Raw genomic sequence first — 54,734 nt, 5'->3', positions numbered from 1 at the left:
AACAAATGAGTACTCCGAAATAACAAATGAGTACTCCGAAATAACAAATGAGTACGCCGAAATAACAAATGGGTACGCCGAAATAACAAATGGGTAGGCATAGCCAGCACTTCGACAAAGCTCAGTGACCACCGTAGGCATCGCCTTATATGAAAAACCCTATAAATTCAACTTTGCTAACACCTCAGCTAAATCTTTATCCGCCCATTCCCTGTCTTGTCTTGCTACCGCCAAATCTGCCAAAATATCCGCGATCGCCCGATGCACAACTTTATCGCTAACATCCACAAACTGCGATGGACTAAGATTATAATCCGCTTCCCTCAATTCCTCTATCTTAATAACCTTACTCAGCTTCTCTCGCGTTTCCCAATTGCGATAAACCTCACAAACCGCCTTAATCCCTTCCTGCGTCAAAATATTCTTCGGATCGCCTTTGACAAAATAATCAGCAGCATTAATCAGCAAAAACTCACCCTTACGATTCAGAGGTTTCAGGCGATTTAACAAAATTACCACTCTTGGCGCAGTCGTGTTATAAAACAGGTTTTCAGGCAGCAAAATCACTCCTTCAACTCTGTCCCTTTCTACAAACTTCTTGCGGATGTCCCTTTCTTGATTTTTGTTCTGACTCCCGGAACCGCGAGACACCGCCCCTGTATCCAAAACAACCGCCGCCCGTCCGTTATCTTTCAGCGATGCCCAAATATGCTGCACCCATCCCCAATCTGCGGAAGATTTGGAGGCAATTCCGTCTTTGAACCTTTCAAAAGAATCTTCTTCATAAGCATCTGCGCCGTAGTTGTCCTGATTCCACATCGGATTAGCAACCACATAGTCAAAGCGCATCACCTTCTTATCAACCGTAAATTTAGGTTGTCTGAATGTATCACCAATCTCAATTTGTGTATCAGTAAAATCCTGCAAAAACATATTCATTTTGGCGATGCCTGCGGCGGGCTACGCCAACGCGAAAGTTGTCCAGTTCAACTCTTGCCCAAATAATCGAGGCGCTTTACTCTCTTCCCCTGGATGCTTGCGGTTGAACACCAGACGCGGCTTAGTCAACAACCTTTCCGATCCACAAGTGGGATCATAAATTATCGTGTATGGTTCAGGGTCAATAATTTCTGCAATCAACCAACCCACCTCTGATGGTGTGAGAAACTCCCCCGCACTTTGCCCTTATCCTTCGGCAAATTTCCGTAGCAGATACTCATAAGCTTCCCCTAAAACATCGGCATTGGTATTCTTTAACCCCAACCGATGCCGACTGATAACTTCAATCAAGTCTTTTAAACGGTCATCATCTAAAACGCGCTGATTGCTTTGCTTCTCGTTATAATCTTTGAGCGTCAGCGTTCCCGATAACCCAGGATTGCGCTTTGCCACCTCCCGCATCGCCGTTGTCACAAACTCCCCTAAGCCATCTTTAGGATGAAAGCGAATCGCCTCCCAACGGTATTGGTGGGGAACATAGTAACGCACAATCGGCTGACGGTTATTTTTAATTGCATCTTGATGATCCGCTTCAATGAAAGCACGGGCTAAATCTCCACCCCCAAATTTCTCGGCGCACTTTTCATACTCATCATCAAAGACATCAGACAGCCGTTTGTAGAAAATTAGCGGCAGAATAAAATCTTTGAATTTTGGTGCATCCGTCGCACCGCGTATCTTACAAGCAGCATCCCACAGCCATTGCTCCATTGCGGGAATATCCAAGCGATCGCCAGCTTGGTTTGCTAACTGTAGAAGTGGTAAATCAAGAGAATCGTTTTTCTCTGCTTGCTTTTTGCTGTTTTTCCTTGTTCCACGCGGCACTATACTTAACTCCTGCGTTAGCGTTCGCGAAGCGTCTCGTAGAGAAGCAAACCCGTCGGTATCGCTTCTATCTTATTTAAAGGAATCCCTATTTTCGCAGTTTCTCGGCTAATTGTTGATAAACGATCTCTAATCACACAGGAATCACAGTAGGACTTACGCAAAATCAAACACGCCGTAAGAACAATAATAAATTGCTCCTACAGCGTATAGTTTTGTGTAAATTTTAAATTTAACGAGCGCGGAGGGATTTGAACCCCCGACCCACAGAACCGGAATCTGTTGCTCTATCCACTGAGCCACGCGCCCTTACTCTCCCCAACTATATCACGTCTATGATAAAATTTGCAGCTTAGAGAAACTTGGTTCACAGATAATTAGCTGGATCTACTGGTGTACCATTGCGGCGGACTTCAAAGTGGAGATGGGGGCCAGTTGAGAAACCTGTGGAACCGACAGCAGCGATCGCTTGTCCGCGTTCGACTGCTTGTCCTTCGGAAACATACAACTCGCTGGTATGTCCGTACAGAGTAGTCATACCATTGCCGTGATCGATAATTACTGCTCTGCCATAACCACCATACCACCCAGCAAAAATTACTCTGCCTGAATCGGCTGCCCGAATTTTACTACCATAGCTAGCGGCAAAATCCAACCCGGCATGAAAGCGACGATAGCCAAGGATTGGGTGCATCCGCCAGCCGAAGGGACTACTAGTAGAAGCATCGCTAGGATACGCCATTATACCAGTTCCTCGAATAATCACACTTGTCCGGCTGTTGGTTTTTGCTTGCGCTTCCTCTGTTGCTCTAGCTTCTGCTACCTTTTGTTGAATCAATACTTCCAGATTTTTGGATTCCCTCTCTAGCTGGTTTTGCGCCGCTTCCAAGGCTAGGCGATCGCTATTAAGACGTTGAACCAATTCCGATTGTGACTTTGCCTGGTTTTGATAATCGGATTTTTGTGCTAACAATTGCTCATGAATTAAGGCAATTTCGTTTTTTTGCTGTTCTACGTCCGTTTTTTGTTTATTTATCAGCTTTGCTTGTTGGTTGAGTTTTACTAAAATTTGTTCGTCTGCCTGATACAATAACTTCAACTGATGACGACGGCTGAAAAAGTCGCTGATATTTTCACTTTCGAGCAAAACTGCCCATCCAACAGATGCAGGCGATCGCTGGAGATAACGCAATCGTGCTACTGTTGCTATTTGTCGCTCCTCATAAGAACGTTGCGCTATAGCTAAATCAGTTTCCAACTGCTGGAGGCGTTGGGTGGCGAGTTGTAATCGTAATTCGCTCTCTTGAATATAGCTATCTGTAGTTTGCAAATTTTGTTTTAAACCAGTAAGGTGTTTTTGGGCCTCTTGTTGGAGATTTGTTAAGCGATCGCGATCGTTAACCACACTCTGACGCTGCTGGTTCGTTTGTTGCTGCTGTTGTCGCAAATTATCAATAGAACCTGTGGAGGTTGCATAAACTGGAATTAATGACAAAAAAATCCAAAAAATACAGCAAAATGCAATAAATAAACAGCCAAAAATCTTGTTTTTTACTATAAATCGCGCTCTCATAGCGTGAAGCCCAACCAAAACGATGCTTTCATACACTATGAGGATTATTCCCAAAATCTGATTCACCCACTCCAACGCATGATTAAATTGTCTGCCAAGTTGTAACACAAAGATTCCAGCTATGTCAGCATTAAGAAGATATATCAGCTGATGAGATGTATGAATACACGTATAGCAATTCTCTTAATTACCTTCAGTAGACCGAAAAATTCTGCGATGCCAACTCTTGCAGAGGCTGATGCTCGAAGACTCGCTACCGCTTCTCTACGAGACGCTGCGCGAACGCTAATGCCAACGGCGGGCGTAGCCATCGCTCTATCATCGCACCTACATTCATCGCATCAATGTATTTGCCGTAATAAGCAATTATCGAATTTTAAAAGGAAATCCTCACGATACTCAACAATTAATTCCAAGTCTTGACCAACATTTAGAAAACTTTGGCTCATCGCCAAAAGTCGTAACTACAGACAGAGGTGTTTACTCTCAAATAAATGAAAATTATGCTCAATTATTAAGAGTAAAAGAAGTTATCTTACCCAAGGGTGGTTATAGAAGTAAAAAACGAATCAAGCATGAAAGAAAAAGAAATTTTAAAAAAGCTCGTCGTTGGCATAATAAAGTAAAAGGACGTATCAGTTTTTTGAAAGTATGTTTTGGCTTACAACGTTGTTTATATAGAGGAGAATTAGTATTTTGTCGTTGGGTTGGCTGGGGAATTATTGCTCATAATCTAACTATTATTAGTCGAGAAACTTTCAAAAGTAAAATAAATTATCACTTTTTTGTTTGAAGTTATTACTATCTATTAAACTTGAGTATAATTAAATGCTACAGTATCAAAAATAGCGGGGTAATAGTTAAAATTAACTTTGTTAATAATCAATACTTGGCATATGTAATTATTGATTATTAACAAAGTTTTATATCTGATTTGTTTGGCAGTTTCGCACTCCTGACTAGTTTAAACTCCAGTTTATGTCCACGAGCGTAAAATAAAAAAACCCTCTGGGTGTGGAACATAGCGCAAATACAGAAGGGTTCTATTTTGATTCTGCAACGTCAAATGTTTACGGTATATACTTTAGCTCTCCATCAATATTGGCGATGCGTTCGTTTAAATTTAAAAACCCAAGATTCAAATTTCCGTCCCGTTTTTTACAAAAACTGTATATGGTCGTGACTCCAACACTGTTCTTACAAGATTGCTGAAAACCACCTCTGTTTTGCCATGCGAGACGACCATCGTTATTTATAATATAATCATTTAAATTTATAGATGCTTTATTAACACTTTGATTTCTCCTTTTACAATCGGCGCGTAATATAGCTGTATTTGAGTAATCTCTTGCTTCTAAACTTATATTTGTGCAGGAGTTACTAAAGTTACCATCAGCCAGGGCTTCTTTTACTGGTATTAGAAAAACACCAAAACTGATTATTTGTACTACTAAACTCATAATTTTGAATGATTTAAGTAATTTCATGACATTACCTCAAGAATTAAAATTGACCAAAAAGTTAAGTTTGTTTGCTTTTATTTGATGTAAATGCTCAGGACGGTTACGAAAATAATAACCCAAGTTGCGGGTTATCAAATACAAATTTACTATTAATTTATATCGAAACCAAATGTTTGATAATATGGCGCAAGCTCAACGATTCTATTCTTTTGGACTAGACACACTTAAGCAACTTTTTAGAATGAAATAGCCCTGGAATTAAAAGTAGTGTAATCAAGTATTTTATGAAAATGTGGGGACTGGCAGTGGATTGATTTTGAGAAGCTACTTGTCTTTAGACGGGTTCATTGACATTGCAAGCTAGTCTTATACCAATTAAAAAACCAGTCCTGAAAAATTATGAGCCTATTTAACAATTATTTTAGATTCACAATATTCAGTCATCATAGTCCAAAACACCTGCTTGATTACTAATTTTTTCATCAAGATTAATAGTATCGGGATCGATATTCCCAGCAGTGTCTTTACATTTAACATTCATATAAGTAGACTTATTCGTCTGATCGTATATGAGTAAGGCACTTATACAACTTTCATCAAATTTGCCTGGTGGGGTAGCCCATGTTGGGCGTCCATCATAATTAGCAATATAATTGGAAATATTTAGCTCAGTGTTTCTCTCCCCACCTTTTCCATCGCCACATCTTGCAGATAAAATCGCAGGATGAAATTGTTTAAGTTTAATATTGTGGCAAGTTTTTGAAAATCCACCTGCTATAGCCACATTTGGTTGTATAAAAAAAGTAACTAAAGGCATAAAAGAAATAACACTAATAACTTTAAAACTCTTACTTATGTTTCTCAGCATAAAATACCTTTTTGTGTGAATAGAACGTTGTGGTTTAGTATTCTGAAGCATCACTATCGCTAAAAAATGGTAGGCTGTGATGGTGTTGAGCCGGGATATGTGTAATTTCTTGGGAAAACCTGAAAATGACCAATTATTCCTTGATGGTACAAGCCCCTAAATTCATTTATGGATAGATAAATTTTAAACTTTGCTTGGTTCAAGCCCCCGGATTCATCCGTGGGCATTAATTGCGAATTGTGCTAACCTTTTCCACATCCCGTAAAGAGTCACTAATAAAACGCTTCAAGCCATGAGAACATTGAAGGTGCTGGTTATCACGCTTACAAATAAAAAGTCACTGTCAGTAGACCGAAAAGTTTTAAAAGTTGACGAAATCATAAGGGTTTCAAACGATGTTATTGGGGCTTTTCATCACGACCGCAAGCGATCGCTCCTAAGTCTATCCAGAACAGAGATACTTGAAAGGTAGATTAGAAGCTGATTTCGGCGCATAGTGTTCCCAAGCTAAAATGAAGGGCTGATAAGTTTTATGAAAAACTTTTCGATCTACTGAAAGTAACTGAGGAATAATTCCAATACAAATGGATTTGATATTACAGCTAAATAGAATAGTTATATTCAAAAATCAGCAGCCAAAACACCATCTTGATTACTAATTTTTTCATCAAGATTAATAGAAGTATCTTTCAAAGCTCCTGTAGCATCTTTACATTTAGCTTTTAGCTCATTACCATTTATTTCGATTTGTTCACAAGATGCGTTAAATTTACCTAGAGAAGCCCATGCTAAATTTCCATTATAGTTGGCAATATAATCTGAAATAGCTAATTCAGGTTGTCTTTGCTCACCGTTACGAGTCAAACAGGTTGCACGCATAATGAAACGGCCTCTCACTGTGTCAGAAGTAGGTCTACTACATGTTCGTGAAAATCCACCTGCTACTGCGACGTTAGGTTGCATAAAAAAAATGGCTAAAAGTGTAAAAAAACAAACAGGGATTACCGGAAAATTCTTACTCAAGTTTTTTAACATAGTGAAGCATATTTTTGTGTAAGTAGAGCGTCGTGATTTAATATTGTAGGACATTGCAGTTGAATTTTTGATCAGTTTACTGTGTGTGAAATAGCTCAAAAAAGGTTATTGTATTTATTGTTCTCAGAAATTTTATCCTTATTTAGCTCAATTACAGTAATTATTCACTTTTTAATACTGCAAAATCAACAAAAGTCTTAATTTTTCCTTAATAGGTAGGTGAGAGAAGTAGAAACATATATATCAAATCCGGTAGCATCTGAGTAATTAAAAAATCGCCGAAAAACACAGAACGCTGAGAAAGGACGGAGGAATAATTCCGATACGAACGGATTTGATATTACAGCTAAATAGAATAGTTATATTCAAAAATCAGCAGCCAAAACACCATCTTGATTACTAATTTTTTCATCAAGATTAATAGAAGTATCTTTCAAAGCTCCTGTAGCATCTTTACATTTAGCTTTTAGCTCATTACCATTTATTTCGATTTGTTCACAAGATGCGTTAAATTTACCTAGAGAAGCCCATGCTAAATTTCCATTATAGTTGGCAATATAATCTGAAATATCTATGCTAGTTTTTTTGCGGTTTCCCCTCTTATCGACACAATCTGCCCGCATTTGATAACGTCCGTCAGCTGGAAAACCAAAAATAAAACTACATGTTTGTGAAAAACCACCTGCTAATGCTACATCAGGTTTTATAAAAAAAGTTGCTAAAAGCACAGGAGACAAAACACTAATAATTTTAAAAGTGTTCTTTAAGTTTATAAACATGGTAAAACACCTTTGTATGTGAATAAAACGTTGTGGTTGAGCATTCCAGGGCGTTGCTACTAAGTCTTTCAACAGTTCATTATTTGAGACTCGCTAAATTTCAAAATGAAAGGCAAAACACCTGCTTTATTACTAATTTTTTCATCTACTAGATTAAGAGCATCGCTACTGAGTCTTTCAACAGTTCACTGTGAAATTTGGAGATAACACGAAACCGACAGGAAAAAGTCTAAGCAAAATTAGAGAAAGTAGTTTTTTCCTGATTGTTACCAACGTTTCTTGAAAGTTGATAATCTTGATATTCGCAAATGATAACTAACCACATCAAGGCACTTTTATGACAGCATATTTGCCGACTTGTGACAACATATTTGCTAACTTGCCTAAACATTATCAATTTGTTCAGAAATGTTCAATACACATATTGACATAGACCATAAGACATAAATAACCTCAATTTATTAGATTATAAAGGATGAATTTATTAGGTTATAAAAGGTTTTTAAATCTGCTAAAGTTTCAGTGGAACTGAAACTAATAACTCAGCACTGGCTCAACCATAGCTATCCACTAATAGAATTCAAGACTGATGCAGAACAGACAAGAAAAAATTTCACAAGTGGTAGTGACTGCTGTGCAGATGCGCGATATTGAAGATCGGATCTTTGCAGCAGGAATGCCTGTAGTTGCTTTGATGGAAAAGGTGGCGGGATTAATTGCCCGTCGCATTCAAGAGATTCCCCCAACCCCTCTTATAAAGCAGGGCTACATCTTTTCAAACACAACGTTCTTAAGGGGATCGCCGCAGGCGGGGGGATCTCGTGTTGGAATTCTTGTCGGCCCGGGTCATAATGGCGGAGATGCTTTAGTAGTAGCCCGTGAATTATACTTTCGCGGGTATGAGGTTTGGATTTATTCTCCTTTCTCTAAGCTTAAAGAATTAACTTCACAGCACTTGCAGTATGCTCAGAGTTTGGGCATTCCAATTTATCAAACAATTGAGCAACTGCCAGATTCTGATTTGTTGATTGATGGCTTGTTTGGGTTTGGTTTAGAAAGAAACCTTACTGATCCCATCGCCTCTGCAATTAATCAGTTAAATGAATTGCCTGTGCCGATTTATAGTATTGATATACCTTCAGGTTTACACACTGATACTGGCGTTGTATTAGGAACTGCCATTCGTGCCACTCACACTTTTTGCTTGGGTTTATGGAAGCTAGCTTTCTTCCAAGATCAGGCGCTGGAATATCTCGGCAAAGCTGAGTTAATCGATTTTGATATTCCTTTAGCTGATGTGGAAGCTGTTCTAAAAGATGCACCCAGCATTAAACGTATTACACCAGCAACGGCACTTGCAACTCTACCCCTACCTCGTCCACCAGTCACCCACAAATATAAGGAAGGACATTTATTGTTAATTTGTGGTTCGCGGCGCTATGCAGGTGGAGCAATTTTAACTGGTTTAGGTGCTAGGGCTAGTGGTGTGGGTATGCTTTCCATTGCCGTACCTGAATCGCTGAAATCTCTTTTGGTGTCACATTTGCCAGAAGCGCTAATCGTCGGTTGTCCAGAGACGGAAACTGGAGCGATCGCTCAGTTACAATTACCAGAAAAAACCGATTTGAGTTCCTTTAATGCGATCGCTTGTGGCCCCGGTTTAACACGAGATGCCACTCCAATTGTGCAAGAAGTGATCAACAGCGAACGCCCTCTAATTCTCGATGCCGATGGTTTAAATATCTTGGCACAAATGGGAGCGATCCCCACATTAAAAAAACGTCTTGCTGTAACCGTACTCACACCCCACACTGGCGAATTTCAACGATTGTTTCCTGATGTCCCCGATGCTAAACATGACAGGGTACAAGCAGTACGGGAAGCGGCGGCACAAAGTAAGGCGATAGTATTGTTGAAAGGGGCGAGAACTGCGATCGCAAACCCTCAAGGTGCTGTTTGGATAGTTCCTGAAAGCACACCCGCCTTAGCGCGTGGCGGTAGCGGCGACGTATTAACTGGGCTACTAGGTGGATTGTTGGCGCAAGCAGCAACTAAGCAGATTCCCGTAGAAGATATTGTGGCAACTGCTGCATGGTGGCATTCGCAAGCGGGTATAATAGCCGCCCAAGAGCGTACTGAATTGGGTGTAGATGCGTTTACATTGACACAATATTTGATAAAAGTTCTAAGTAATTAAACCGCTTTTAACTATGACTCTAGAAATCGACATCAAAAAAGAAAAACTACAGGAAAGCACTAGTTTAAAGACAAATCAAGAAACAGAAAACGAAAAAATTCTATGTCCTCATTGTCAGCGCACCGCTACAAACGGTATTAAATGTAAAGGCATTTGTGTGGCTGACAATGACTATTAAGCTTTGCAGAAGGCAGCTATGCTGGAGGCAGATAGCGCAGCGTTAGCGAGTCCGCGAGCGTCGGGCAGAAGGAACAAGTCTTTATAGGATTCGATCCCTCCTGACTTTGCAGCCCTGAAAAAAGCAATTTATCGAACCGCCTTCTGGTGCGTCGGCTTTTGCCGACGCGCATCCTCTGATAGAGTGTGCGTAAGTTTTGATGTAAAGGAAAATTTCAGTCCACTTGAGTGGACTTTAGCTATGAGCCGCTGAACTTAAGTTCTGGGCGGGATATCGGTTGAGCGCGATACTTTAACTATTACAAAATGTGGGTCATGACAAAGCTTTAGAATAGCATTCCCAGTCTCCAACGAGGAAAGAAATTTGTATCAGCCATTGGCTAAATTCCAACACTGTAGCGCCAACCGTTGAATTTCGCGCCAGGGAATATTATGTTTTCGGGCTAACTCTGCACAATCTTCATATTCTGGCTGCACATTTGCAATAACTTTTTCTGGTGATCGCCCTTTCCATGCTATCTTGACACGCACTTTGCCATATTCCGTTTCCACTTGTTGAATTTCCCGTTGTAAAATGGCACGTTGCTGAGTTGTTCGCCGAATGCCTAAAGTTGTAGTTTCGCGGAATACAACCGCTTCACAACTGAGTAAATTTTCTGGATGACAAATCACAGTTAGCAAAATTCCCGGACGCGACTTTTTCATACCGATCGCTTGGGTAAAAACATCCAGCGCACCAGCCGCAAACAACGCCTCAAACGCATAGCCGATCGCTTGTGGATTTAAATCATCAATTTGGGTTTCTAGTACCGAGATGGTTTCCAAATTTGAGCTATTAGCTTCAGAATCACTGAAATTTGACTGTAAACTTGCGCTTTCACCCACCCAAAGACGTAAAATATTGGGAATGGGTAAATTTATGGTTCCTGCTCCCAATCCTATCTGCTTGATAGCGATCGCAGGTGGTGAACCAAAATCTCTTGCCAAAGTAGTAGCGATCGCAGCTCCTGTTGGTGTCACCAGTTCTCTGTCAATTCCATTGCTATAAACTGGACAACCCCGCATTTCCCACAGCTTTAATACTGCTGGTACTGGTACTGCCATCTGACCATGTGCAGCCCGAACAGTGCCGCCACCAGTCGGGAACGCCGAGCAATAAAGTAATGGCAATCCTTCCTTATTGCTCTCAATGCCCAACCAATCTAAGCCCAGACAAGTGCCCACAATATCTATGATCGCATCTACAGCACCCACCTCATGAAAATGAACTTTTTCAGGAGAAATGCCATGCACCGCCCCTTCTGCGATTGCTAGCTGTCGGAATACCGCCAAACTCCAAGCTTCTGCCCGTGATGGCAACTGAGCTTTGAGAATCATCCGCTCTATTTCTGGCAGGTGGCGTGTGTGGTGGTGACTGTGTTCGTGGTCGTGGTGATGGTGGTGGTGGCGATCATGTACTAAATCCACATGGACTTTAGTCGCTTGCTGACCATTCCGTTGAACAAATTCCGCCCTTAACTGATATTCCTGTTCAATACCCAATCCATTGAGTTTTTCAATTAAATACTCCACAGGAACACCCAAACTCACCAAAGCACCCAGGCACATATCACCAGAAATTCCTGTCGGACATTGAAGATAAGCAATTTTATTCATAATAAATTAATCATTAGTCATTAGTCATTAGTCATTAGTCATTAGTCATTGGGCATTGGTTATTAATTATTCTCCTCTGCTTCCCCTGCTCCCTTATCTCCCCCCGCCTCCCCTGCCTCCTCTGCCCCCTCTGCCCCCACTCCCCACTCCCTACTCCCCGTCCTATGGCAAAAATTTTCCCAGTTCATCCGGATAATCCTCAAGTTCGCCGAATAGAGGAAATAAAGTCGGCGCTTTCTAGTGGCGCAGTCATGCTTTACCCTACTGATACAGTCTATGCGATCGGTTGTGATTTGAATGCCAAGTCGGCGGTAGAACGAGTGCGGCAAATTAAACAGCTAGCAAATGATAAACCACTGACATTTTTATGTCCCTCGCTTTCAAATGTGGCAACTTATGCCTTCGTAAGTGACACAGCCTATCGAATTATGAAACGCCTGATTCCAGGGCCATACACGTTTTTGCTCCCAGCGACTAAATTAGTACCGCGATTGGTGCAAAGCCCTAAGCGGAAAAGTACTGGAATTAGAGTACCAAACCATACTGTGTGTTTGGAACTGCTGGCAGCGTTGGGCAATCCGATTATTTCAACTTCAGCACATCTGCCACCAGATGAAGCAGATAATGGCATGATTCGGATAGATCCAGAAACTGTTCAGTCGCGGGTAGAGCTATTTGATCGTTTGGATAAGTTGGTAGACATAATTGTAGACACTGGCGAAGAACCTACTTATGAAGTATCTACTATTTTGGATATGACCGGAGACGAAGTAGCAATTATACGGAGGGGTTTAGGTTGGGAAGCAGCAGCAGCATGGGTATAAAAATTACACTTCACAGGCGCACCTCTCCGTTTCGGAAATTGTGATAAAAGCGACTCCAGTTTTTAAATTGTCATATTTTAAGCCGATGTCTACGATGGCACAGATGCAATAACAGGATGGTGGCAACAGTCGCTACAGCAAGGGATTTGACAATTTTGAGAACATGGCAGGTACTTGTGTCCTAGCGTCAATGTGGTGGCTTGTGAAAAAACCGACACATTTCCATAACTGTAACTCTCTCGTATTTCCTACAGTTTTATATATGAGCTTTAGATGTGAGCATTACATGCGGCAAGCCTTGATGGATGAATGCCTAAAGATTCATAAGCCAAGGCCGGCCTTGATTGCTGTGTCTGCGTTGTAATTACGGTGCAATACTACTGGAAAAGTCATGAAATCTAACGTCATTAATCTACCAAACTCTACACCCATTTTTGATAACCACCTTTCGACTGAAGAATTTTCAGACAGCAGCAGCGAAACCTTGATTGAATTGCTGTGTCAGGAAATGCAAGCACAAGTGAAAGCAGCACCCAAGTGCGTAGAAGCTTTAGCAAACCGCATAGCCGTAGAAGTAGAACGCATTTGCGATAAAAGCTCCCGTATCCAAACATCTGGGGAAATCAAATCCTGGCAGATTACGTTGGGAAGGCATCGGATGCACAAGTGCTTACGTTACTACCAACTAGGTTCAAAACAAGGACGGGTGGAATTACATAGCAATTTGGGTGCTATGGTTTACCGCCACGTAACTATATCTGGCTCTGAGTTGGGTTTTGAGGCTCGTTACAGCCTGATTGAAGATTTTTTACAAGCATTTTATATCGAAGCTATCAAAGCTTTCCGCAGAGAAAACGAACTACCTAACGATCACACACCGCGTACTCAGCTGCAATTAGCTGAATATATGGCGTTTACAGAGCAGTATGCCAAACGCCGGATCAATTTACCTGGTGGTGCAAATCAGCAATTGATTATCCTGCGGGCCCAAGGCTTTGCTCGTCGTCAGCCGCAAGAAACTACCGTGGATATTGAAATGGCGGTAGAGTCTGCTAAGGGTGAAGAAGCAGAATCTTACCAGCGTAACTCGGCGGTGCAACAGCTGCGATCGCAAATGATTGCCCAAACTAATTTCGATCCCTCAGAAGAATCAGAACGCGATCGCGTCATCAGTGAATTGATGAAATACCTAGATTCTCAAGGTCAATCTGACTGTATGAACTACCTCAGCTTGAAACTTCAAGACCTCTCAGCCCCAGAAATTGACCAAATTCTCGGTTTAACTAGCCGTCAGCGCGATTATCTCCAACAACGCTTTAAATACCATGTAGAAAAATTTGCCAAACAACACCACTGGCAATTGGTACATCAATGGTTAGGTGCGGGTTTAGAGCAAAAATTGGGTTTATCTTCCCAGCAGTGGGAAATCTTTGTGAATCAACTCACAGAACAGCAACAGCAAATATTAGAGTTAAAAACTGCACGGGAAAATGACGTTGCGATCGCTAAAACCATCAAATGCACCCCCAAACAATTACAAAAGCGCTGGACTCAACTTTTAGAACTAGCATGGTCTATCCGCAACGGTGATACAGAGGCACAGACAGGTTGAAGTCAAAACCAAATAACTAAAATTCATCCAAGCTAAATTCCAGTTATTAGAAATGTTGTTATAGATATGGCGGTTTCAGGGTGTAATAATTAAGGTGAATAAAATACATAGAAGACCATGAACCCAGTATTTCCCGAACTCTCTAGTCTTTCGAGGGCGGCAAAAGTTCAACTGGTAGAAGATTTATGGAATGAGATTGCCGCTACACCAGCAACACTCCTAGTTTTAGATTGGCAGAAAAAAGAGCTAGGCGATCGCAAAGTTGAATATCAACAAAACTCAGCCATTGGTAGCAGTTGGGAAGATGTAAAAGCCAAAATTTCTCAACGGCATGGCTAGAAACTTAACTATCCTTATAGCCGCAGAACTAGATATTATTGAAGCTTATGACTGGTAAGAGGGGCGCGAATTTGGGTTAGGCACACAGTTCCTACGATGTATTGATGCCTGCCTAAATTGAATCCAGCGTCACCCCAGCACATACCAGATTGTTCATGAAACCTATCGCCCTACTACAGTCAGGAGTTTTCTCTACCTCGTTTTTACGAGTTTAATGAACAGGAGATTATTCTCTACGCTGTTTTCTACTGTTCCCAAGACCCAGAAAAATGCTGTAGTAGCTTGCAATAGTTGGTTTTTGAGACAACGAAAAAATATATTCTTGTAATTATTATCTCAATTAGTAACTGCTTGTCGATCCAAATTATTAATACATTTGTATTTATTTAGTACAAGAATACTAAGTATTTCAGATTTTTTACTATTAATCCAACCTTATTTAGTCAAAATCAAAAATTCATATTAAGCAACTGACCTTTTTTTACTACTTCTGTGAAATCCTATAATAAGCAAGACTTTTGGCAGAGGGATTTAGGATGGCTCTGACTCAAGGAGGACGGGCAAATAAGGCTGGGAATATTTTAGAAAGAAATGTAGAAGCAATTTTGACTGGGCATAATTATTTCCAAGTTGGGAACTATGTCTCAAAAGAATTTATTTTAAATGCTGCTTTATTACCAAAGCGTTATGGAAAATAAATTTATATTGGAAGTGGAATTTATCATACCGAGCTGAAAGTTGATTTTTATGTTGTTGGCTCACCTGCAATGCCATCTGGTTTAATTTTCGAGTGTAAATGGCAAGAAAGCCCCGGTTCGGTTGATGAAAAATTTCCTTACTTGAATATGAACATCCAGAACTATTACCCTGCACCAACTATTGTAATTTTAGGCGGTGAAGGTATGCGAGAAGGCGCAAGCAAATGGCTAAAAGCAAGAGTTAATGATAACCATAATTTATTAGCAGTTTATAGTTTAGACAGATTCATTGCATGGGCAAATAAAAATCTTTAAAAGATGTGATTAATAATTCGCAAATCATCCCTCTATTTTTGACGTTTGAATTAATTGATCGGGCTGCTTGAATTTTGTAGGTTTCAAAATTAATATCAGTATAAATTTTGTTAATAAATTCGCTATCAGAATTACACACCATAACTTTAACACCACGACTTGCTAACTCTGCACAAGTATCTCTCAAAAGTTCTTGGTCTTTTTTACTAAAACAATTTTGGCTATAAGCAGTAAAATAACTAGTGTCGCTGATAGGATGGTAGGGCGGGTCAAAAAATACAAAGTCATCACTGCTAGTTGCATAATTTAAGACTTCTGTAAAATTTGCTTGTTTAATTGATGCATGAGAAAGCGCTTCTGAGGCAGCTTTTAATAAAAACTCAGAACAAATATTGGGATTTGTATATCTGCCTAAAGGCACATTGAATTTACCCTGTGAGTTGACTCGATAAAGACCATTAAAACAAGTTTTATTAAGATAAATTAGACGAGCCGCTTTTTCTATATCAGTTCCACCAGAGTGGTTTCGGATACTATAGTAATAATCTTTATTATGTCGAATTTTATGCTCTTTCAATATAGAAATTAATTCCTCAACATGATCTCTAACACAACAATAAGTGTTAATTAATTCGGCATTGATATCAGTTAAAACTGCTGCGGTTGGTTGGAGATAGAAAAAAACAGCACCACCACCTAAAAATGGCTCATAGTAATTTTTATAACTTTTAGGAAAATAAGGAATATATTGCTGTATCAACCTACTTTTACCCCCTGCCCACTTCAAAAATGGACGCGGGCTAGTTTCCTTGGGGATTTGAATTACCATTTACTTGTGATTTAACTGAAAATAATCGTGACTAAATAAAGCCAATATAACTGACGAAGTATATTTTATATTAACTGCTAATTTTCCAGCCGCATAGATTACAATTGAGTAGATAAAGCATATCAAAACAAACGTAAGTATATAACAAGGCAGTTGACATTCAGATGTTTGACGGATTTTGGGATAACGTCTTTCGCTACCCCCGGTACTTAATTACTATCGTCTTAGGACTGTTTATTAACACCTTTGCGCCGTTAGTGCCATTGTTGAAGCGCCCAGTCACCTTAATCGCTATCTTGGGTTTGTTTGTGAGCGGACTAGTCTTTCTAACTCTCACCCTACGGGCAATGCTGGGCTTGAGTACAATCTAGACTAGTGCTATATCGGGGCTGTGCCCCACAGACGGTTGCTCTTGGCGTTGCTTGCGCTAAGTACTGTCTAATTAAGTTACATGTATTTTTGTTGTACAACCTCTGTGAGGAGGCGAAATTTTTATGGCTACAAATCGCCGGGTTTCCCGCGTTGCTGAACTGATCAAACGGGAAGTTAGCCAAATGCTGCTCAACGGCATCAAGGATGACCGTGTAGGTACAGGAATGGTAAGTGTTACTGATGTTGATGTTTCCGGCGATCTCCAACACGCCAAAATCTATGTCAGTATCTATGGTACAGATGAAGCTAAAGCAGAAACAATGGCAGGCTTAAAGTCGGCTACAGGTTACGTCCGCAGTGAACTTGGGGCGCGGGTACGCCTACGTCGTACACCAGAGGTGCTGTTTCTTGAAGATCGCTCCATAGAACGCGGTAATAAAGTACTGGCATTACTAAACCAACTTAACCATCAGCGTCCGCCAGAAAATTTGGTAACAGTAGAAGAAAGCACCGATCAAGATGATGAATCATCTGATGAATGAGTAACTGAAATAACAATGTAACTTCAGAACAATTAATCTCAGCAAATCCGCCAAACAATTTACAGACGTGACCAAATCGCGTCTGTTTTAATATGACCATAATCTATTTCAGGGATCGGTAGTTGCATATATACGTTAGATGTTTATCCAAAGAAAATTATGTAACACTAGTGCTGAAATCAACCAAGTAATTACGGTTCTATTTAAGAAATTGTTAACAGATGCTGGGGTAAAAGCCTTCGTAGGTTACTTTAGCCGTTATGTTTTGCAACACTCTATACCGTAGTATCTGACAAGTATTCTTATGTTGTTTACCCTTAGATAAATAGCAGCAGTTCTAAATCTGGCTTTAAGGTGATTATTTGATATGTCAGCGATGCCTGCGGCGGGCTACACCTATGCGCCCTAAACTCTGGAAACCGCAAAATCTTGCCTAAATACAGTAATGGCAAGACTTTCAGACTTGTTGCATAAAAACTGTATAGCCGCCATAGCAGGTAAAGTTAACTACTCGGAATTTTTTTTGTAAAGCGGATTTTCGACAAATGTCAGGATTTGTTGACTTTCTTAACATTTCTTGAAATAATTTCAGGATATCTAGCGTCAAAATAAAAATAGTTCCGTATAGCAAACTACAAAATCCTAGCCACAAGTCTAATTTCTGTAATGTTTGTTCCTAATTCTTAAGGGGAACACTATCGTAAGTGTTAATTTGTGAGTAAAAAACATGAGTGTGAATACGGTGCCTTCTATCAATTACTACTCTCTCGATTTGATTCAAGACGAAGCACGCCGACTGGTGCAAAAGGGAATGATTAGCCGACAACAGCCAATATATACCCTTTGCCAATACATTCCAGCGAGAGAGTGGGTTTGCGTTGAATGTGAATTAGAGAAATGTGACTTTTTGTTACGCGATCGCATTGGCGACCTAATTGGTCGTGAACAGTGGGATAACGACTAATCAATGTTTGATTTCAATTTTGGGATTGGGGCTTCATTTTCGATGTGTGGATATCACCATCAATTATTCAACGCCCAATCTGGGGGATAATCTCTGGTTTTTTATGAGCATTGCCCCATATAGAATCTTGCGTTTTTCATTAACTTAGAAGCATTGGAGTCTGAATTTATACAACTTTTCAAGTTAAAGAAGGCATCAGAACCATTTATTGTGTACGTCTGGTGCTATAGCTTGAGTCTAGTAAGTAGATTCTGTGAAATTCCTATATTTATCTAATAGGTAAATGTAGGAATTTCAGTTTGGACTTGTAATTTATTGCATCGCTTCCCTAAAGTAAGCGATGGTCTGCTTGCTGTTCAAAGCCAAAATCCATCTTGAAAAGTTGCTAAGTCCGGCTAACCGTCACCAGTTGCGACGCTAGAAAAAAACTCCTTGAGCAATCGGCTCGATTTTCGCAAAATCCAAAATTTGTATAGTATTTTTTTTAATCTCGAAAAGTACAGAAAAATCAGATGAACTATTATCCTACTTGCTCTAAGTAATTATTAATGTCTTCAATGATGCGAGTAAGTTCAGCTTCAGTAGTTAAGCGGATGTTGACGTTGCGGACAGTCAGCAAAACTTTGGCTGCAAAGGGTGTTGGCCAGATATTAGGATTACAGAAAATTTCTAAAAATACTTCACCTGTATAACGATATTCCAAGGGAGGCTGGGGAGTTACTTTACCACCGCCAGGAGTGGGTTTAGCGGCGACAGCTTTCAGACGCTCCATCAATTGATCTGTTGCTGCTTTTAATTCTCGTGCTGCTTGGGGTGAAAAACTGAAGGAGACAGAACCTTCAATTAGGTTCAAGGTTAGAGGAATTGAAGACATTTTTTATTAAAACTTCTTGATAAGTACTAATATTACCGGAAAAAGAGACGAAGCCACCGATAGCGGCGGTGGCGAACCCCCATTTTTCCAGGATGCGCCCCAGCCTTAGCGCTGGCATCGTCGCCAGACAAATTTACATAATCGGACTTTTCTTAGTTTTGCTTTGGTTGCCGAATTAGGCTGCGAAGCCGCCATCAATTTTCAGGTTCGCACCGGTGACGAAACTCGCTTCTGCACTAGCGAGATAAGAAACCATGTCGGCGACTTCTTCGCTTCGTCCATAACGTTGAAGGGCGGTGATGCTTTTCATCCTGTCGGCAAAAGTACCGTCCGCCGGGTTCATGTCGGTGTCAATTGGGCCGGGTTGGATATTGTTCACCGTGATGCCACGAGGGCCAAGATCGCGGGCAAGACCGCGCGTGAAGCTAGCGATCGCACCCTTGGTCAATGCATAGACGGAGCCGCCAGCAATAGGCATGATATCGCTGTTGACACTACCAATCATAATGATCCGTCCACCCTCGCCCATGTGGCGAACAGCCTCTTGAGTTGCCACAAACACACCCTTAACGTTAACCGCTATAAGCCGATCAAAATCATCCAGTGAGAACTCGTCGATTAGAGCGAAAGCAGCGATTCCCGCGTTGTTTACAAGGATATCAATACGACCAAAGGCTTTTACAGTCTCAGCAACAGCGTTTTTCACAGCTTCCACATTGGCACTGTCGGCGCGAAGAGCCAAGGCTTTTCCACCTGCCGCTTCGATGGCAAGCACTACCTCATCGGCTTTTTGTGGGGAACTAGTGTAGGTGAGGGCGACAGTTGCACCATCATCCGCCAGACGTTTGGCGATCGCTGCCCCCAAACCGCGTGAGCCGCCAGTTACCAATGCCACCTTATCTGTAAGTTTTTTGGTACTCATAGTATTCGTGATTGAAACTTGTCGTCTGAAGAAAATTGACCATTGAAATTATATTGCTCAAGTTCTTACTCAAACTCGTAAGAGTATCAAATGTTCACCCATCCCCCTAGCTTGTTAATTGCAGTTTCATCAGACTCTTGAGAGAAATTAGGGGATTGTACAAGAGGCAAAGGAGCAGGGAGCAGGGAATAGAGCAAAGAATTGGGATTGGACACTTTTTCGCTGTTGGTTAAAGGTAGTAAATAAAACTCATTTGACTCATTAATTTTCCTGAATAAGTACAGCTTACTGATGGTCATTATCATCTCTTTGAATGCAATTCGGTCTGACTTAAGTAGATGTATGAATAACAAATTTAATTAAAATATTTTTAGAATTAATGCTAAAAATATGCTGTTATCTATAGAGCTATTATTAATACATATAAAGCTTGTAGCTGTTGTTAGTTATAAATAATCTCAACAAAATAGGATAAAACATAGAGCCTATAGAGAGACTTAATTTTTACTGCGTAAGACTTTGATACATTTGATTAGTGTCTATTTATGTTTTAAGTTTTACATTAGAAGTCATAGAACTTGATGTGATAAATTATCTATGATTTACGATAACCGTGCCGTAGTACGAAAGGTTTTAATTATTACCTTATTGCTCAACGTGTTTGTACTGGCATTGAAAGCACTTGTGGGCTACTGGACTGGTTCTTTGAGTTTGCTAGCTGATGCCTTGCATAGTGTGACAGACAGCGCAAACAACGTTTTGGGATTAATTGCAAGTAAATTTTCTTCTCCACAACCCGATCGCGAGCATCCCTATGGACACAGCAAGTTTGAAGCTGTGGGAGCTTTAGGAATTGCCTCATTTTTAGGAATAGCCTGTTTTGAAATTTTGCAAGGAGCAATCGAGCGAATTCTCAAAGGTGGTGAACCGATAAAAATATCGCCGCCTGAGTTGTGGTTATTACTAATTGTGCTGGGCGTGAATATTTTTGTGGCGTTTTACGAACGTAGTGTGGGTAGGCGGGTAGGTAGCTCAATTCTTATAGCTGACTCGACACATACTATGAGCGACATTTGGGTAACAATCTCTGTAATTGGCGGTTTGATAGGAGTTTGGCTAGGTTATCAATGGATGGATTTGGTGTTAGCTTTTCCTGTCGCTTTGTTAGTATTTTGGAGTGGCTGGTCAGTTTTAAAAGAGAATTTACCTTGGCTTGTGGATCAAATGGCGATCGCACCAGAAGCAATTCATGCGATCGCTACTTCTGTTCCAGGTGTAATTAACTGTCATGATATTGCTTCTCGCGGTGTTCTTGGTCGTCAAGTCTTCATTGAAATGCATTTAATAGTAGATGCACCAGACGTAGAAACCGCTCACCACATCACCGAAGAAGTAGAAAGCCGATTAGAAGAACGGTTCCGTCCAGTTAGGATTTTAATTCACATTGAGCCACCAGCTTATAAATCTGAGCAAATTAGCTTTGAAGCTGGAGCGAAGTAATCTAATATCAATTCGCAATGGGCTTCTCTGCGAGACGCTAAAAGCGAACGCCCCGCTACGCTAACGCAATGACGCTCGTTCCTCTCTACGAGACGCTACGCGAACGCTAACGCTGCGCTAACGCAAGTGGCAATGGGCTAACGCCCCGCTCCGCTAACGCAATTAAGAAACTTAGATGCAGTAAGACTTTCGTGATTTTATCTGTTGCCTCCTTGTGGAGAATGTCTCTACAAGGATTTTAATATCATGCAGAATCATTTTCATACATGAAATTAGCAACGCTGAAACTTTTCCGGCTGTGCTCAAAATTAATAATTTTTACAAAAAACGCCCTAAATCTTGGTGAAACACAATGTAGCGTGTTGACTAACAACCAGTTTACTTTTAGAGCAGAAACATGAAGGGAGATGAGGGAGATTAGAAAAATAACAAATGACCATTGACAAATCACTGTATCTTTTCATTAATTCTTATAAGAAGCAACTAAATTAGCAACGATCGCAACTAGTTCTCCTGGATCAACCGGTTTTGCCACATGAGTTTGAAAGCCCGCTTCCAGCGCTCGGCTACGGTACTCGCTGTCGCCATAAGCAGTTAAAGCTATAGCTGGGAGTTTTTCCCAAATATCAGACTTCAGCGCCCGGATTTTGCGGATGAGAGTGTAGCCATCTTCACCAGGCATAGCAATATCACAAATCAAAACTTCTGGTTGCAACTCAGGTAATACTTTCAATGCTACCTCTGCCGATGCAACTGCTATGACGGTAGCTCCATCAGCTTCTAACACGGTAGTAATGTAAAATCGGCTATCGTCATCATCATCAACTACGAGGATGTTTAAGCCAGCAAGGGGCAGAGCAGGTTCCATAACATCTCCATTAATGTTGATCACATGAAAGTTATTTCTAATGAGCTGCTTGTTTTTTCTCAGTGACCACACCAATGGTAATTTTACTGCGATCGCGTCTATTTTCCTAGAAAATAACTCAATTTGTCTAGCCACCATCAAATAGATAGTTAATTATTGGCTAGCATTTATAATTGACGGGATAAAATTATATTGGTATTTAATTCCTTAATCAACAAAATGTAGGGGTTTAAGTCCCCGGCTTCTATATTGAAGTTCAAGAATAGTCTTATTAATTACTGACTGTTTTATTGTTATAAAATTTCTATTTTATTTTTGAGCAAAATTACGCACTGTAATGGCGTGGCAACCTTAAAATAGTACGTTATACCAATTCGCAATTCGTGATTCGCAATCAAGAAACTTAGATGCAGCAAGACTTTCCTGATTTATATCTGTTGCCTCCTTTTGGAGAATTAGTATTAGATGTAGGTTTGGTTGAGCAACGCGAAACCCAACATTGATCGGAGTGTTGGGTTTCATTTTTCAACCCAACCTACAATTTTTTTTGCAACAATTTAGTCTTGACAGGTCACTACGTATCTGGATCTTTTTTAATTGGAAGTCTCTTACTCCCATTCAATGGTTCCAGGCGGCTTAGAGGTGATATCATAAACCACCCGATTCACCCCTTTCACCTCATTCACAATCCGAGTGGAAATCACTTCCAGGACATCGTAAGGAACTCTTGCCCAATCAGCAGTCATGCCATCTTCACTGGTTACAATCCGCAAAACAATCGGGTAAGCGTAAGTGCGCTGATCCCCCATAACGCCAACACTACGAATTGGCAGCAATACAGCAAATGCTTGCCAGAAATCATGATACATACCGCGTTGGTTAATTTCTTGCCGGACAATCAAATCTGCATCGCGCAAAATATTTAACCGCTCAGATGTGACTTCCCCTAGAATGCGAATTGCCAAACCAGGCCCAGGAAAAGGTTGGCGTTGGACAATTTCTTCTGGTAAACCAATGGAACGCCCAACTTTACGGACTTCATCTTTAAATAGTTTCCGCAGTGGTTCCACCAATTTAAATCTTAAGTCTTTGGGTAAACCGCCAACATTGTGATGACTCTTAATTTTTACCGCTACCCGTTCACCAGTTTGGGGATCAACGTTGGTGTCAGCAGATTCGATCACATCTGGATAAAGAGTCCCTTGAGCCAAATAATCAAAGTGGCCAAGGCGTTTGGATGTTTCTTCAAATACAGCAATAAACTCGTGTCCGATGCGGCGGCGTTTTTCTTCAGGATCTGTGATCCCAGCAACTTTAGCTAAAAAGCGATCGCGAGCATTAACATACTCTACAGGAATGTGAAACTGCTCTTGGAACAGCTTTACCAATCGCTCTGGCTCATACTTTCGCATAAAGCCTTGATCGATAAATACGCAAGTCAATTGGTCGCCAATGGCTTTATACAACAAGAAGGCTAAGGTAGAAGAATCCACCCCACCAGACAGTGCCAACAGCACCCGCTTGTCACCAACTCTGGCGCGAATTTCCCGAATTGCTTCTTCAACAAAAGCTGCTGTTGTCCAAGTAGGTTCGCAATCGCAGATGTGATAGACAAAATTACGGATTAATGCTAGACCGCCAATAGAATGTACTACCTCTGGATGGAACTGAACGCCGTAAAGTTTCTTTTCGTGGTCAGCGATCGCAGCACAGGGAGTATTTTCTGTATGTGCTAGCAGTTCAAATCCTGATGGCATTTTGGTAACTGAGTCTCCATGACTCATCCACATCGTAGTGCCATCTTCGACATTAGTGAGCAAATCTGTGGGATCATCAATATATAATGAAGCTTTGCCGTACTCACCTCGGTCAGCTTTTGCCACTTCGCCGCCGAGTTGGTTTACCATTAGTTGCATCCCATAGCAAACACCCAAAACGGGTATTCCCAAATGCCAGATTTCTGGGTCACAATGGGGAGCGTTACCACCATAAACCGAACTTGGGCCACCTGAGAGGATGATTCCCTTAGGATTTAGTTGGCGCAATTGTTCAGAAGTAGTGCGATAGGATAAAACTTCCGAGTATACTTGAGTCTCGCGGATGCGACGGGCAATCAACTCAGAATATTGAGAGCCGAAGTCCAGAATTACAATCAATTGGCGATCAAGTCTCCCCAAATTTTCTAATGTTTGGGGTGCTTGTTCTGTTGGTATCACCGCTGTATTCATGACGGGAGTGTTATGTCTGTTAAGGGTAGATGCTTTGTGGTCTATGATGATGCTATTATTCAACCTGGGTAGGCTAATAATGGTATAGAGAGCCTTTACAAACGCCCGTTTATGTGCGTCTGTCTAGTCCCGGAGTCAGAAATGGTATTAAAACGATAAATTACCCTAGAGTGGTTACTTAGAAGATTATTTATTTGAATTGTTTACGATTATTCATAATAAATTAACATAATTATCCCATCAACAGACCAGCAGTTTTACTCTTCACGATAATTTTGCGATCGCGATCAAAGAGGATAGAGCCACAGATTGTACTTCCTGTGCTGCTTTCCCTATGATTTTGGATGTATTCTTGAGAACGAACATCGATAGTTTCGGCGATCGCACTGTAAACTTGATTTACCCAATCACTACCAGTTGATGCATCTAGAGATTTTAGATATGTTAGTGCGGCTTCGGCAGTTGCACTGTTAAATACAGCTTGGATATCTAGTGATTTTAAACCTGCGATCGCACAATGGGCTGCCAAAATTTCCCGCCGTCCATCAGCCAAGTAGTGATGGGTGTGAAAAATCCCTCCGGCTAGTTTTATCAACTTACCGTGATAGCCAAATAATAAAATTTCTTTCACGCCTAGCACATCAGCTTCTACTAACATTGGGCCAAGCCAGTTAGCAGTTTTGACCAATTGCTCAGGATTAATCCCTAGTTTACGCGCCAAATCTAGTCCATTTTCCCCGATACAGAATACTAAACTTTCAAAACGACTGGCTTTATTTTGTAATTCAGCCCGAAATACTGCAAGCTGATCTGGTGTACTCAAGGGTTGAGAAATGCCAGTTGTCCCTAAAAGGGAAAGTCCTTCAACTACACCAAAAGCAGAATTTGAAGTGCGAACAGCAAGCGATCGCCCTTCGGGTAGAATAATTGTCACCGTGATTTTTTCCCCCGGTGCTAGCATTCGTTGTAAATTCTCGCGTAAAAGCCTTTGAGCATAAGCGTAAATAGCTGGCTTGTCGTCAGCATTCATCTGTCTGCCAATTCCTTCCCCGCCTTTAATAATTACTGCTTCCCCCTCTTCTCTCCATTCCACCAATGCCCAAATCGGTGTATTTTTAGTCAAATCGAGATTATCACCAGGATCGCTACGGGTGATCGCTAAAGCTGTATTTTCAGATAATCCTGCTACCTGTTCAATGGGGATTTCTGCGATTTGAGCGGGTTCAATCAAATCTATAGATGCTAAAGTTAGGGGTTGGCGATCGCGTAACCAATGTAAAGCTGCAACAGCAGCAGCGCACGCAAAGACGGGAAGTGTGTATCCAGAACGGGACATTTTTTAAATTTAAAAGTCAAAATAATTCTTCAAAGTTTTTCGCCCAGCCTCTCATAGAGAAGACAGTTTCAGACGGCAATTTAGACCCCAACTGTAGCTTGCTTCCTTCAGAGTAAGATTACTGTTGAGAAGATGTTGATAACCTTTGCATCATCCAAACTAGCGGATTGATTCAGTTCGCTGCAACAGCGTTGTTGTGTCGCATCTGTTGCCATTGTTAAATTCTTTTCCATTTTGGTTTATGGCTAAATTCTGTCATCAATAGAAGAGCGGCAACAGAACTTAGAGTAACTATGCCTGTAACCCAAATTACTAGCGAACTTGGCTTGAAATGCTCTGGATAAATTTTGTAGAGTACACCTAATGCAACCACATTACATGCACCAACCAGCACCGCACAGGCAAAATCATGAAAACGACGTGCCTTGTTTGCACTAACTGTCCATCGAGTTTCAGTGTTGTAGCTTGGCAACTCTAGGCTGGAATTATTAAGACGCTCTAGCTCCGATAAATATTGTCGAAGATTCGTGAGTGTTTTTTCATATTTGTAGTTGAGGAGAACCAAGCATACAGAAGCAATTGAGAATCCATACACAAGCCACTCAATCAGTAAAGCATTTGGCTCTTCGATCCGTTTCGATGCGACAAGCCCTGCAATCAACCCCACAACAAGCGTAATGTAAAGAGATAGAGCGTGCTGTCGTTGAACAATTCGTGCATTTACTTCGTTGTATGCAGCAATGTAACGATAATTTGCTGAAACACGATCTGAAAGGATCACAGGTTGCATCATCTTCTATGGCTTTGGGCAGTTTGGCTTTTCAACAAAAGGAATGTCCAAATTTTAACCGAGTGTTACGGGGCTGGCGATAAACCAGGAACGTAGCCTACATATAGATTTGCATCGGAGTCGCGCTCGACGATCGCAGTAAAAGTTCTCATAAAAAATTGACTGTAAATTATCTATAAGCGTTGCTGTAGTCAGTCTACCAACTAACTTGAGACAAAATTTTAGTTAGACTCCCACTTCTAATAATAGAGCTTCCATAGCTTTCCAAGAAATTCCTTGTTGAATATAACGCGGTGCTTCAGGATTATAAGGACTAGCGACTCGATCAATATTGAGGATATTTGCCCCATCTGGTAGAACTGGTACATCTGCATCAAATGCTGTAGGACGCATCAAAGAACTAGAAAAGCCTTTGAAAATAGCAATTGTATCTTCCTCACCAGCAATTTCCACCGTTACAAGTAGAACTTCTTGCGGGCGTTTAGCGGTGTATTGTTCCAGTCGCTTGCCAATGGAATCCATTTTTTTAAGAGTAGGGGTATGGTAGTGCAACGATGCTTACTGTGGTGTAGCCGAGCGTCCCTGCTTGCCCAGTTTAATCAGAACAAAGTAGCTTAAGTAAAGCACATAAATTACTAAACTAGTTATGCCGAGAAAACCTAAAAACTCAGTCTTGCTATTAGCATGAAAATATTCTTTGAATAGCAACGGAGCCTCAAACCAAACGCGACAATAGGAAGTCTTTAGCGCACTACCAGAAAAAGCACAACCTAAAAAAGGGATAAAGGCTAGTGTACCTAAAATACAATAAACAGTTGTCGCCCAGCGCCAAGAAGTAAAAATCAATTTCAAAGCGCCACTGGTTTGATACTCAATTTCATCGTTGATATCTACCCAGAACCACAGCGAAATCGGGATTAATATCTGAGCTATCAATCCAGAAATAAAGCTAACTGGATACTGAGCAATCATTAAGTAAACCGTGATTGCTACTAGGCTTGATACTCGCCAGTATATACCCAATAAGCGTTGTATGCCTTCCGCTTTTTGCACAAATGCCCAAATTAGAAGAATTAGCGGAATAACTACCAGGAATAATACTGCCAGTCGGTAATCCATCCAGACGAAAGGGCGAAACCAAACGTTATAGTCCATAGTTTTTCTCAAACGATAAATAAAACATTTTTAACCAAGAACAAAATCCATAACTGACAAACTGTAAGCTATTAGCTAGCTATTAGTCTATCTATAATTACATAACAGTTTAATCAAAGCACAAAGTCTAGCCTTAAGACTGCGCTCTAACTTCTTTGTGCAAACAAGTGGCTACCCAACTTATACTATTTCACGGAATTTATACTGTAAATACGTTTGTAGGGGCATACAGATGTACGCCCCTACAGTCAATTCATTTGTTGCAAAGATTTTTGGAAAAGGTATTAAATAGTAAATTGTTTAATTCACTTTCCTCAATCTCTCTATTTGGTAAAAAACAAGCAACTAAAGACCCTAATCTCAGATTTTGCACCTATTTGCAAGTAGCATCAGGAAGAGTTCTAAAACCCATCCACCGACTATATACTCGACACTCTCGGACAACACCCCAATTTTTTGGGTGTAAAAGTTTCCTTTTAAGATAAAAAACCTCAAATCTTAACCCTTATACATCCGTAACTCTAGATATTTCATCAATTGTTTACCTCTTAGAGCAAATGATGAAAGAGGCGAGTAAAATTTTAGGCGGGAGTGAGGTGAGAGTCCAAGATTTGAGTAAGTCAATTTCGGTTGCTTGTTTACTAAACGAACATAAAATTTACTTGTCTAAATTTTTAGTCGTCGTAAACTCGGCATTCAATTGCATCTGGATTGTCATCACAATACTGTTCTAGAGAATTTTTGGGCTTGCTTTGGCGCTTGTGGGAAGCTTCGGCTTGCAATTCTTCTACTGCATCCCAAGCAGCAGCACACTCTGGTGAGTTGCTACCGTTAACATCACAGACAGTACGCGCTTGCTCGACTTCTTCTTGGATTTTCTCTTGAATATCGCTCTTTGCTGTTTCTTGGATGTTGGTCATTGCTTTAGTCTCGTTGTGTGTTGTTAATACTAGTATAGAAAAACTTCAGAAATGGCAGATTTTAGCTTGAGTAATAACCATTCTAACCATTCATCTCATAACTTAGTACTTTAACCTATTGATTTATAACCAATACAGTAAACTGCCGCATCTATAATGCATTCATCTTTATTTTTTAAGATTTTGTGGAATTAGTACCATAGATAAACAATCATACAATATATTTAGATGCATCTATTAGGGAATGACAACCCCAGCTTCTTGGGATGGAGGAGACAAAAGGCTGGCACTAATTTTTGTAGGATGCAATTCTTCCCAAAATCAAAAATCAAAACCTACTAGCCCAAAAAGAGAAAGAAGCTCAAAACTCATGGCAGACCAAATGCAGTGGGCAAACGCCCTATCAACCCGTCATTCTTTGGAAGCAGCTGTTACAGATGTGGTGGAACGAGCTGTCTCATCGTTAACAGCACCTGCGGATCTAGGACTGGTATTTATTTCGTCTGCTTTTACGAGTGAGTATTCCCGACTGTTACCTTTGTTAGCTGAGAAACTTTCTGTGCCTGTGCTAATTGGCTGTAGTGGTGGAGGTGTGATTGGGACGACAGTTAACGGAGAAATCCAAGAATTAGAAGCTGAACCAGCTATTAGCTTGACTTTAGCACACCTTCCAGGGGTGAAGGTTCAAGTTTTTCATGTTGTTGCTGAAGAATTACCTGATTTAGATAGTTCGCCAGATGCTTGGGTTGATTTGCTCGGTGTGCCAGCATCACCGGCACCACAGTTCATTTTGCTGTCTAGTTCTTTCGCTTCTGGAATCAACGATTTATTGCAGGGGTTGGATTTTGCTTATCCAGGATCGGTGATAGTGGGGGGACAGGCTAGTGGTGGCGGTATGGGTGGTCGTGTTGCCCTTTTTTGTAACGATACTGAAGGCGGGGAATGCCAAAGTTTGTATCGTGAGGGGACTGTTGGTATCGCTTTGACTGGCAATATTGTTTTGGAAACGATTGTAGCCCAAGGATGCCGACCGATTGGCAAACCATTGCAAGTTACAAAAGCCGATCGCAACATCATTTTAGAGTTAGATGAGCAAGTGCCTTTAGTGGTATTGCGAGATTTGATTGCTAGCCTCAGCGAACACGAACGGATTTTAGCACAGCACTCTTTGTTTGTTGGTGTAGCGATGGATGAATTTAAGCTGGCTTTACAACAGGGAGACTTTTTAATTCGTGGTATTCTCGGGGTCGATCCCACAGCTGGAGCGATCGCAATTGGCGATCGCGTCCGTCCAGGACAAAGGCTACAATTCCACCTCCGCGATGCCCAAGCCTCTGCTGAAGACCTAGAATTACTCCTCCAAAGTTATCAACACCAACGAGATTCTGAACCCTCTGCTGTAGCTGCCTTAATGTTTGCCTGTCTGGGGCGAGGTGAAGGACTCTATGGTAAACCCAATTTCGATTCTGAACTATTTCGACGCTACGTTAGCGATATTCCTGTAGGTGGCTTTTTCTGTGGTGGTGAAATCGGCCCTGTTGGTGGCAGAACTTTCTTACACGCCTACACTTCAGCATTTGGAATTTGTCGCCAAAATCAGTTATGAGTTATAAATTAGACTCCTGACTGTATCCTATCTAATTTGTGAAAATTCTCGGTGTCCAGTTCCCCGACTTCGTAAAAGTTCTCGGGGATCTAACTTTTCACGAATGATTTAGGATTGCTATAGTAGCGTGTTATTAAACTAAGAAGTAATTTCAGTATTTAAATATTATTTATGGAAAGCTACTAGCATGGGAAATAACAATCAAATAATACCATTACTAACAGAAGCTGACAGAGAAGAGTTAGAAGGCGTTGTGCAAGTGTTAGCAAACGTAACTAAGCTCCCTATTGAAGTGGTTAAGCCACATTTTGATGCATTGCTTGAGCAGTTGATCAAATCAAAACAGGAGCAACCATTTTACAAAACTGCAACGGCTCTTGAGTGGATAACAGCTTTTCGGAAATGGGCAGAGAGCCATAGGCGAGATACACCCTTACTATCAGAGTATGCTTTAAGTCGGGCTGGAATATACGATGATGACGAAAACGAAGATATTTAAGTGACTTATCTTGTCGACTCCACCCTAACCCTCCCCTTATAAAGGGGAGGGAACCAGATTTTTCTTGTTTCCCCCCAATATATCGGGGGGATTAAGGGGGGTAAAAATGTGATTAAAAGCACAAGATACCATTTTCAAACATCCTCTTAGAGACTTTAATCGCTACGTTTCTGAAGTCATCGCTGTAAAGCCAACTAGCTTTACATTACCCCATCCGTGAGAGCTAATGAGGTTGTCACCTCAAACTCTTTTTTCATTAGGTGAAAAATCAGATAGGCTATTTGCGCTCAAACAGGATGCTTTACTTGAGAGCAAATAGCTGTTTATTTAGCATTTAGCTGTCTTTCTATATTTGCAGATATATATCGAGATAAACGCTCTGAATAATTGTATATATAAACAAATATATTCCTTGCAGAGGCTAGTTTAAATATTCATTTATACCTTGTGGTCTCTCATAAAAAGCTCGATGATTAATTGAGAAAGCACATACTTATAGGTTAGCTAACAACGAGAGCGAAATACTTTATTGTTTGCTTTAAATCATAGTAAAAGATATTTACTAATCATCTAACTTTATGTCGGAGTTCGATTAATCCAATGTTAGAAGGATGGATTCAAATTGCATTGACGTTACTAATTGTAGTAGCGATTACTCCATTTTTTGGGCGCTATATGGCGCATGTATACCTAGAGGAAAGGACTTTTCTTGACCCAATTTTGAATCCGGTTGAGCGAGTGCTTTATGCCTTGATTGGTGTTAAAAACAAAGAAAATATGACGGGCTGGCAGTATGGCCGGGCAATCCTGTATAGCAATGTAGTAATGGGGTTGCTGATTTTCTTTATCATCATGAATCAGGGATGGTTGCCCCTCAACCCTACGGGGATAAATGCCCCAACTTGGGATACAGCACTGCATACTACTATTTCTTTTATTACTAATACTAACCAGCAGCACTATTCTGGTGAAACCTACATGAGCTATGGCAGCCAAGTGTGGGGGCTTGGTTATCACATGTTCACCTCTGCTGCGACTGGTTTGGCGGTAGGAATTGCTTTTATTCGGGGATTGACTGGTAGATCGTTAGGCAACTTTTATGTAGACCTAATTCGCTCGATTACCCGAATTTTGCTGCCTATTTGTATTGTGGGCGGGATTGTCTTGATGGCTGCTGGCGTTCCCGAAACTCTGGGGGGTGCAGTTGTCTTCCCTACCTTGGAAGATGCGAATATTAGTCAAGCTATCGCTCGTGGCCCTGTTGCCCATTTTGAAATTATCAAGCAATTAGGGGAAAACGGCGGCGGCTTTTTCGCCATCAACTCGGCACACCCCTTTGAAAATCCGAGCGGACTTACTAACTTAATTCAAATCGTGGCGATGCTTTCGATTCCTACTTCCCTAATCTACACTTATGGGTTGTTTGCGAATAACACTAAGCAAGCTTGGTTAGTCTACGGCATGGTAGGCGTTCTCTATTTAGTATTTGTCATCGTCACTGCCATTGGTGAATACAACGGCAATCCGGCTGTGAATTCACTGCTGGGTAGTCAGCAAGTGAATTTAGAGGGTAAAGAAGTCCGGTTTGGTTGGGCAGAATCTGCGCTATTTGCAACGAGTACAACTGGTACCATGTGCGGCGCAGTCAATAGTTTACACGACTCCTTTATGCCCAACGGCGGTTTTATTACCCTTTCTAATATGTTCCTGCAAATTATTTGGGGTGGGCAGGGTACTGGAACTGCTTATTTGTTCGCTTATTTGATTCTGGCTGTGTTCGCTACAGGGTTGATGGTAGGACGCACACCAGAATTTTTGGGACGCAAGATTGAGAAGCGCGAGGTTGTACTTGCTAGTTTCCTGATTCTGTTGGTTCACCCGATCGCAATTATGATTCCCGCAGGTATCGCCTTGGCATTTCCCGATCAACTATCAGGAATTAGTAATCCAGGTTTCCACGGCTTTGCTCAAGTTATTTATGAATATGCCTCGGCTGCTGCTAATAACGGTTCTGGGTTTGAAGGTTTAGGAGATTCACAACCTTCGCCTTTAGCGATCGCTACGGGTGCAAAAACTACTGCAACTGCCCTGTGGTGGAACTTAAGTACTTGCTTCAGTTTAATTGCTGGACGCTATATTCCAATTCTGGGTTTGCTGTTTCTAGCAGATAGTATGTCTCGTAAGCAAGCTGTTCCTTACACGACTGGGACATTGCGAACTGATACCGGACTATTTACAGGCGTTACCGCAGGCGTGATTTTAATCCTGGGCGCACTTACATTCTTCCCAGTACTTGCATTGGGGCCCATTGGGGAAGCCTTTTTTATCGCTAAAGGTATTGGTTAGGGAGTGGGGAGTGGGGAGTGGGGGACAAGGAGACAAGGGGACAAGGGGACTGATTTATCACCTCAGAACTCTGTTCATCCACCTCGGAACTCCGTTTATCCACCTCGAAACTCCGTTCATCCACCTCGAAACTCCGTTTATCCACTTTGGAACTCCGTTTATCCACCTTGGAACTCCGTTTATCCACCTTGGAACTCCGTTCATCCACTTCGGAACTCCGTTTATCCACCTCGGAACTGGATTCATCCACCTTATCTTCCAATGCCCCATTCCCCAGTTCCCATTCCCAAAATTTAATGTATGCCAATTACTACTGATTCTCCCTCCACCCGTATTGCATCTGGAACTCGTGACTCGCGTAAGCACACCCCTAAAGCAGATATGCGGGGGCTTTACCAGAGAGCAATTCGTGAGTCATTTGTCAAGCTTGATCCGCGAATTACCGTCAAAAACCCAGTTATGTTTGTTGTTTGGGTGGGGACAATTGTCACCTTTCTTGTTAGCCTTAACCCAAATTTGTTTGGCACAATTCAGGCAGATATCAATCAACAACGCTTGTTAAATGGTTTGATTACCTTCATTCTCTTTTTTACACTCGTTTTTGCCAACTTTGCCGAAGCTGTAGCTGAAGGACGCGGTAAAGCACAGGCTGATTCGCTGCGATCGACGCGATCGGATACGATCGCTAATAAAATCCTTCCTGATGGTTCGATACAACAAGTCAATTCTACGGAACTGCGACGGGGCGATTTAGTAAAAGTAGTTGCAAACAATATGATTCCCGCCGATGGAGATGTAATTAAAGGCATCGGCTCGGTGGATGAGTCTGCAATTACTGGAGAATCTGCACCTGTACTGAAGCAACCAGGTACAGATATTGCTAGTTCGGTGACAGGCGGTACACGCCTACTCTCTGATGAGTTGACAATTCGCATTAGTGCTGATCCTGGCCAAGGCTTTATTGATCGCATGATTTCCCTGGTAGAAGGGGCAGAACGCAGCAAGACTCCCAATGAGATTGCTTTAACGGTATTGTTGGCAGTGTTAACCCAAGTTTTCTTGATTGTGGTGGCGACAATGCCCCCATTTGTCGGCTACATTGCCAGCTTTATCAGCACAGCCTTTGGTGCTGAAGCGGGAAACAGTTTACGGGCAGGTGCTAGCGTTGCTATCCTCATCTCGCTACTGGTAGCTTTAATTCCGACAACTATCGGTGGTTTGCTCAGTGCGATCGGTATTGCTGGAATGGATAGAGTTGCTCAATTTAATGTTATTGCTACTTCTGGTCGAGCCGTAGAAGCTTGCGGCGACATCAACACCTTGGTGCTAGATAAGACAGGCACGATTACCTTGGGTAATCGGATGGCCGATGAGTTTATTCCTCTGGATAATCACTCAATAGAAGATGTGGCGCAAGTCTCCTTAGCTGCTAGCTTATTTGATGAAACGCCAGAGGGCAAGTCAATTGTAGTTTTAGCAGAAAAGTCTCAGGCTGCGGTAGACTTCAATCTTGACAAAGCCGAAGGTGTAGAATTTTCGGCGAAAACCCGGATGAGTGGCACAAATCTACCCGATGGTAAACAAATTCGCAAAGGGGCGGTGGATGCCATTAAGGGATTTGTCCGTTCTCGTGGCGGCTATGTTCCTGATGATGTAGACGCAGCTTATGAGCGAGTTTCCCGGTTAGGTGGTACACCTTTAGCTGTCTGCCAAGATGACAAGATTTATGGTGTCATCTACCTCAAAGATATTGTCAAACCTGGTTTGCGGGAACGATTTGACCAACTCCGCCGCATGGGTGTTCGCACGATCATGCTTACAGGTGACAATCGGATTACCGCTTCGGTGATTGCCGAGGAAGCTGGGGTGGATGATTTCATTGCCGAAGCAACTCCAGAAGACAAAATTGAGGTGATTCGCTCTGAACAATCTCAGGGTAAACTGGTGGCAATGACTGGGGATGGTACTAATGATGCACCTGCCTTGGCTCAAGCAAATGTGGGTGTGGCGATGAACTCTGGAACGCAAGCTGCCAAAGAAGCTGCTAACATGGTGGACTTAGACTCTGATCCCACGAAGCTAATTGACTTAGTAACCATCGGTAAACAGTTGCTAATTACTCGTGGAGCGTTGACAACATTCTCCATTGCTAACGATATTGCCAAGTATTTTGCGATCATTCCGACTATCTTCGCAGCTGCTGGAATCGGCGCACTTAATATTATGGGATTAAAGAGTGCCCAATCTGCGATCGTCTCGGCGCTGATTTACAATGCCTTAATTATTCCGGCATTAATTCCGCTAGCACTCAAAGGGGTGAAGTTTTTACCTTTAACAGCAGATCAACTGCTACGTCGTAACATCTTCATCTATGGTCTTGGCGGCATCGTTGCTCCCTTTATTGCCATCAAACTGATAGATATTATCCTACCTTTGTCTTAATTTATTATGAAACCCGTTCATATTCGCCGCACTATTCCTGTATCCCAAGTATTAGAAGAAATAACTGAAATCTGGTGTCAATGGCGTAGACAAAAGCTGCCACTGTATTTATTCCTGGCGATGTGTTTCAACCTAGTGGTTGCACCTCTAGTCTATGCGGCTACTGGTGAACAACTTTCCCGCAGTCAATCTTGGGGATTGGGGCTGTTAGGAATGGTGACATTAGGGCTTTCTATCTATTTATTTTTTGTAATGTTTGTACCGGAGAAATTCTAATGAGTTTTGCACGCGAAGCCGGTAGAGCTGTTCGTTCTACCCTGGTACTTTGGGTTATTGGAGCGATTATTTATCCTTTTGCGATGATTGCCATTGGGCAGATTGTGTTTCCGTTTCAAGCAAACGGTAGTCTACTGAAAAATAGCACTGGTCAAGTTGTAGGATCTGCTTTGATTGGTCAACCTTTTAGTAGCGATCGCTATTTTAACAGTCGTCCCAGTTCCACCAGTTACAGCACAGCCGATCCCAAAAAAGATGATGGGGGAGTTTTGAAAACTGGAGTTTCTGGCGCTAGTAACTTGGCTCCTAGTAATCCCGCATTAATGGAACGCATCAAAGGTAAAGATGATCCAGATCCTAGCAAAAAGGTTGAAGGTGACTTCACTCGTCTGAAAACAGCAGGTGTGCAGCCGACTGGCGATTTAGTCTACACCTCTGGTTCTAGCCTTGATCCTCACATTACTCCCGAAGCTGCGATCGCACAAATTGCCCGAGTAGCTAAGGCGCGAGGAGTTCAGCCGAACCAGTTGGAAACTTTGATTGCTCAAAATACCGATGGTCGTTTTCTTGGCATCTTTGGTGAACCTGGAGTTAATGTATTGAAGCTGAATTTAGCTCTGGATCAAATTAAAGAATAAAGGCATAGGAAATAGCGAAAAAAGATGTTCCTGACTATTGCTACGCACCTGATTCAGAATTAATTATTAATGATTTCTGAAAATCAAAAGGCTTAGATTCCCGACTTATTAGATAAGTTGGGAACTTTGTTTTTACGAATAATTAAGTAGGGCTATATCAATACGGTTCAGTTAAGAATTTCTTTCTTCTCTTTGCGTCCTTGGCGTTCTTGGCGGTTCGTTAAAAAAATTCACTTCAATAAGCAGTTTTAGCCTTAACTGAACCGTATTGGGGTTATATAGCAATCCTATCTCAATACAATTCAGAATGAGCAACAAAACCCTCATGTAGCGATTTATCGCGTCTTCAAAGACCAACCGCAGAGGCGTAGAGAACGCAGAGAGAATAAAAAGAGATTTTCACGAATGATTAAATAGGGGTATATCAAATCTATATATTTAAATATATACCTATATAACTAATTAATAAACACATGTTTTATTTGCTTGGCACATTGTATATATCTAAAAAATATATCTAAAAAAATTTTATTTTGTCTTTAAAGTATTAGACAATATGATCAGAGTTAAAAAATGTTGTGTGTTAAAAAGCAAAAAAGTTTTAAAACCAAGTTTATTTGGTGTTTTAATCGAGGCTAATAGCATTTTTTGTGGTATTTATTTAACTGAAATTAAATTACCAGATCAATGCTTTTTTTTAGGAATTTTAAGAGAAAGTCAAGTCATTTCAGCAACAGATAATCCTAGTATTTTTGCTGGAGACTACATTTTAGCAATAGCAACCCATCACATGATGGTTCCGGCTCTCAAGGTCACTCTCAAGAAAATTCATTCTGTTTACTATTCCCTCAATAGTTGCTTATTAGAAGCTCGACCAATAGACAGCCAATCTGTTAATTCAGATGAAGATGACTCAGATGCAACAACAAGTTTCAATTCAATATATTATTAGACATGACACAAAACCACAGGGAGGAGACATACCGTTTGTAGCAGTTTTTTTTGCTCACATTTGCTTTATGATTGTTTGGGGACTTGTGGTTTTTACAGTTTCATCTGTCTGCAAAGCAATAGAAGATCCCCCAGAAAATTCGGCACAAGATAAAGACGAAATAGTAACTATCAAATATTTACAGCAACATACCTGTGAAAACTGCCAATTTTTTAACAATAACTATTTTCTCAAGTGTGCAGTACATCCTACCACTGCTCTAACCAAACAAGCACTCAATTGCTCTGATTACAGCCCTAAATAGGTGAGTTTCTCACTATTCATAAGACTGTTGCTGAAATATTCCAAATCTCCATAGTAAAATAGCAAATTGTATCAAATAAACTTATGAATGCCTTTTTAAGACTGCTGATTCCGATACCATTTTTCCTTACTACCTCATTGTTTAGCCAAGGTAATAATTTGCTTCGCCAGCATGTGATTCAACAGCTTCAAGAAACAAAAAAATGTTTTGGGTGTAATTTATCGGGAATGAATTTCTCAGGGGCAAACTTACAAAAAATTGACTTGCGCTCGGCAAATCTCCAGGGAGCTAACCTCAAAAATGCTAATCTCCGGTATGCAAATTTAGAGTGGGCAGATATTCGGGACGCAAATCTACAAAGAGCCGATTTAACAGGAGCCAATCTCAAAAATACATTGCTAACTGATGCTGATTTACAAAAGGCAAATTTAGAAGCATCTAACCTAGAAGGAACCGATTTAAGAAATGCCAATCTTAGTCATGCAAATCTCATTAAAGCTTTAAAAAATAACGATATCCAGTATCGTAATTCTGTTACCCTCTGTGAAACAGTATTACCAAATGGAATTATCTCAGGTCGCTGCAATCAATCACCTAATAGTCAATCAGGTTTTTTATCAGGAGTAAATTAATGGTACAGTCCAATGATGAAGATAAAAATAGCTTTCTTTATCCCCGCGATCGCTACCACGGGAAATTTCAGCCAAACAACTTAGTATTTAATGCCAATCTCCAAGAATTTGCTCAAAAAATTAGCTACATCACCAGTTTAGAAACTGCTGGAAAACTACCTCCAAAAATAGCTTTTAGTCAAATAGAAGCACTCTGGAAACAGTTGGAGGATAGTAAAAATAAATTGGGAATTGGTAGCGATCTATCAGTTTAGTTTTGAAAATCGGCCTTATCCGCCACTATCGCCAAAGAAGAACCTACAGATTAGGCTGCTGACAGTGATGAGCGATATTTTTGCTGCAATTCCAAGCTAATAATACAGGCAATCAACCACACTAAACCTGCCCCGTAGCCAGCTGTCACATCAGTTAGCCAATGTACACCAAGATAAAGCCGACTAAAACCGATCGCAGCAATTAAAATAATAGTCAAACCATAAATCCAAAAGCGCCATTCAGGAAACTGCTTTGCCAGAATATAGCTGATAAAACCGTAAATCACTATTGAAACCATTGCATGGCCACTAGGAAAACTGTGTTGACCCACTTTAATAATATGCTTCCACAGCGCAGGACGCGCTCTACCAAATAATAGTTTCATCAAACAATTTAGCAAGGTTGCACCAACTCCAGCGATGCCCAAGATAATTGCTTCTCGGCGACGATTATAAAATAACGGACTAATCGCCAGCCCCAAAGAAGATACCAGCATTACTACTGGATCGCCCATAAAAGTGATACTAAGCATGATGCGATCGCGCAGTGGTGTATGCAACTTCTGGATCAAGAGCAAAATGGCTTCGTCAAGATTATATGCATACAACAGTCCGGTGGCGCATACAAGAGCGCCAACAGCCCCCAATACAGGAATCAGTTGACTACCTGTTTGGTTTAATTGTCGCTGCATAGATATTTGAGGCAGTATGGCTGAATCAGATATGTTTCGGTTATTATCCCTAACAAAAGCAGTATTTTTTTTAGTAACTGCGGCAGAAGCAAGTGATTTACTGCTTTTTTGCCGATAATCTAAGAGAATGTCTTGAATAAGGAGAGCGATCGCGTTTAAACTCTTATCTGGATGAAAGATGACAAGAACATTTCCTGTGTAACTATTAGCACTAGCTTGTGAGATTATTTCCTCTTGCAATAATCTTGATTCAAGATATTTTTTAAGAGCTTCTGAATGATAAAGTCCATTTACTTTATATCTAACTCTTCCTTTAACAGCAGTATGTATTGCTTGAACCCAACAGTTTTGATTAGGAAGTTTATGAAAGTGAGGATTACCCATTTGTTATTGATAATAGAATGCTTTGACTGAAGGCTAGTAGTCTGTCAAGCGAAGTTTGAAGGGCTAAAAGAACGAACCACAAAGACGCTAAGTACACGAAGAAAGAAAGAAGATTAATTGAAAAATTTATCTACTTGTAAAAGTGGCTTGACAGAGTACTAGGGAAGAGAGATTTTGATTAGTTATCTAAATCCCAGTTATTTTAGAGCTACTTACTATTAGCCAGGAATCATTTTAATAGCTACTGTATTAGTAATTACACAAGTTCAGGTTCGCTGGCAGATTTCAGTTTCAAAGGCTGAGAGTTAATCTCACTATTGCCGCGCAATCGCCATCGCTTGTTAGGTAAGATAAACATGGTGGCAGATTTTAGCCTCTTGATTATGCTTCTTGAGGTAGAAAGTATCCGTTCCAAAATGTCTATTCTAACCCTTCGATATACAATAACATTACGTGCTTGGTTTATCTTGCGTGTACTATCAATTAGGTTGATTAGAGCATCCAAGATAGCCTCTATGATTGATTTTGCCATTACCTCTTTTGGTACAACTACATCTTGAGCAGTTTGAATCAGGTTGACTAGATGTTCGCGTATTTGGTTATCTGAAATTACACCTACTTTATAATTAATGACGATAGATGCAGCTTTCGGATTAATACGGACATTTGTAACTCTAGGATCGGATTCTATCGCTAACTTGAGTTGATTAGCATACTCAGTATCTCTAGCTAGCAGAGGAATACGAAAACGAATTCGCCCAGGAATAGTATGAACAATGCTATAAAATATCTTTTTGGATGGCACTGTTTTATTAGCTACGTTTATAGCTGCCTTTTTTGGTGGTAAATGCAGATTAAGGTTAGTGTTTTTGTCAGAATTAGACCGTTTCATAGAAGTCATAGTACTATTTTTTAATTTCAAAACACAAAAGATGCAAGCAGGTTTATAAACTTATCTATTGATGTTCTAAGAGAGCGTTTTATTGAGTTACATTGACTTTACTTTAGTCATACATATTTTTTTAAGTTTAAAAATCTATCTCAGTAGGGAATCTAGTTGTCGCTGCTATCAGGTTGATTAAGTTTCTTTAACACTGTGGGTCATTAATAATAATGGAATAATCAAGATGATAAACGTTAAAGAAGGCAAAAGGAAAAAGGCACTTACCAATATATTTAGGTATTCAGCATCGTACTTAGTTAAAGCCGCTAAATCCGAGATTTGGCTTTGTACTTAAAGCCCTACTCCCTCTTGCTCTCTGCCTTGCTGATAAATGCTCTTCCTCCTTCCTTCTTATATAACTATCTTTTTTATTTGCAAGTATTTCCCTACATAGACTTATTGACATGTAAGCATTTTCATAGGTTACAGTTGAGTTACATATTCTCAAGTAGTAAAATCAAGAGTATGTATGAATTTACCCAATGGCAGTATTGCCCTGATTTCATGCAAGCCTTGCTTATTTATTTTATTTAATTTTTAGGTATTTGTTTATGCAGCAAGGGTTAAGCTTACTAATTCAACTGGTAATAGAGTTTGCACCTGTTATTACAGAGCTAGTACAAAAGAGAAATAAAGATTTAGCTCTGAGTAAATATGAATCGATTGAAGTAATTCCCGAAATACTCAAAGTTCTAAATCCTTCCAATAAAAAAAGCAGTGATGCTGAAGACTTTGAACAAGAAAGAATTTTCCAACAGCAATTAGTAGCTGATAATCACCAAACGCAATTAAGAATAGCCGCCCAAGAGCGAGAAACTGCACTCAAGTTACCAGAAGTCAATAAAATTATTGATAGCTGGCCTTTAAGATTATATCCTTCACAGATTTTAGATCACATCAATTATGGGCGCACTCCACTAAAAATTTTTATCGCTCCTCCTCAAGTGCATTTTGACCAATTTAACAATAATAGAGATGAAACAATTTTCCAGATTGAGTTAATGTTGGCTGAAGGATTACGAGATTTTCTCAACAAGCATTACTCTCTAAACAGTCAAGTTAGACCAACAGAATTATTGGCAGGAGCTTGGGACAGTAAACGTTTTCACAGTGAATCAAGTATTAAGGCTCTGTTTGGAATGTTGAAAACAGAGCCTATTTTGATTTTAGAGTCAGAAAATGATGGCGATTATTTAAATTTTCGGATTGCCTACTGGGGTTTGGGACAAGGTAATTATTATTATAAAACAATTACTCGTTTGCCTTATCGAGAAATTTTGGAAGAGTCTGCTAAAAGACGGGCGTTAGAATGGAAAAGAATTAGAAATGAACTCCTGGCATTGGGAGAAGATATAGAAGAGATTAAGCACATTGGAAAAGATAATGTTGTTAATTTGGCAATTTTAGAAAAGGTAGAAAAATGGAATGAAACAGGAATTGATATTAGTAATTTATCTTTACAATATCAAGTCAACCGTCAAGACTTTGAAAACCTTTGCCAGGTTTTGATTAATTATCATTGTTTGGTTGCAAGTTGGGTAGCAGATATTTACCACCTGGTTAATCATGGTATACCTCCGCTACTACCAGAGTTGCTGCCGAGTTTGCTGTCAGATACTTTTGATTTTCAATCAATAGAAGTTATCGCCTCCGGTTACAAGCAAGTTTACCAAGCTCTGGAAAATGAGCGCTGTTACTGGGTTCCAGAATTGGCTTTGCAATTAGCTCAGAGTTTATCTCATTTAAGCGATGCCTACGGCGGTAAACTACGCTTTTGGGCAAACGAACACCTTGATTATTCTGTGAATACATGGTTACAACTACGCCAAATATCACTACAGGATTCTACAAACCCGCTTCAGGCAATGCAATCAGCCGTCAGCATCAAAGATGAAGAATATGTGAAAAAGCTAAGAGAATATTTTGTCGCGGTGGGTGATACTCAGAGTCTTGCTGATGTTGAGGAAATTTTAAATTGCGTTGCCAACCTCAAACAACAAGTTACACTACAACATATCGTTCTCAGCCATACCCTAACTGGACATTCAGAAAAAGTGACATCTGTTATCATTAGTCCTGATTCTGAGAGTTTAGTTAGCGGATGTGCAGATAAAACCATCAAAGTATGGAATTTTAAAAGCGGTAAACTTATTCGCACCCTCACAGAAGATTTAGGCGAAATTTCCTCTGTTGCGATTAGTCCTGATGAACATTATCTCGCTGTTGGTAGTTGCCAACATCCCAAAAGTAATGTGCAAGTATACAACCTCAATTCTGGCAAACTAATCCACACTCTGTTAGGACATCAAAAACCGGTTAACTGCATCGCTATCAGTCCTGATGGACAAATTCTTGCTAGTGGCAGTAATAAAATCAAAATTTGGAATTTGCATAAAGGCAATCGTATTTGCACCCTTTGGCATTCATCCGCAGTTAATGCTGCTGCTATCAGCCCTGATGGTACAATACTTGCTAGTGGTAGTTCTGATAACAAGATTAGGCTGTGGAATCCCCGCACTGGCGATCCATTACGCACCCTCAACGGACATTCAGGTGGGGTGAAATCAGTAATCATTAGTCCTGATGGAGAAATTCTCTTTAGCGGTAGCACAGACAAAACTATTAAAATTTGGCATTTATCTACAGGTAAAGTTCTACACACCTTAACTGGACATTTAGAAGAGGTAAGATCCTTAGCTGTTAGTCCTGATGGAGAAATCCTCTTTAGCGGTAGTGCAGACAAAACCATCAAAGTTTGGCATTTGCGGACGGGAGAATTATTGCAAACTATTACAGAACACTTAGGGGCAGTAAACTCTATTGCTATTAGCCAAAATGGTCAATTTCTTGCTAGTGGTAGTTCTGATAATACCATCAAGATTTGGCAGATTAATTATGCTTTTTAGTTATTCGTTTGTTGATTCTTCTTTGCTAGCTCCGTGCAATTTAATAAAGCTATCAAAAGCATACCATGCTAAAACATACCAAGGAATTATTTCTAGCTGTAACCCTCTCTTAAATAATTGCCGTACTGAAAGACTAGCTAATCCCAAAGGAAAAAGAATCCGCAGATCAAAAGCACCATGTGTTGCCTGTTTGACGCGCTGGTTTAAGTCAACAATCGCGGATGATACTCCTGCTGCTGCTTCGGTGTTACCCTCGGAAACATCAACAAAAATTATTCCTAAATCTTTAAGTGTTGCTAGTACGTTTTTTAGACTGCCATCTTTACCATCGTGATTGATCACAATACTGCCATGATGGAAATTTGTCTTAACTTGAGTAATGTGAGAATTTGCTGACAAAGCATTGGCGATACTTTGCATTTTTTCTGGTTGACGATGGGAATGAGCCACTCTTAACCGCAATCTTCCGGGGGTTGAACTTATAACTTTTGTGGATATCGGTTTTGGTGATGTTTTGAAAGTGGGTTTGTCTAGAATTTCCGGCATTTTATTGTGGGTGTTATAACCATTTGTCAACATGCAACCACCTTTTTTACTTGTGTGATAGTGGATTTTTTGTTGTGGGTTTATTATCTACAGGAATGAGTGGAAAATTAATGGAAAACGAGCCGCAGAGGACGTAGAGAATACAGAGGAATAATATGTCCGCTTGATTACTTATTAAACCCGGAGAACCCCTCCCCGCCTGCCTACGGTGTACACATAAGTTATCGAATCACTACCAGTCCTCGAATTACCCCACCCTAACCCTCCCCTTATAAAGGGGAGGGAACTAGATAGATTTCTTTTTCCCCCCTTTCTAAGGGGGGATTAAGGGGGGTAATTCGACTTGTGTGTACACCGTAGCCCCGCCTGCGGGGAGGAGTTGGGGATGGGGTTCTTTTATTTTGGTAATTGGAAGTTGCCTATGGCAAAGATTTTAACTTGCTAATGGGCGGATGAAATTACACACCATTATCGGTGACATTATCGCCATTGGTGGCAGACGCTTCAAATACGGGGGTTTCTTTTTCTTCAGCAAGTTCTGCTCTGGCTTCGGCTACCATGTCTTCCCAAGTTTCGCCTATTTCTGCAATGGTTCCTTTGCTTCTTTCATAAAGACCAATTCCACCTTTGATGACGGATTTGACTAAGGGTTTACCAACTCCAGCAACAATGGGCAGCAGAACGGGTGCTAAGAGGACTGCACCAATTCCGGCTATAATACCGGGAGCGCCTGCATCTTCAACAAAATCACTAATTTTAGGTGCCATGTTCAATTTTCTCCTATTAATTAAGAAACCTCGGAAAACTTTTTAAGATGCTCTTGGCGGCATAGTTGCATCATCTTGCCGATGGTAGAGCTTTATGTTGACGATTTTTAAGAATTGGACGCAAACCGTTGACTCCGGCAACTACGGTTGAGCCATTGTTGACTACTGTTGCAGCTAAGGGATTAAGACCAAAGAGAACGGCGATCGCTAATGCTGCTAAGTTAGGAACAGCAACTAGTCCGGTGTTTTGCCGAATCAATTGCTTGGCTTGACGAGCGATCGCGATCGCTTCTAATAAACCATGCAAGTCATTCTGCATCAACACTAAGTCTGCTGTCTCGCGGGCTATCTCAGAACCGTTGGCAAAGGAAACGGAAACATCGGCGTAGGCTAAAGCTGGCGAATCGTTGATCCCATCACCTACAAATGCAACCGTTTTACCTTGTTCGTGCAGTTGGCGGACAACTGTTGCCTTTTGTTCTGGGAAAGCTTCTGCGTGAGTATGCGTTGGCAAAATACCTAGTTGAGCAGCAACGGCTGTAGCAGTTCGCTGATTATCGCCGGTTAGCATGTGAATTTCTACACCTTCGACTGTCGAAAGTGCCGTGATCACTTCCCGGCTTTCGGGACGGAGAAGGTCACTATATTTAATAATACCTTGAAGTTGACCGTTGCTGGCTACATAAATTGCTGAATTTGGAGATTTTTGATGGCCATTTAATGCTTCCATGTCAATGCCACTGGTACGCAAAAAGCGATCGCTCCCAACAAAAACTGTCTCTCCATCAATCAGAGCTTGTACGCCCAAACCTAGTTGATAATCCCACTTGCTACGCGGCAAAATTTCCACTTGCTCTGCTTGGGCATAGCGAACAATTGCTTCTGCAACTGGATGAGTTAAACGTTGTTCGGCGGCGGCGGCCAATTCCAACACCCGCAATCTTGAGGTTGCTGGATTGAGACTTTCCACACTGACAACATCGACTTCTCCCTTAGTCAGCGTGCCCGTTTTATCAAAAACTATGGTATCAACTTCTGCTAATTGTTCTAACGCTCGTCCGCTACGGATGAGAATTCCCCGTCGGGCAGCATAAGTTAATGCTGCTAAAACTGTTGTGGGGACGGAGACTCGAATACCTGTAGCAAAGTCTAGAGTTAAAACGCTGGCTGCCCGTGAAGGGTTACGGGTTGCGGCAAATACTGCCCCACCAAGTAGCAAAGTTGGCACTACAGCTTTTTGAGCAAATTTCGTAGCATAATTCTCCATCCGCGTATCGTGGACAGGTGCTTCTTGCATTAACTTAATGCTCTGTCCGGCGCGGGTATCGTTGCCTACCCGTTCTGTGAGAATATAAATTCGTCCTTCCCGTACTAGCGTTGAGGCGAAAACTGGTTGTCCTTTTTTCTTCAGCACCGGCATCGACTCGCCAGTTAATTTCTGCTCATCTAGCAGGGCTTTACCTCGCAAAATGCTACCATCAATCGGCACTTGTTCGCCAGGGTAAACAATTACTGTATCGCCACGCTGCACATCTTGAATGGGGATTTGTTGCTTGTCGCCATTGCGTTCCACCCAGACAAATTGTCCTAGAGAACTAAGCAAATCTAAAGTTTGTTGAGCAGAAGAACGAGCCGTGCGATCGCGGATATTTTCGCCGACTTCAATTAAACCCAGCATCAGCGATGGTGTGAGAAATTGCCCTTGGAAGGTAGTAATAGCGATCGCCATCAGATCCAAAAAGTCAATATTCAATTTTCGCTCTACCCTAATACCTTCCCAGGCTCGTTGGATAACGGGTAGTGTAGCAATGGCGATGGGAAGCACCACTATCAAAGGCGGGATCGATAATCCTAACGGCCCTCCTAGTACTGCTAAAGTAGTGGCAACGGCGGAGAGTTGTAAACCTGGCCAAGATGGCTCTTTTTCAGTTTCCGATGATTTAGAGTTTTTCAGAACTACTACTTCACTTGCAGCCTGAATCAAATCGTGAAGGTGCGATCGCATCTTCGCATCAGAAACTTTATCAGATTTATAAGTAACTGCAACTGACATTGCCGCAGGCTTGACACGGACATTCTTCACCAGCGCATCTGCTGTTAACAATACTTCCAGACGCTTGGCATAATCTGCATCACAGCGTAAGCGAGGTAAACGAAATCGTACTCTTCCCGGAGTTGTATGAACAACGCTGTAGGTAACTTTAGGTAACTCTCCTTGAGAGTGTCCATTAGTGTCAATTAAAGAAACTTTTCCATTCCTTTCCAAAACAGTGAATTGAGATTTTGGGGGTGATGGTAGTTCCAGTGCTACTTTTGCCATTACTTTTCTTTAATCCAATAATTGTTACACTTCGATGAAAATCAGGCTCTTAACTTAGGCAAAGAGAGCAAATAAGCCATCAATCCTGTGAGATTGATTAGCTATCTATTTGGTTATTTGTAATTTGCTAGATTAGTTAGCTAACTTATTGCTGTGGCGGGATCATTTGAAGGCGGCGTTACTGGGCAATTAGTCTCGTCTGTGACTGTTTGCTCTTGTTTCTTGTCTAAATTTACTACCGTCTTTAAATTTAAACCAGTCATAATTGCCCTCCAGTATTCTGCAATTTGAAACTGTGTATTAAGTTCCCAAGGGTAAGTTCGCCATAATACCTAATGAAAAAGACATCGCAGGCGATTTTAGGTTAGTCCACGGACTAGATAACTCTGGAGTTGTTTGGTTTGTTGTTGAGTTGATAACTTCAGGAGTCTGAGTAACCTGATTAGGATGATTTAGCGTTGTTGCGTCTGTAACTTCAGTTGTCTGAGTAACAGGATTAGTCTGATTTGTCGTTGTTACGTCTGTAATTTCAGGAGTCTGACTAACTTCTTCTAGGGGTTGTTTCGCCGTTGTTATCCCTACTGTTGGTGGGTTTATCTCCAACGCTAATTCCATCAGGCTCACCCAATAAGATAATGGAATCTCACGAGACTGATAAGCGATCGCGATCGATGCTGCACCAAAATTCACACGCACGCTGGTAACTTGAGCATCGGTTTTCACTATTCTCTCAAGCCGCCGCCCATAAGCTCGATCTTGGGCGATTTTTGGCACATTCAACCGAATACGTCCGGGAATTTGATGAACTATGCTGTAGTCAATCTTTGCAGGTGCTACCACCTTGCTATTTTCTTGTTGGATAGTAGATTTGGATATATCGCTTTTTATCGCAGAACTGGTGTGATTACCTTCGTTTTTTTCTGATGTCGAAACTTGAGAGCCAAGATAACCAATTACACCACGGGTTGCATCCGCCGCAATCATATAAACTGGAATCGATACCCAGCCATGAATTCCCAATCCTCCTGTTACCGCCAAGCCTGTCATCATTGGAATTAAGGAAATACCTTGCTCCTTCCAAAATAAAGGCGATTTCCAAGCTGCAAAGGGATCGGTCTTGCTAGATGAATCAGACGAAGCCTGCGGCAGTTGGATATCAAGATCGGATTTTAGCGCCAAAATTTGCGGTAATGAGAGCTTATCTTCATCAAAATTAACTACCAAACTACCCGTTTGTTCGTTTACGGCAACTTCCTTCACTCCTTCTATGGAGCGTAAATCTTGAGCTATGTTATCTAATATCGAGTTAAGACTACTGTCAGTAGTACGCAGTCGCACGCGCCCGGTAGTTACATGAACTATTTGCAAGGCACCTGAAGGCTGTGCGATCGCTTTACTTGGACTCTGATTCGCTTCGTTGCTTTGTAGTGTAGAGATTAAATTAGGAGATATTTTAGCGGAAATATTTAATTTTTCACAATTAATGCTATTTTTAGTCATTTACCCAATTAGCCAATAGCTACATCAAGTTAAAGGTTAACAATAGATTAAATGTACCTTAAGGCTGCGGGTTGAATATGCGTCTTCCGAATTATTTTTAATAACGTTTTGTTATGAAAATGATTATTATAATTAAGCAAAGCTATACAAACTTTCTTATCAGTTGGGTGGAATATATAGCATTTGTTTGTCAAATGAAATACATGTATGAGGCTGATAAGCTTGTCAATTAAGGATTTTAATGCATCTCAGGTTAGTAGTAACCGTTAAAATACTGCACAGATTTTGCCGTTTATCGGTAGCCAGGGTAGTGAAACACACGCTGGAAGACTTTTCAAACATCCTCTTATGCTCAACCTAACATACAAATATTCAAAACCTACGCAGTAATTAGGTCAGCGTAAATAATTCTCGTTGGGATAAGGCAGGGGGCAGAGGTCTCTTAGCTGGGAGAAAAAGGGTTTGAGCCTTGTTTACTTTTCTTCACACAGTTTGGTTTTATTGTGCCGACTTACTTATTGGCAACCTTTATATATATCAAAGATATATCTCTAAATATATGGGAATTTAGCGAGTAGATAACTACATGTTTTTTTTACCTAAACAATTTGTATATATGAAAAATATATTTTTCATATATATATTTTTTGTTTAATTTCTTGCACAATAACATTAGAGTTAAAAAATCTTGTGTATGAAAAAAATAACTTTTTGAAAACCAAGTTTATTTGGTATTTCAATCCAAAATCCTAGCATTTAAAAATGTTTAATTTAGATGACATTTGCTGAATCTGAGTTTGACTCAATAAAGGTTTTCAATATGGATACTTCGGAGCTTTTACGAATTTATGTATCCGTCCAAAAAAGTGTTAATCAATCCAGTCTCATTGAAGCTAAACTGCCGAATACAACAGATAATGATATAAAACCACACGACGGGGATATTCCTTTTTTAGCAGTCTTTTTGGCTCACATTTCTTTCATGATTGTTTGGGGAACTTTTGTTTTTTTCGTTTCATACGTCTCCAAAGCGTTACAAAAGGCGGCACAAGATAAAGACGAAATAGTAAGCATAAAACATCTAGACCAACATCCCTGTAAAAATTGCCAATTTTTTAACAACAACCATTATCTAAAGTGTGCAGTACAACCTTCTGCTGCTCTAACTCAAGAAGCACTCAATTGCTCTGACTACAAGCCTAAATAGATTTTTAGGTGTTGCTGATTTCATGTATGAAAACGATTTTGCATAATCACAAAATCCTTGTAAAGACGTAGCACTGCTACGTCTCTACATCCAGATTCCCGATTTTTATACATTGAAGTAACTATTCGTGTAATTTGTTTTAATGATGAAACTGTAACAAAATAGATGCATTGATTTAGAGTTGAACTTTTTAAACTTCATTTGAAAGACCTAAACAGATTTTATGAAACAGAAAGAGACGATATTTGTTATTCCGACTCATCGATTGAGAGATGTAGCACAGACCATCGAAAAGTATGATGAGAATTTCTGGGTAAATGGTCATGCTTTAAAAATTATCGTATTTGATGATTCTAGCATTGCCAACCACGAGAAGTATTACCCACTTTTAGAGCAGACTAAGACAGTCAATGATGTATATTATGTCGGCCCACAACAGAAAGAGCAATTTATTACATTTTTAAACGAAAGACTGCGCGATCGCAAGCTAGAATCACTAGTAAAAAACTTATTTAGACCTAGTTATGGCGGAAACCGCAATTTCACACTAATGTATACCCTTGGACATTTAATGGTTAGTGCAGATGACGATATGCGACCAGATGCATTAATAGAAACTAGTCCAGAGTCTTTATCAGGTGATGAAATATGTCGAGGAAAATTAATTAAATCTAACCAACAAGGTGGCTTTGTCCATAAATCTTTTGACTTACTCACGGCTTTTAGTGATGTTCTAGGTCAAAAAGCCAGCCATGTACCAGAAAACTTCGAGGCTGGAGAATTGGTTCTTGATACAGCAATGGATTTAGAAACTAATACAACCAAGGGTTACTTTCGGGAAAACAGCCTTTTATTACAACAAGGGAGAGTATTAAATAATGCAATCGTCAAGATTGCCCAGACTTTTCGTACCGGAACTAATGATATCGATACACTTGATTTTATTCACATGTATCTCAATGATGAAAATCAAATAAGTCCAAATGACCTGAATGATTTTTATATTCTTACTAACTTTCGACCTGTTATTACTAACAAAAACTGGAGAATGGATTGTGGAGTTGCTGGATATGATAATCAACTAGGTTTACCACCCTTTTTTCCAACTCGACTGAGATTTGAAGATTATATCTACAGAATTTGGATACAGCAAGAGGGGATTGTGGCTGCACATGTTGATGCTGTCCAAAACCATATTAGAAATAACTACATGCGTAATCCTCTGGCTAGTGAACTCTTTAATGAGGAAATATGTAGTCTGTTGAAAAAGAAGATTAAGAGCAGTGTTTATCATCTTGATGACTTGGGAATCAAGTTTGATTACTCTGGGGAAGTCACACTACAAGACTCTGAAGAAATCCTAGAAAAAATCTCTGCTATCCATAGGCAGGTAGTCAAAGCCTCAATGTCTACCCAGAATGAAGAACGTAAGGTGTCACTCCAATTGTTTGCTGAGAACTTATCAAGAGTATTTTATGGGTTTGAACCCGACTTTTTTCAGCAAAATGTTTCCAGAATTATCGATGATGTGATTAGCCAATTTCACGGTTCTCTAGAAATATGGCCAACTCTAGTTGAAATCTGTTACTTTTACAAAGATAAGAAAGATTTACCACAAATCAGAGTCAAAAACAAGAAGCTAAAATCAAGAAATGGCACGAATTTGAGCCAAATTTAAGCATAAACTCAGTCATTAGTACCTAAAAGAACGAAAACCGTGAAAAACGTATTAATGACTTCTTGACTAGAAATAAAAAGGTACAGAGCAACTAAATTTATTGACGTTGCTGATTTCATGTATGAAAATGATTTGGCATAATACCAAAATCCTTGTAGAGACGTAGCACTGCTACGTCTCTACATCCGGATTCATACTTCAATTCAGCAATGTCAATTTATTTATGGGCTTGGTAAATTTTTGAATGCGTGAATGCATGATTTCTCCGAACGCGAATTTATGTTGGGCAGAGTCGAAATCCAACGTCTCCCAGAGTTGAGGCTGACTAGATTTCCCCACTGCTTCAATCTATGGGATGAGTTAAGATTTTTTAATCGTAACAATTTTATCAGGTATGTCTTAAAATTACTGGAATCTGATAAGATTTCCAACAAGTAGAATAACTGCTTGTTCTCTTTTTCTTGAAGCCAGTCATTTTGGGCCTTTTTTGGGAAAGGAAAATAAAAAATGTCTCATTTATTGTGGAAAACTCTGGTACTAAGCCCAGTAGTTTTGGGAGTGACGGTGTTGGTTTCCGCGAAGGCTATGGCTACTAAAGTACCAGCCTCTTCTGAAGATATAAAGGCAAAAGTTGCTCAGACAGAAGCACCAATAGCTTCTAGTTCTTCAATATTCATCCAAACAGAGCAACCAAAAGTTAATCGGCAGTTGGTTGCCCAAAAGACTGATGAAAACAACGTTTTAGAAGAAGTTAACCGCTACAGCAGTGAAGGCAAAAAGCAGAATTCACTGTCTCAAGTCACATCAGTTTCTCAGTTTTCTGATGTACAGCCGACTGACTGGGCATTCCAAGCTTTACAATCCCTGGTTGAACGTTACGGTTGTATTGCTGGATACCCCAACAGCACTTACCGTGGCAACCGGGCACTAACCCGTTATGAATTTGCCGCAGGTTTGAATGCTTGTTTAGATCGGGTTAATGAACTGATTGCGACAGCAACGGCTGATTTGGTGACAAAACAAGATTTAGCAACCCTCCAACGTTTGCAAGAGGAATTCTCGGCAGAACTAGCAACTCTGCGTGGCCGAGTAGATGCTATAGAAGCACGGACTGCTGAACTGGAAGCAAATCAGTTTTCTACTACCACAAAATTGGTGGGTGAAGCTATTTTTGTCGCTACTGATGTGTTTGGCGGTAATACTGGCGATGCAAACAATACTGTCTTCCAAGATAGGGTACGTTTAGACTTGCAAACCAGCTTCACGGGTAAAGACATTTTACACACCCGTCTTGCAGCCGGTAATGCACAAGCGTTTTCACTAAGAGATAACGCTAATGGGGTTCTCAATACTTCTGAAGGTACACAAACATTTCAACTCAACGGTGGAAGCACCAATAACAATGTCAATATAGACTGGCTGGCGTATTATGTACCCATCGGCCCAGCCCAAGTTTACGTAGCGGCCACCGGAGGTATTCATAGCGATTATGTTGCCACTAATAACCCTTACTTTGAGGACTACGATGGTGGTAATGGGGCTTTATCTACCTTTGCCTCTGAAAGTCCCATCTATCGCATTGGTGGTGGTGCAGGTGCAGCACTGACTTTACCCTTTAGTAGCGGTGGCAGTATTTTCAAACCAAGTTCATTGACTATAGGCTACTTAGCGTCAAATGCTAATAATCCTGGCGCAAATCAAGGTTTGTTAGAGGGTAACTATGCAGCTCTTGGACAGTTGAACTTTAGTATTGGCGATCGCTTGGCGATCGCTGCTACCTACGTTCACGGGTATAATGGTGCTGGAACTGGTGGTTTATTTGATGCCGGTGGTGGTTTGACTAGCACTAGCCGCGTCGTAGGTACTGATCAAGCTAACACCCTCGTCAACGCATCTTCCAGTAATTCTTATGGTATAGAAGCAGCCTTCAGACCCAGCGACAAACTTTCAATTAGTGGCTTCGTTTCTTACCATGATGTCAGAGGCTTCGGTGCAAATGATGATTATGAAGCTTGGAGTTACGGTCTTGGGTTAGCCTTACCTGACTTCGGTAAGCCGGGTAACGTTTTAGGTATTTTTGCTGGCGCAGAACCCTATTCCTTTAACCGACCAGGTTTTGCTGGTAATGATATACCCTATCACTTTGAAGGCTTTTACAAGTATCGCGTGTCAGATAACATCTCAATCACCCCTGGTGTCATCTGGTTGACCTCGCCTGGTCAAAATAGCGGTAATGATGATGCGATTATCGGTACGTTGAGAACAACTTTCACCTTCTAAAGGTTCACAGCAAAAGCGTCGAGAATGCAGAATTCTGAATTCAGAATTCTGCATTCTTTTTCAATTTTTAGTTTTTACCCCACCCTAACCCTGCCCTTATAAAGGGGAGGGAACTAAATAGTGTTTGACTGAGTTATTGCATCAAAATCTGACGGCTTAAAATACTCATGACTTCATCTGGATTACCTGTTGGTAGTAGCGCACTCCAGTCACCAACGCTGGCATAGCCGAGAACTTGCAACAAGTGAATTGTGCTGGTAACGGCTTTTGGTGAACCAATCAATAAATGTTTAATCGGTTCTCTTTTTGGCGATTGCTTTTGGTCAGATAGATTCAAAAGGGGTGCATTGTTACCTTGGGTAGGTAAATACTGCTTTTGTTGTGATTTGGCAAACTTTTTTGATTGTGCAATGATCATACTTGACTCCAATTGTAGGGGTTAAATGAAAGGCGATCGCCCTCGGCCAAGAGTCCGCGATCGCCTTTCTTATTTAAAGATATAGTATATTTTTATACCTGTCAATAGTCTTTTAAGTGTTTTTACATAGATTTAGGCATGAGGAATTGGTGTAAGTTTTTGTGTAATGTCTAACGATAAGCTGTTTTGCGTCTATGCTTTGTATCAGTTCAAATCTTGCGATCGCCCTACAGCCCTTTGGGCATCCTACGGTAGGCGTTGGCAAAGCGATCGCTTTTGTGTTTGATAAAAGCAAATTTGCTAAGTTCCTATATTTAGACTTCTTGCATGAATCAATGAGCTTTCACCCTAAATCCCTCTCCCAAACTTGGGAAAAGGGGTCGGGGGATGTAGCTCACTTCCCGCAGGGTGGGCGAATTTTGCATTTGTGCAGTCGTTTATTGAATTCGGGCAGTCGTTTATTGAATTCGGGCAGTCGTTTATT

51 protein-coding genes, 1 tRNA gene and 3 pseudogenes are annotated in these 54,734 nt (G+C 40.7%); 26 read left to right on the top strand and 29 right to left on the bottom strand.

All coding sequences use genetic code 11. From position 1 onward, the window contains the following. Window positions 1-159: 159 nt before the first annotated feature. The 5 genes and pseudogenes from RMY00_RS33950 to RMY00_RS33930 all read right to left on the bottom strand — a co-directional run. Window positions 160-1,173: pseudogene (locus tag RMY00_RS33950) on the bottom strand (N-6 DNA methylase); the annotation flags it as partial. Between the two features lie 12 nt (window positions 1,174-1,185). Continuing rightward, entirely contained in the window at window positions 1,186-1,824 is a 639-nt protein-coding gene (locus tag RMY00_RS33945; protein ID WP_322651756.1) for a type I restriction-modification system subunit M N-terminal domain-containing protein, read from the bottom strand. Between the two features lie 236 nt (window positions 1,825-2,060). Then, window positions 2,061-2,133, bottom strand: a tRNA-Arg gene (locus tag RMY00_RS33940). Window positions 2,134-2,191: 58 nt separating this feature from the next. Next, window positions 2,192-3,397, bottom strand: a complete 1,206-nt coding sequence (locus tag RMY00_RS33935) for a murein hydrolase activator EnvC family protein (RefSeq protein WP_322651758.1) — start codon at window positions 3,395-3,397, stop codon at window positions 2,192-2,194. A gap of 143 nt (window positions 3,398-3,540) precedes the next feature. Further along, on the bottom strand, window positions 3,541-3,708 hold the full coding sequence (locus tag RMY00_RS33930; protein ID WP_322651755.1) for a hypothetical protein: 168 nt from the start codon (window positions 3,706-3,708) through the stop codon (window positions 3,541-3,543). Between the two features lie 47 nt (window positions 3,709-3,755). Between RMY00_RS33930 and RMY00_RS33925 the strand changes: the two are divergent. Then, window positions 3,756-4,190 (top strand): annotated as a pseudogene (locus tag RMY00_RS33925) (transposase); the annotation flags it as partial. A gap of 277 nt (window positions 4,191-4,467) precedes the next feature. Here RMY00_RS33925 and RMY00_RS33920 read toward each other — a convergent pair. The 4 genes from RMY00_RS33920 to RMY00_RS33905 form a co-directional block, all read right to left on the bottom strand. Beyond that, on the bottom strand, window positions 4,468-4,884 hold the full coding sequence (locus RMY00_RS33920) for a CVNH domain-containing protein (RefSeq protein ID WP_322651754.1): 417 nt from the start codon (window positions 4,882-4,884) through the stop codon (window positions 4,468-4,470). A gap of 412 nt (window positions 4,885-5,296) precedes the next feature. Further along, a complete protein-coding gene (locus RMY00_RS33915; RefSeq protein WP_322651753.1) occupies window positions 5,297-5,728 on the bottom strand; it encodes a CVNH domain-containing protein in 432 nt (143 codons plus the stop codon). A 621-nt stretch (window positions 5,729-6,349) separates the two neighbouring features. Then, a complete protein-coding gene (locus RMY00_RS33910; RefSeq protein ID WP_322651752.1) occupies window positions 6,350-6,763 on the bottom strand; it encodes a CVNH domain-containing protein in 414 nt (137 codons plus the stop codon). A gap of 365 nt (window positions 6,764-7,128) precedes the next feature. Next, window positions 7,129-7,542, bottom strand: coding sequence for a CVNH domain-containing protein (locus RMY00_RS33905; protein ID WP_322651751.1), 414 nt, complete (start codon window positions 7,540-7,542; stop codon window positions 7,129-7,131). A gap of 589 nt (window positions 7,543-8,131) precedes the next feature. Here RMY00_RS33905 and RMY00_RS33900 point away from each other — a divergent pair. Continuing rightward, complete coding sequence (locus tag RMY00_RS33900) at window positions 8,132-9,739, top strand: NAD(P)H-hydrate dehydratase (RefSeq protein ID WP_322651750.1); 1,608 nt, start codon at window positions 8,132-8,134, stop codon at window positions 9,737-9,739. A 13-nt stretch (window positions 9,740-9,752) separates the two neighbouring features. Then, window positions 9,753-9,917, top strand: coding sequence for a hypothetical protein (locus RMY00_RS33895; RefSeq protein ID WP_322651749.1), 165 nt, complete (start codon window positions 9,753-9,755; stop codon window positions 9,915-9,917). A gap of 368 nt (window positions 9,918-10,285) precedes the next feature. Here the strand turns inward: RMY00_RS33895 and larC are convergent, their stop codons facing one another. Next, window positions 10,286-11,572, bottom strand: coding sequence for a nickel pincer cofactor biosynthesis protein LarC (gene larC / locus RMY00_RS33890; RefSeq protein ID WP_322651748.1), 1,287 nt, complete (start codon window positions 11,570-11,572; stop codon window positions 10,286-10,288). Between the two features lie 164 nt (window positions 11,573-11,736). On the opposite strand from larC, the gene RMY00_RS33885 reads away from it, so the two are divergent. The 4 genes and pseudogenes from RMY00_RS33885 to RMY00_RS33870 all read left to right on the top strand — a co-directional run bounded on the left by RMY00_RS33885 (window position 11,737) and on the right by RMY00_RS33870 (window position 15,360). After that, window positions 11,737-12,396, top strand: coding sequence for an L-threonylcarbamoyladenylate synthase (locus tag RMY00_RS33885; RefSeq protein WP_322651747.1), 660 nt, complete (start codon window positions 11,737-11,739; stop codon window positions 12,394-12,396). 391 nt (window positions 12,397-12,787) lie between these two features. Next, window positions 12,788-14,008, top strand: a complete 1,221-nt coding sequence (locus tag RMY00_RS33880) for a HetZ-related protein (RefSeq protein WP_322651746.1) — start codon at window positions 12,788-12,790, stop codon at window positions 14,006-14,008. 117 nt (window positions 14,009-14,125) lie between these two features. Next, a complete protein-coding gene (locus tag RMY00_RS33875; protein WP_322651745.1) occupies window positions 14,126-14,347 on the top strand; it encodes an addiction module protein in 222 nt (73 codons plus the stop codon). Between the two features lie 536 nt (window positions 14,348-14,883). Beyond that, window positions 14,884-15,360 (top strand): annotated as a pseudogene (locus RMY00_RS33870) (PD-(D/E)XK nuclease superfamily protein). On the opposite strand, the gene RMY00_RS33865 reads toward RMY00_RS33870, so the two are convergent. Next, complete coding sequence (locus tag RMY00_RS33865) at window positions 15,332-16,189, bottom strand: DNA adenine methylase (protein ID WP_322651744.1); 858 nt, start codon at window positions 16,187-16,189, stop codon at window positions 15,332-15,334. The pseudogene RMY00_RS33870 and the gene RMY00_RS33865 overlap by 29 nt on opposite strands. Window positions 16,190-16,353: 164 nt before the next feature. On the opposite strand from RMY00_RS33865, the gene RMY00_RS33860 reads away from it, so the two are divergent. The 3 genes from RMY00_RS33860 (at window position 16,354) to RMY00_RS33850 (ending at window position 18,067) form a co-directional block, all read left to right on the top strand. Further along, window positions 16,354-16,560: a DUF751 family protein gene (locus RMY00_RS33860; protein ID WP_322651743.1), complete on the top strand. Its 207-nt coding sequence runs from the start codon at window positions 16,354-16,356 to the stop codon at window positions 16,558-16,560. A 123-nt stretch (window positions 16,561-16,683) separates the two neighbouring features. Beyond that, the gene (gene rbfA / locus RMY00_RS33855; RefSeq protein WP_322651742.1) at window positions 16,684-17,103 is read left to right on the top strand and encodes a 30S ribosome-binding factor RbfA; all 420 of its coding nucleotides are present in this window, start codon (window positions 16,684-16,686) and stop codon (window positions 17,101-17,103) included. 727 nt (window positions 17,104-17,830) lie between these two features. After that, window positions 17,831-18,067, top strand: coding sequence for a DUF4327 family protein (locus tag RMY00_RS33850; RefSeq protein ID WP_012407481.1), 237 nt, complete (start codon window positions 17,831-17,833; stop codon window positions 18,065-18,067). 520 nt (window positions 18,068-18,587) lie between these two features. Here RMY00_RS33850 and RMY00_RS33845 read toward each other — a convergent pair. Both RMY00_RS33845 and RMY00_RS33840 read right to left on the bottom strand, forming a co-directional pair. Beyond that, window positions 18,588-18,941 (bottom strand): hypothetical protein, encoded by a 354-nt coding sequence (locus RMY00_RS33845; RefSeq protein ID WP_100901541.1) that lies wholly within the window; start codon window positions 18,939-18,941, stop codon window positions 18,588-18,590. Between the two features lie 175 nt (window positions 18,942-19,116). Next, window positions 19,117-19,863 carry a 3-oxoacyl-ACP reductase family protein gene (locus tag RMY00_RS33840; RefSeq protein WP_322651741.1) on the bottom strand — a complete coding sequence of 249 codons (747 nt, stop codon included), beginning with the start codon at window positions 19,861-19,863 and terminating at the stop codon, window positions 19,117-19,119. A 597-nt stretch (window positions 19,864-20,460) separates the two neighbouring features. Here RMY00_RS33840 and RMY00_RS33835 point away from each other — a divergent pair. Then, window positions 20,461-21,363 (top strand): cation diffusion facilitator family transporter, encoded by a 903-nt coding sequence (locus RMY00_RS33835; RefSeq protein ID WP_322651740.1) that lies wholly within the window; start codon window positions 20,461-20,463, stop codon window positions 21,361-21,363. A gap of 463 nt (window positions 21,364-21,826) precedes the next feature. On the opposite strand, the gene RMY00_RS33830 is transcribed toward RMY00_RS33835, so the two are convergent. The 7 genes from RMY00_RS33830 to RMY00_RS33800 form a co-directional block, all read right to left on the bottom strand. After that, on the bottom strand, window positions 21,827-22,231 hold the full coding sequence (locus RMY00_RS33830) for a response regulator (RefSeq protein ID WP_322651757.1): 405 nt from the start codon (window positions 22,229-22,231) through the stop codon (window positions 21,827-21,829). Window positions 22,232-22,839: 608 nt separating this feature from the next. Then, window positions 22,840-24,459, bottom strand: a complete 1,620-nt coding sequence (gene guaA, locus RMY00_RS33825) for a glutamine-hydrolyzing GMP synthase (RefSeq protein ID WP_322651739.1) — start codon at window positions 24,457-24,459, stop codon at window positions 22,840-22,842. Between the two features lie 232 nt (window positions 24,460-24,691). Then, a complete protein-coding gene (gene cbiD, locus RMY00_RS33820; protein WP_322651738.1) occupies window positions 24,692-25,795 on the bottom strand; it encodes a cobalt-precorrin-5B (C(1))-methyltransferase CbiD in 1,104 nt (367 codons plus the stop codon). A gap of 217 nt (window positions 25,796-26,012) precedes the next feature. After that, window positions 26,013-26,588 (bottom strand): hypothetical protein, encoded by a 576-nt coding sequence (locus tag RMY00_RS33815; protein ID WP_322651737.1) that lies wholly within the window; start codon window positions 26,586-26,588, stop codon window positions 26,013-26,015. A gap of 222 nt (window positions 26,589-26,810) precedes the next feature. Further along, a complete protein-coding gene (locus RMY00_RS33810; RefSeq protein WP_322651736.1) occupies window positions 26,811-27,107 on the bottom strand; it encodes a hypothetical protein in 297 nt (98 codons plus the stop codon). Between the two features lie 36 nt (window positions 27,108-27,143). Next, window positions 27,144-27,740 (bottom strand): DUF3177 family protein, encoded by a 597-nt coding sequence (locus RMY00_RS33805; protein ID WP_322651735.1) that lies wholly within the window; start codon window positions 27,738-27,740, stop codon window positions 27,144-27,146. A 674-nt stretch (window positions 27,741-28,414) separates the two neighbouring features. Further along, complete coding sequence (locus tag RMY00_RS33800; RefSeq protein ID WP_322651734.1) at window positions 28,415-28,660, bottom strand: Calvin cycle protein CP12; 246 nt, start codon at window positions 28,658-28,660, stop codon at window positions 28,415-28,417. A 370-nt stretch (window positions 28,661-29,030) separates the two neighbouring features. Between RMY00_RS33800 and RMY00_RS33795 the strand changes: the two genes are divergently transcribed. From RMY00_RS33795 to kdpA, 3 genes are all read left to right on the top strand, one after another. Continuing rightward, window positions 29,031-30,266 carry an FIST signal transduction protein gene (locus RMY00_RS33795; RefSeq protein ID WP_322651733.1) on the top strand — a complete coding sequence of 412 codons (1,236 nt, stop codon included), beginning with the start codon at window positions 29,031-29,033 and terminating at the stop codon, window positions 30,264-30,266. Window positions 30,267-30,453: 187 nt separating this feature from the next. Continuing rightward, complete coding sequence (locus RMY00_RS33790) at window positions 30,454-30,765, top strand: hypothetical protein (RefSeq protein WP_322651732.1); 312 nt, start codon at window positions 30,454-30,456, stop codon at window positions 30,763-30,765. 600 nt (window positions 30,766-31,365) lie between these two features. Next, on the top strand, window positions 31,366-33,111 hold the full coding sequence (gene kdpA, locus RMY00_RS33785; RefSeq protein WP_322651731.1) for a potassium-transporting ATPase subunit KdpA: 1,746 nt from the start codon (window positions 31,366-31,368) through the stop codon (window positions 33,109-33,111). On the opposite strand, the gene RMY00_RS33780 is transcribed toward kdpA, so the two are convergent. After that, complete coding sequence (locus tag RMY00_RS33780) at window positions 33,095-33,418, bottom strand: hypothetical protein (RefSeq protein ID WP_322651730.1); 324 nt, start codon at window positions 33,416-33,418, stop codon at window positions 33,095-33,097. The genes kdpA and RMY00_RS33780 overlap by 17 nt on opposite strands. Between RMY00_RS33780 and kdpB the strand changes: the two genes are divergently transcribed. The 7 genes from kdpB to RMY00_RS33745 all read left to right on the top strand — a co-directional run bounded on the left by kdpB (window position 33,412) and on the right by RMY00_RS33745 (window position 38,609). Continuing rightward, the gene (kdpB, locus tag RMY00_RS33775) at window positions 33,412-35,553 is read left to right on the top strand and encodes a potassium-transporting ATPase subunit KdpB (RefSeq protein WP_322651729.1); all 2,142 of its coding nucleotides are present in this window, start codon (window positions 33,412-33,414) and stop codon (window positions 35,551-35,553) included. The two genes, RMY00_RS33780 and kdpB, sit on opposite strands and share 7 nt — an antisense overlap. Window positions 35,554-35,559: 6 nt before the next feature. Then, window positions 35,560-35,829 (top strand): potassium-transporting ATPase subunit F, encoded by a 270-nt coding sequence (locus RMY00_RS33770; protein ID WP_322651728.1) that lies wholly within the window; start codon window positions 35,560-35,562, stop codon window positions 35,827-35,829. After that, the gene (gene kdpC, locus RMY00_RS33765; protein WP_322651727.1) at window positions 35,829-36,467 is read left to right on the top strand and encodes a K(+)-transporting ATPase subunit C; all 639 of its coding nucleotides are present in this window, start codon (window positions 35,829-35,831) and stop codon (window positions 36,465-36,467) included. Before RMY00_RS33770 ends, kdpC begins: the two co-directional genes overlap by 1 nt. A gap of 556 nt (window positions 36,468-37,023) precedes the next feature. Beyond that, entirely contained in the window at window positions 37,024-37,419 is a 396-nt protein-coding gene (locus tag RMY00_RS33760) for a TrkA C-terminal domain-containing protein (RefSeq protein WP_322651726.1), read from the top strand. Next, entirely contained in the window at window positions 37,385-37,723 is a 339-nt protein-coding gene (locus RMY00_RS33755) for a hypothetical protein (RefSeq protein WP_322651725.1), read from the top strand. The genes RMY00_RS33760 and RMY00_RS33755 overlap by 35 nt, the downstream gene beginning before the upstream one ends. 83 nt (window positions 37,724-37,806) lie before the next feature. Next, the gene (locus RMY00_RS33750) at window positions 37,807-38,355 is read left to right on the top strand and encodes a pentapeptide repeat-containing protein (RefSeq protein WP_322651724.1); all 549 of its coding nucleotides are present in this window, start codon (window positions 37,807-37,809) and stop codon (window positions 38,353-38,355) included. Next, window positions 38,355-38,609, top strand: coding sequence for a hypothetical protein (locus RMY00_RS33745; protein WP_322651723.1), 255 nt, complete (start codon window positions 38,355-38,357; stop codon window positions 38,607-38,609). Before RMY00_RS33750 ends, RMY00_RS33745 begins: the two co-directional genes overlap by 1 nt. A 50-nt stretch (window positions 38,610-38,659) precedes the next feature. Here the strand turns inward: RMY00_RS33745 and RMY00_RS33740 are convergent, their stop codons facing one another. After that, window positions 38,660-39,685 carry a phosphatase PAP2 family protein gene (locus RMY00_RS33740; protein WP_322651722.1) on the bottom strand — a complete coding sequence of 342 codons (1,026 nt, stop codon included), beginning with the start codon at window positions 39,683-39,685 and terminating at the stop codon, window positions 38,660-38,662. A gap of 256 nt (window positions 39,686-39,941) precedes the next feature. Beyond that, window positions 39,942-40,586, bottom strand: coding sequence for an HMA2 domain-containing protein (locus RMY00_RS33735; RefSeq protein ID WP_322651721.1), 645 nt, complete (start codon window positions 40,584-40,586; stop codon window positions 39,942-39,944). 593 nt (window positions 40,587-41,179) lie between these two features. Between RMY00_RS33735 and RMY00_RS33730 the strand changes: the two genes are divergently transcribed. Then, window positions 41,180-43,534 carry a WD40 repeat domain-containing protein gene (locus tag RMY00_RS33730; RefSeq protein WP_322651720.1) on the top strand — a complete coding sequence of 785 codons (2,355 nt, stop codon included), beginning with the start codon at window positions 41,180-41,182 and terminating at the stop codon, window positions 43,532-43,534. Here RMY00_RS33730 and RMY00_RS33725 read toward each other — a convergent pair whose 3' ends face one another. From RMY00_RS33725 to RMY00_RS33705, 5 genes are all read right to left on the bottom strand, one after another. Further along, the gene (locus RMY00_RS33725; protein ID WP_322653734.1) at window positions 43,535-44,113 is read right to left on the bottom strand and encodes an HMA2 domain-containing protein; all 579 of its coding nucleotides are present in this window, start codon (window positions 44,111-44,113) and stop codon (window positions 43,535-43,537) included. A 425-nt stretch (window positions 44,114-44,538) separates the two neighbouring features. Next, window positions 44,539-44,847: a DUF5132 domain-containing protein gene (locus tag RMY00_RS33720; RefSeq protein WP_322651718.1), complete on the bottom strand. Its 309-nt coding sequence runs from the start codon at window positions 44,845-44,847 to the stop codon at window positions 44,539-44,541. Window positions 44,848-44,917: 70 nt separating this feature from the next. Beyond that, window positions 44,918-47,167, bottom strand: coding sequence for a heavy metal translocating P-type ATPase (locus tag RMY00_RS33715; protein ID WP_322651717.1), 2,250 nt, complete (start codon window positions 47,165-47,167; stop codon window positions 44,918-44,920). A gap of 140 nt (window positions 47,168-47,307) precedes the next feature. Next, window positions 47,308-47,430, bottom strand: a complete 123-nt coding sequence (locus tag RMY00_RS33710; RefSeq protein ID WP_322651716.1) for a hypothetical protein — start codon at window positions 47,428-47,430, stop codon at window positions 47,308-47,310. Window positions 47,431-47,467: 37 nt separating this feature from the next. Beyond that, window positions 47,468-48,667: an HMA2 domain-containing protein gene (locus RMY00_RS33705; protein WP_322651715.1), complete on the bottom strand. Its 1,200-nt coding sequence runs from the start codon at window positions 48,665-48,667 to the stop codon at window positions 47,468-47,470. 775 nt (window positions 48,668-49,442) lie between these two features. On the opposite strand from RMY00_RS33705, the gene RMY00_RS33700 reads away from it, so the two are divergent. The 3 genes from RMY00_RS33700 (at window position 49,443) to RMY00_RS33690 (ending at window position 53,832) form a co-directional block, all read left to right on the top strand. Next, window positions 49,443-49,874, top strand: a complete 432-nt coding sequence (locus RMY00_RS33700; protein WP_322651714.1) for a hypothetical protein — start codon at window positions 49,443-49,445, stop codon at window positions 49,872-49,874. Window positions 49,875-50,097: 223 nt separating this feature from the next. After that, the gene (locus RMY00_RS33695) at window positions 50,098-51,552 is read left to right on the top strand and encodes a hypothetical protein (RefSeq protein WP_322651713.1); all 1,455 of its coding nucleotides are present in this window, start codon (window positions 50,098-50,100) and stop codon (window positions 51,550-51,552) included. Window positions 51,553-52,059: 507 nt separating this feature from the next. Further along, on the top strand, window positions 52,060-53,832 hold the full coding sequence (locus RMY00_RS33690) for an iron uptake porin (RefSeq protein WP_322651712.1): 1,773 nt from the start codon (window positions 52,060-52,062) through the stop codon (window positions 53,830-53,832). 133 nt (window positions 53,833-53,965) lie between these two features. On the opposite strand, the gene RMY00_RS33685 is transcribed toward RMY00_RS33690, so the two are convergent. Beyond that, the gene (locus RMY00_RS33685) at window positions 53,966-54,244 is read right to left on the bottom strand and encodes a hypothetical protein (protein WP_416212125.1); all 279 of its coding nucleotides are present in this window, start codon (window positions 54,242-54,244) and stop codon (window positions 53,966-53,968) included. 200 nt (window positions 54,245-54,444) lie between these two features. On the opposite strand from RMY00_RS33685, the gene RMY00_RS33680 reads away from it, so the two are divergent. Continuing rightward, window positions 54,445-54,734 (top strand): hypothetical protein (locus RMY00_RS33680; protein WP_322651710.1); only part of this gene is annotated, 290 nt, incomplete at its 3' end.

Source organism: Nostoc sp. ChiVER01 (assembly GCF_034531155.1).
Taxonomy (GTDB): domain Bacteria; phylum Cyanobacteriota; class Cyanobacteriia; order Cyanobacteriales; family Nostocaceae; genus Nostoc.
Note: the sequence above shows the minus strand (reverse complement) of the source record. Positions and strands in the feature narration are given on the sequence as shown.

Bases quoted from the DNA above. Each gene is read 5' to 3' on its own strand.
- kdpA (WP_322651731.1), top strand. From the start codon at position 31,366: ATGTTAGAAGGATGGATTCAAATTGCATTGACGTTACTAATTGTAGTA.
- RMY00_RS33730 (WP_322651720.1), top strand. From the start codon at position 41,180: ATGCAGCAAGGGTTAAGCTTACTAATTCAACTGGTAATAGAGTTTGCA.
- rbfA (WP_322651742.1), top strand. From the start codon at position 16,684: ATGGCTACAAATCGCCGGGTTTCCCGCGTTGCTGAACTGATCAAACGG.
- RMY00_RS33835 (WP_322651740.1), top strand. From the start codon at position 20,461: ATGATTTACGATAACCGTGCCGTAGTACGAAAGGTTTTAATTATTACC.
- RMY00_RS33745 (WP_322651723.1), top strand. From the start codon at position 38,355: ATGGTACAGTCCAATGATGAAGATAAAAATAGCTTTCTTTATCCCCGC.
- RMY00_RS33700 (WP_322651714.1), top strand. From the start codon at position 49,443: ATGACATTTGCTGAATCTGAGTTTGACTCAATAAAGGTTTTCAATATG.
- RMY00_RS33875 (WP_322651745.1), top strand. From the start codon at position 14,126: ATGAACCCAGTATTTCCCGAACTCTCTAGTCTTTCGAGGGCGGCAAAA.
- RMY00_RS33710 (WP_322651716.1), bottom strand. From the start codon at position 47,430: ATGACTGGTTTAAATTTAAAGACGGTAGTAAATTTAGACAAGAAACAA.
- RMY00_RS33760 (WP_322651726.1), top strand. From the start codon at position 37,024: ATGATCAGAGTTAAAAAATGTTGTGTGTTAAAAAGCAAAAAAGTTTTA.
- RMY00_RS33910 (WP_322651752.1), bottom strand. From the start codon at position 6,763: ATGTTAAAAAACTTGAGTAAGAATTTTCCGGTAATCCCTGTTTGTTTT.
- RMY00_RS33865 (WP_322651744.1), bottom strand. From the start codon at position 16,189: ATGGTAATTCAAATCCCCAAGGAAACTAGCCCGCGTCCATTTTTGAAG.
- kdpB (WP_322651729.1), top strand. From the start codon at position 33,412: ATGCCAATTACTACTGATTCTCCCTCCACCCGTATTGCATCTGGAACT.
- RMY00_RS33880 (WP_322651746.1), top strand. From the start codon at position 12,788: ATGAAATCTAACGTCATTAATCTACCAAACTCTACACCCATTTTTGAT.
- RMY00_RS33695 (WP_322651713.1), top strand. From the start codon at position 50,098: ATGAAACAGAAAGAGACGATATTTGTTATTCCGACTCATCGATTGAGA.
- RMY00_RS33810 (WP_322651736.1), bottom strand. From the start codon at position 27,107: ATGGATTCCATTGGCAAGCGACTGGAACAATACACCGCTAAACGCCCG.
- RMY00_RS33790 (WP_322651732.1), top strand. From the start codon at position 30,454: ATGGGAAATAACAATCAAATAATACCATTACTAACAGAAGCTGACAGA.
- RMY00_RS33705 (WP_322651715.1), bottom strand. From the start codon at position 48,667: ATGACTAAAAATAGCATTAATTGTGAAAAATTAAATATTTCCGCTAAA.
- RMY00_RS33725 (WP_322653734.1), bottom strand. From the start codon at position 44,113: ATGTTGACAAATGGTTATAACACCCACAATAAAATGCCGGAAATTCTA.
- kdpC (WP_322651727.1), top strand. From the start codon at position 35,829: ATGAGTTTTGCACGCGAAGCCGGTAGAGCTGTTCGTTCTACCCTGGTA.
- RMY00_RS33800 (WP_322651734.1), bottom strand. From the start codon at position 28,660: ATGACCAACATCCAAGAAACAGCAAAGAGCGATATTCAAGAGAAAATC.
- RMY00_RS33895 (WP_322651749.1), top strand. From the start codon at position 9,753: ATGACTCTAGAAATCGACATCAAAAAAGAAAAACTACAGGAAAGCACT.
- RMY00_RS33720 (WP_322651718.1), bottom strand. From the start codon at position 44,847: ATGGCACCTAAAATTAGTGATTTTGTTGAAGATGCAGGCGCTCCCGGT.
- RMY00_RS33915 (WP_322651753.1), bottom strand. From the start codon at position 5,728: ATGCTGAGAAACATAAGTAAGAGTTTTAAAGTTATTAGTGTTATTTCT.
- RMY00_RS33840 (WP_322651741.1), bottom strand. From the start codon at position 19,863: ATGAGTACCAAAAAACTTACAGATAAGGTGGCATTGGTAACTGGCGGC.
- RMY00_RS33920 (WP_322651754.1), bottom strand. From the start codon at position 4,884: ATGAAATTACTTAAATCATTCAAAATTATGAGTTTAGTAGTACAAATA.
- RMY00_RS33805 (WP_322651735.1), bottom strand. From the start codon at position 27,740: ATGGACTATAACGTTTGGTTTCGCCCTTTCGTCTGGATGGATTACCGA.
- RMY00_RS33850 (WP_012407481.1), top strand. From the start codon at position 17,831: ATGAGTGTGAATACGGTGCCTTCTATCAATTACTACTCTCTCGATTTG.
- RMY00_RS33860 (WP_322651743.1), top strand. From the start codon at position 16,354: ATGTTTGACGGATTTTGGGATAACGTCTTTCGCTACCCCCGGTACTTA.
- RMY00_RS33935 (WP_322651758.1), bottom strand. From the start codon at position 3,397: ATGAGAGCGCGATTTATAGTAAAAAACAAGATTTTTGGCTGTTTATTT.
- guaA (WP_322651739.1), bottom strand. From the start codon at position 24,459: ATGAATACAGCGGTGATACCAACAGAACAAGCACCCCAAACATTAGAA.
- RMY00_RS33715 (WP_322651717.1), bottom strand. From the start codon at position 47,167: ATGGCAAAAGTAGCACTGGAACTACCATCACCCCCAAAATCTCAATTC.
- RMY00_RS33845 (WP_100901541.1), bottom strand. From the start codon at position 18,941: ATGTCTTCAATTCCTCTAACCTTGAACCTAATTGAAGGTTCTGTCTCC.
- RMY00_RS33770 (WP_322651728.1), top strand. From the start codon at position 35,560: ATGAAACCCGTTCATATTCGCCGCACTATTCCTGTATCCCAAGTATTA.
- larC (WP_322651748.1), bottom strand. From the start codon at position 11,572: ATGAATAAAATTGCTTATCTTCAATGTCCGACAGGAATTTCTGGTGAT.
- RMY00_RS33750 (WP_322651724.1), top strand. From the start codon at position 37,807: ATGAATGCCTTTTTAAGACTGCTGATTCCGATACCATTTTTCCTTACT.
- RMY00_RS33885 (WP_322651747.1), top strand. From the start codon at position 11,737: ATGGCAAAAATTTTCCCAGTTCATCCGGATAATCCTCAAGTTCGCCGA.
- RMY00_RS33830 (WP_322651757.1), bottom strand. From the start codon at position 22,231: ATGGAACCTGCTCTGCCCCTTGCTGGCTTAAACATCCTCGTAGTTGAT.
- RMY00_RS33900 (WP_322651750.1), top strand. From the start codon at position 8,132: ATGCAGAACAGACAAGAAAAAATTTCACAAGTGGTAGTGACTGCTGTG.
- RMY00_RS33740 (WP_322651722.1), bottom strand. From the start codon at position 39,685: ATGGGTAATCCTCACTTTCATAAACTTCCTAATCAAAACTGTTGGGTT.
- RMY00_RS33930 (WP_322651755.1), bottom strand. From the start codon at position 3,708: ATGGCTACGCCCGCCGTTGGCATTAGCGTTCGCGCAGCGTCTCGTAGA.
- RMY00_RS33905 (WP_322651751.1), bottom strand. From the start codon at position 7,542: ATGTTTATAAACTTAAAGAACACTTTTAAAATTATTAGTGTTTTGTCT.
- RMY00_RS33815 (WP_322651737.1), bottom strand. From the start codon at position 26,588: ATGATGCAACCTGTGATCCTTTCAGATCGTGTTTCAGCAAATTATCGT.
- RMY00_RS33795 (WP_322651733.1), top strand. From the start codon at position 29,031: ATGGCAGACCAAATGCAGTGGGCAAACGCCCTATCAACCCGTCATTCT.
- cbiD (WP_322651738.1), bottom strand. From the start codon at position 25,795: ATGTCCCGTTCTGGATACACACTTCCCGTCTTTGCGTGCGCTGCTGCT.
- RMY00_RS33755 (WP_322651725.1), top strand. From the start codon at position 37,385: ATGCAACAACAAGTTTCAATTCAATATATTATTAGACATGACACAAAA.
- RMY00_RS33735 (WP_322651721.1), bottom strand. From the start codon at position 40,586: ATGACTTCTATGAAACGGTCTAATTCTGACAAAAACACTAACCTTAAT.
- RMY00_RS33690 (WP_322651712.1), top strand. From the start codon at position 52,060: ATGTCTCATTTATTGTGGAAAACTCTGGTACTAAGCCCAGTAGTTTTG.